This is a genomic window from Ovoidimarina sediminis, assembly GCF_032586175.1.
GTDB lineage: Bacteria > Pseudomonadota > Alphaproteobacteria > Rhodobacterales > Rhodobacteraceae > Ovoidimarina > Ovoidimarina sediminis.
This window is the reverse complement of the sequence record NZ_JAWHTE010000001.1, coordinates 448979-505592: the sequence shown is the minus strand read 5'-3', so window position 1 is coordinate 505592 and position 56614 is coordinate 448979. Positions and strand designations below refer to the sequence as shown.

The 56614-nt window shown below is 61.5% G+C and carries 52 protein-coding genes and 1 pseudogene (1 of these 53 only partly in view); 26 read left to right on the top strand and 27 right to left on the bottom strand.

What is annotated here, in order from left to right:
* Positions 1–108: 108 nt before the first annotated feature.
* Genes RXV90_RS02480 through RXV90_RS02460 form a run of 5 tightly spaced genes read right to left on the bottom strand, consistent with a single transcriptional unit; the run spans position 109 to position 6440 of the window.
* Positions 109–1449: a sigma-54-dependent transcriptional regulator gene (locus RXV90_RS02480; RefSeq protein WP_316646658.1), complete on the bottom strand. Its 1341-nt coding sequence runs from the start codon at positions 1447–1449 to the stop codon at positions 109–111.
* Positions 1446–3302: a sensor histidine kinase gene (locus RXV90_RS02475; RefSeq protein WP_316646657.1), complete on the bottom strand. Its 1857-nt coding sequence runs from the start codon at positions 3300–3302 to the stop codon at positions 1446–1448. The genes RXV90_RS02480 and RXV90_RS02475 overlap by 4 nt, the downstream gene beginning before the upstream one ends.
* A gap of 38 nt (positions 3303–3340) precedes the next feature.
* Positions 3341–4213 carry a 3-hydroxyisobutyrate dehydrogenase gene (gene mmsB / locus RXV90_RS02470; protein WP_316646656.1) on the bottom strand — a complete coding sequence of 291 codons (873 nt, stop codon included), beginning with the start codon at positions 4211–4213 and terminating at the stop codon, positions 3341–3343.
* A gap of 44 nt (positions 4214–4257) precedes the next feature.
* On the bottom strand, positions 4258–5307 hold the full coding sequence (locus RXV90_RS02465; RefSeq protein WP_316646655.1) for an enoyl-CoA hydratase/isomerase family protein: 1050 nt from the start codon (positions 5305–5307) through the stop codon (positions 4258–4260).
* The gene (locus RXV90_RS02460; RefSeq protein WP_316646654.1) at positions 5304–6440 is read right to left on the bottom strand and encodes an acyl-CoA dehydrogenase family protein; all 1137 of its coding nucleotides are present in this window, start codon (positions 6438–6440) and stop codon (positions 5304–5306) included. Before RXV90_RS02460 ends, RXV90_RS02465 begins: the two co-directional genes overlap by 4 nt.
* Positions 6441–6614: 174 nt before the next feature.
* Between RXV90_RS02460 and RXV90_RS02455 the strand changes: the two genes are divergently transcribed.
* Complete coding sequence (locus RXV90_RS02455) at positions 6615–7184, top strand: L,D-transpeptidase (RefSeq protein WP_316646653.1); 570 nt, start codon at positions 6615–6617, stop codon at positions 7182–7184.
* Positions 7185–7200: 16 nt separating this feature from the next.
* On the opposite strand, the gene RXV90_RS02450 is transcribed toward RXV90_RS02455, so the two are convergent.
* Positions 7201–8331: a carboxylate-amine ligase gene (locus tag RXV90_RS02450; protein ID WP_316646652.1), complete on the bottom strand. Its 1131-nt coding sequence runs from the start codon at positions 8329–8331 to the stop codon at positions 7201–7203.
* A 382-nt stretch (positions 8332–8713) separates the two neighbouring features.
* Here RXV90_RS02450 and RXV90_RS02445 point away from each other — a divergent pair, with 382 nt between their 5' ends.
* Together RXV90_RS02445 and RXV90_RS02440 are read left to right on the top strand one after the other, a co-directional pair.
* Positions 8714–9472 carry a VPLPA-CTERM sorting domain-containing protein gene (locus RXV90_RS02445; protein ID WP_316646651.1) on the top strand — a complete coding sequence of 253 codons (759 nt, stop codon included), beginning with the start codon at positions 8714–8716 and terminating at the stop codon, positions 9470–9472.
* Positions 9473–9834: 362 nt separating this feature from the next.
* On the top strand, positions 9835–10470 hold the full coding sequence (locus RXV90_RS02440) for a VPLPA-CTERM sorting domain-containing protein (RefSeq protein WP_316646650.1): 636 nt from the start codon (positions 9835–9837) through the stop codon (positions 10468–10470).
* A 76-nt stretch (positions 10471–10546) separates the two neighbouring features.
* Here the strand turns inward: RXV90_RS02440 and RXV90_RS02435 are convergent, their stop codons facing one another.
* Complete coding sequence (locus RXV90_RS02435; RefSeq protein ID WP_316646649.1) at positions 10547–12046, bottom strand: CoA-acylating methylmalonate-semialdehyde dehydrogenase; 1500 nt, start codon at positions 12044–12046, stop codon at positions 10547–10549.
* A gap of 116 nt (positions 12047–12162) precedes the next feature.
* On the opposite strand from RXV90_RS02435, the gene RXV90_RS02430 reads away from it, so the two are divergent.
* The 3 genes from RXV90_RS02430 to coaD all read left to right on the top strand — a co-directional run bounded on the left by RXV90_RS02430 (position 12163) and on the right by coaD (position 14123).
* Positions 12163–13053: a LysR family transcriptional regulator gene (locus tag RXV90_RS02430; RefSeq protein ID WP_316646647.1), complete on the top strand. Its 891-nt coding sequence runs from the start codon at positions 12163–12165 to the stop codon at positions 13051–13053.
* Between the two features lie 61 nt (positions 13054–13114).
* The gene (locus RXV90_RS02425) at positions 13115–13549 is read left to right on the top strand and encodes a CBS domain-containing protein (protein ID WP_316646646.1); all 435 of its coding nucleotides are present in this window, start codon (positions 13115–13117) and stop codon (positions 13547–13549) included.
* A 76-nt stretch (positions 13550–13625) separates the two neighbouring features.
* Positions 13626–14123 carry a pantetheine-phosphate adenylyltransferase gene (coaD, locus tag RXV90_RS02420; protein WP_316646645.1) on the top strand — a complete coding sequence of 166 codons (498 nt, stop codon included), beginning with the start codon at positions 13626–13628 and terminating at the stop codon, positions 14121–14123.
* Positions 14124–14183: 60 nt separating this feature from the next.
* On the opposite strand, the gene RXV90_RS02415 is transcribed toward coaD, so the two are convergent.
* The 5 genes from RXV90_RS02415 to bhcR all read right to left on the bottom strand — a co-directional run bounded on the left by RXV90_RS02415 (position 14184) and on the right by bhcR (position 16817).
* On the bottom strand, positions 14184–14348 hold the full coding sequence (locus tag RXV90_RS02415; RefSeq protein ID WP_316646644.1) for a hypothetical protein: 165 nt from the start codon (positions 14346–14348) through the stop codon (positions 14184–14186).
* 96 nt (positions 14349–14444) lie between these two features.
* Positions 14445–14606: a DUF1127 domain-containing protein gene (locus RXV90_RS02410; RefSeq protein WP_316646643.1), complete on the bottom strand. Its 162-nt coding sequence runs from the start codon at positions 14604–14606 to the stop codon at positions 14445–14447.
* A gap of 191 nt (positions 14607–14797) precedes the next feature.
* Positions 14798–15799, bottom strand: a complete 1002-nt coding sequence (gap, locus tag RXV90_RS02405) for a type I glyceraldehyde-3-phosphate dehydrogenase (RefSeq protein ID WP_316646642.1) — start codon at positions 15797–15799, stop codon at positions 14798–14800.
* Between the two features lie 71 nt (positions 15800–15870).
* A complete protein-coding gene (locus tag RXV90_RS02400; RefSeq protein WP_316646641.1) occupies positions 15871–16011 on the bottom strand; it encodes a hypothetical protein in 141 nt (46 codons plus the stop codon).
* Positions 16008–16817, bottom strand: coding sequence for an HTH-type transcriptional regulator BhcR (bhcR, locus tag RXV90_RS02395; RefSeq protein WP_316646640.1), 810 nt, complete (start codon positions 16815–16817; stop codon positions 16008–16010). The genes RXV90_RS02400 and bhcR overlap by 4 nt, the downstream gene beginning before the upstream one ends.
* Before the next feature lie 177 nt (positions 16818–16994).
* Here bhcR and bhcA point away from each other — a divergent pair, with 177 nt between their 5' ends.
* From bhcA to bhcD, 4 genes are read left to right on the top strand one after another with little or no spacing between them, the layout of a single operon-like run.
* Positions 16995–18185 carry an L-aspartate--glyoxylate aminotransferase BhcA gene (gene bhcA, locus RXV90_RS02390; RefSeq protein ID WP_316646639.1) on the top strand — a complete coding sequence of 397 codons (1191 nt, stop codon included), beginning with the start codon at positions 16995–16997 and terminating at the stop codon, positions 18183–18185.
* Positions 18185–19153 (top strand): beta-hydroxyaspartate dehydratase BhcB, encoded by a 969-nt coding sequence (gene bhcB, locus RXV90_RS02385; RefSeq protein ID WP_316646638.1) that lies wholly within the window; start codon positions 18185–18187, stop codon positions 19151–19153. Before bhcA ends, bhcB begins: the two co-directional genes overlap by 1 nt.
* Before the next feature lie 17 nt (positions 19154–19170).
* Positions 19171–20334 (top strand): 3-hydroxy-D-aspartate aldolase BhcC, encoded by a 1164-nt coding sequence (gene bhcC, locus RXV90_RS02380; RefSeq protein ID WP_316646637.1) that lies wholly within the window; start codon positions 19171–19173, stop codon positions 20332–20334.
* Positions 20335–20369: 35 nt separating this feature from the next.
* Positions 20370–21335 carry an iminosuccinate reductase BhcD gene (gene bhcD / locus RXV90_RS02375; protein WP_316646777.1) on the top strand — a complete coding sequence of 322 codons (966 nt, stop codon included), beginning with the start codon at positions 20370–20372 and terminating at the stop codon, positions 21333–21335.
* Positions 21336–21343: 8 nt separating this feature from the next.
* Here bhcD and RXV90_RS02370 read toward each other — a convergent pair whose 3' ends face one another.
* Together RXV90_RS02370 and puuE are read right to left on the bottom strand one after the other, a co-directional pair.
* Entirely contained in the window at positions 21344–21829 is a 486-nt protein-coding gene (locus RXV90_RS02370) for an ureidoglycolate lyase (protein WP_316646636.1), read from the bottom strand.
* Positions 21826–23238, bottom strand: a complete 1413-nt coding sequence (puuE, locus tag RXV90_RS02365) for an allantoinase PuuE (protein ID WP_316646635.1) — start codon at positions 23236–23238, stop codon at positions 21826–21828. Before puuE ends, RXV90_RS02370 begins: the two co-directional genes overlap by 4 nt.
* 149 nt (positions 23239–23387) lie before the next feature.
* Here puuE and uraH point away from each other — a divergent pair, with 149 nt between their 5' ends.
* Positions 23388–23741: a hydroxyisourate hydrolase gene (gene uraH, locus RXV90_RS02360; RefSeq protein WP_316646634.1), complete on the top strand. Its 354-nt coding sequence runs from the start codon at positions 23388–23390 to the stop codon at positions 23739–23741.
* Here the strand turns inward: uraH and RXV90_RS02355 are convergent.
* Positions 23726–24631, bottom strand: coding sequence for a LysR family transcriptional regulator (locus RXV90_RS02355; RefSeq protein ID WP_316646633.1), 906 nt, complete (start codon positions 24629–24631; stop codon positions 23726–23728). The two genes, uraH and RXV90_RS02355, sit on opposite strands and share 16 nt — an antisense overlap.
* Before the next feature lie 128 nt (positions 24632–24759).
* Between RXV90_RS02355 and RXV90_RS02350 the strand changes: the two are divergent.
* Positions 24760–25660: pseudogene (locus tag RXV90_RS02350) on the top strand (urate hydroxylase PuuD); the annotation flags it as partial.
* A 370-nt stretch (positions 25661–26030) separates the two neighbouring features.
* Here the strand turns inward: RXV90_RS02350 and RXV90_RS02345 are convergent.
* The 4 genes from RXV90_RS02345 to RXV90_RS02330 form a co-directional block, all read right to left on the bottom strand.
* Entirely contained in the window at positions 26031–28661 is a 2631-nt protein-coding gene (locus RXV90_RS02345) for a methyl-accepting chemotaxis protein (RefSeq protein ID WP_316646631.1), read from the bottom strand.
* 21 nt (positions 28662–28682) lie between these two features.
* Complete coding sequence (locus RXV90_RS02340) at positions 28683–29255, bottom strand: PDC sensor domain-containing protein (RefSeq protein ID WP_316646630.1); 573 nt, start codon at positions 29253–29255, stop codon at positions 28683–28685.
* 165 nt (positions 29256–29420) lie between these two features.
* Positions 29421–30284 (bottom strand): MBL fold metallo-hydrolase, encoded by an 864-nt coding sequence (locus RXV90_RS02335; protein WP_316646629.1) that lies wholly within the window; start codon positions 30282–30284, stop codon positions 29421–29423.
* Between the two features lie 2 nt (positions 30285–30286).
* Entirely contained in the window at positions 30287–30790 is a 504-nt protein-coding gene (locus tag RXV90_RS02330; RefSeq protein WP_316646628.1) for a MarR family winged helix-turn-helix transcriptional regulator, read from the bottom strand.
* 82 nt (positions 30791–30872) lie between these two features.
* Between RXV90_RS02330 and hmgA the strand changes: the two genes are divergently transcribed.
* From hmgA to RXV90_RS02305, 5 genes are read left to right on the top strand one after another with little or no spacing between them, the layout of a single operon-like run.
* Positions 30873–32234 (top strand): homogentisate 1,2-dioxygenase, encoded by a 1362-nt coding sequence (gene hmgA / locus RXV90_RS02325; RefSeq protein WP_316646627.1) that lies wholly within the window; start codon positions 30873–30875, stop codon positions 32232–32234.
* On the top strand, positions 32231–33226 hold the full coding sequence (locus tag RXV90_RS02320) for a fumarylacetoacetate hydrolase family protein (RefSeq protein WP_316646625.1): 996 nt from the start codon (positions 32231–32233) through the stop codon (positions 33224–33226). The genes hmgA and RXV90_RS02320 overlap by 4 nt, the downstream gene beginning before the upstream one ends.
* Positions 33223–34173 carry an MBL fold metallo-hydrolase gene (locus RXV90_RS02315; RefSeq protein ID WP_316646624.1) on the top strand — a complete coding sequence of 317 codons (951 nt, stop codon included), beginning with the start codon at positions 33223–33225 and terminating at the stop codon, positions 34171–34173. Before RXV90_RS02320 ends, RXV90_RS02315 begins: the two co-directional genes overlap by 4 nt.
* 4 nt (positions 34174–34177) lie before the next feature.
* Positions 34178–35827: an FAD-dependent oxidoreductase gene (locus tag RXV90_RS02310; protein WP_316646623.1), complete on the top strand. Its 1650-nt coding sequence runs from the start codon at positions 34178–34180 to the stop codon at positions 35825–35827.
* Positions 35818–36027 (top strand): DUF2783 domain-containing protein, encoded by a 210-nt coding sequence (locus RXV90_RS02305; RefSeq protein ID WP_316646622.1) that lies wholly within the window; start codon positions 35818–35820, stop codon positions 36025–36027. The genes RXV90_RS02310 and RXV90_RS02305 overlap by 10 nt, the downstream gene beginning before the upstream one ends.
* Here the strand turns inward: RXV90_RS02305 and RXV90_RS02300 are convergent.
* The 4 genes from RXV90_RS02300 to RXV90_RS02285 are packed head-to-tail and all read right to left on the bottom strand — an operon-like array spanning position 36022 to position 41045.
* Entirely contained in the window at positions 36022–36585 is a 564-nt protein-coding gene (locus RXV90_RS02300) for a sarcosine oxidase subunit gamma (protein ID WP_316646620.1), read from the bottom strand. The genes RXV90_RS02305 and RXV90_RS02300 overlap by 6 nt on opposite strands.
* Positions 36578–39478, bottom strand: coding sequence for a sarcosine oxidase subunit alpha family protein (locus RXV90_RS02295; RefSeq protein ID WP_316646619.1), 2901 nt, complete (start codon positions 39476–39478; stop codon positions 36578–36580). The genes RXV90_RS02300 and RXV90_RS02295 overlap by 8 nt, the downstream gene beginning before the upstream one ends.
* The gene (locus RXV90_RS02290; protein ID WP_316646617.1) at positions 39475–39759 is read right to left on the bottom strand and encodes a sarcosine oxidase subunit delta; all 285 of its coding nucleotides are present in this window, start codon (positions 39757–39759) and stop codon (positions 39475–39477) included. Before RXV90_RS02290 ends, RXV90_RS02295 begins: the two co-directional genes overlap by 4 nt.
* A 35-nt stretch (positions 39760–39794) precedes the next feature.
* Positions 39795–41045, bottom strand: a complete 1251-nt coding sequence (locus tag RXV90_RS02285; protein ID WP_316646616.1) for a sarcosine oxidase subunit beta family protein — start codon at positions 41043–41045, stop codon at positions 39795–39797.
* Positions 41046–41132: 87 nt separating this feature from the next.
* Between RXV90_RS02285 and RXV90_RS02280 the strand changes: the two genes are divergently transcribed.
* Positions 41133–42146 (top strand): GlxA family transcriptional regulator, encoded by a 1014-nt coding sequence (locus tag RXV90_RS02280; protein WP_316646615.1) that lies wholly within the window; start codon positions 41133–41135, stop codon positions 42144–42146.
* 15 nt (positions 42147–42161) lie between these two features.
* On the opposite strand, the gene RXV90_RS02275 is transcribed toward RXV90_RS02280, so the two are convergent.
* Together RXV90_RS02275 and RXV90_RS02270 are read right to left on the bottom strand one after the other, a co-directional pair.
* Positions 42162–45101 (bottom strand): putative bifunctional diguanylate cyclase/phosphodiesterase, encoded by a 2940-nt coding sequence (locus RXV90_RS02275; protein ID WP_316646614.1) that lies wholly within the window; start codon positions 45099–45101, stop codon positions 42162–42164.
* Between the two features lie 18 nt (positions 45102–45119).
* Entirely contained in the window at positions 45120–45563 is a 444-nt protein-coding gene (locus tag RXV90_RS02270) for a hypothetical protein (RefSeq protein ID WP_316646613.1), read from the bottom strand.
* Between the two features lie 472 nt (positions 45564–46035).
* Here RXV90_RS02270 and RXV90_RS02265 point away from each other — a divergent pair, with 472 nt between their 5' ends.
* The 7 genes from RXV90_RS02265 (at position 46036) to RXV90_RS02235 (ending at position 53394) form a co-directional block, all read left to right on the top strand.
* Complete coding sequence (locus RXV90_RS02265; RefSeq protein WP_316646612.1) at positions 46036–47094, top strand: ABC transporter permease; 1059 nt, start codon at positions 46036–46038, stop codon at positions 47092–47094.
* The gene (locus RXV90_RS02260) at positions 47091–47864 is read left to right on the top strand and encodes an ABC transporter ATP-binding protein (RefSeq protein WP_316646611.1); all 774 of its coding nucleotides are present in this window, start codon (positions 47091–47093) and stop codon (positions 47862–47864) included. Before RXV90_RS02265 ends, RXV90_RS02260 begins: the two co-directional genes overlap by 4 nt.
* 6 nt (positions 47865–47870) lie before the next feature.
* Complete coding sequence (locus tag RXV90_RS02255; protein ID WP_316646610.1) at positions 47871–49673, top strand: MlaD family protein; 1803 nt, start codon at positions 47871–47873, stop codon at positions 49671–49673.
* Positions 49670–50335 carry an ABC-type transport auxiliary lipoprotein family protein gene (locus RXV90_RS02250; RefSeq protein WP_316646609.1) on the top strand — a complete coding sequence of 222 codons (666 nt, stop codon included), beginning with the start codon at positions 49670–49672 and terminating at the stop codon, positions 50333–50335. The genes RXV90_RS02255 and RXV90_RS02250 overlap by 4 nt, the downstream gene beginning before the upstream one ends.
* Positions 50336–50453: 118 nt before the next feature.
* On the top strand, positions 50454–51500 hold the full coding sequence (locus tag RXV90_RS02245) for a pyridoxal-phosphate dependent enzyme (RefSeq protein ID WP_316646607.1): 1047 nt from the start codon (positions 50454–50456) through the stop codon (positions 51498–51500).
* Complete coding sequence (locus tag RXV90_RS02240; RefSeq protein WP_316646606.1) at positions 51497–52663, top strand: M24 family metallopeptidase; 1167 nt, start codon at positions 51497–51499, stop codon at positions 52661–52663. Before RXV90_RS02245 ends, RXV90_RS02240 begins: the two co-directional genes overlap by 4 nt.
* Entirely contained in the window at positions 52660–53394 is a 735-nt protein-coding gene (locus RXV90_RS02235; RefSeq protein ID WP_316646605.1) for a maleate cis-trans isomerase family protein, read from the top strand. Before RXV90_RS02240 ends, RXV90_RS02235 begins: the two co-directional genes overlap by 4 nt.
* On the opposite strand, the gene RXV90_RS02230 is transcribed toward RXV90_RS02235, so the two are convergent.
* A complete protein-coding gene (locus tag RXV90_RS02230; RefSeq protein WP_316646604.1) occupies positions 53377–54690 on the bottom strand; it encodes a hypothetical protein in 1314 nt (437 codons plus the stop codon). The two genes, RXV90_RS02235 and RXV90_RS02230, sit on opposite strands and share 18 nt — an antisense overlap.
* 361 nt (positions 54691–55051) lie before the next feature.
* On the opposite strand from RXV90_RS02230, the gene RXV90_RS02225 reads away from it, so the two are divergent.
* Positions 55052–56545 carry an NAD(P)/FAD-dependent oxidoreductase gene (locus tag RXV90_RS02225; RefSeq protein ID WP_316646776.1) on the top strand — a complete coding sequence of 498 codons (1494 nt, stop codon included), beginning with the start codon at positions 55052–55054 and terminating at the stop codon, positions 56543–56545.
* Between the two features lie 17 nt (positions 56546–56562).
* On the opposite strand, the gene RXV90_RS02220 is transcribed toward RXV90_RS02225, so the two are convergent.
* Positions 56563–56614: the final stretch of a lipopolysaccharide biosynthesis protein gene (locus tag RXV90_RS02220; RefSeq protein ID WP_316646603.1), read on the bottom strand. The gene runs 1292 nt beyond the window's last position; only the last 52 of its 1344 coding nucleotides appear in the window; its start codon lies off the right edge, out of view; its stop codon occupies positions 56563–56565.

The window sequence follows — 56614 nt, the reverse complement described above, 5'->3', positions numbered from 1 at the left end:
GAACAAGGTGGAGATAGAAACTTTTTCTTAATTGTCAGCACTTTTTCGTCGCGTTGGGTCGGAACCCGGACAGTGGGCGCTAACGGCTGGGTCGAAACCGACCCATCCCTATTCGGCATCCTCCGCCATGTCGCGCGTGAGGCCGTATTTGCGCATCTTTTCATAAAGAGCCTTTCGCGACAGGCCGAGGGATTCATAGGTGGATTTGAGGCTTCCCCCATTGGCCTCGATTGCTGCGGCGATGAGCGCACGTTCATGGTTGGCCACCTGTTCGGCGAGCGTCTGCGCCAGGCCGGTGTCGGGGATCGCCTCGGTACCCTTCGACTCGAGCGGGAGGCCCAGGGAATAGCGATCCGCCGCATTGCGCAGTTCGCGGACATTGCCCGGCCAGTCGCGTGCGGCGAGGCTTGCGAGGACCGCTCCCGGAACCTCCGGGGCGGGGCGCTTGTATCGGGCGGCAGCCTCGTTCACGAGATGCATGAAGAGACGGGGGATATCCTCGCGCCGCTCGGAAAGGGCGGGCATCCGAAGGGTTACGACGTTCAGGCGATAGGCGAGATCGCTTCGGAACTCGCCGGCTTCGGAGGCCTCCACCAGATCGCGTTTCGAGGCGGCTATGAAGCGGATATCGAGGGGGACCGGATCGTTCGAGCCGAGCCGGGTGATCGCGCGGTCCTGGATCGCGTGGAGGAGCTTGCCCTGTAGGGGGAGCGGCAGGCTGTCGATCTCGTCGAGAAACACGGTGCCGCCGCGGGCATGTTCGAACCGGCCGAAGCGGGCACGGCTTGCACCGGGAAAGGCGCCGGCTTCGTGGCCGAACAGCTCTGTCTCGATCATCGCTTCGGGGAGTGCGGCGCAATTGATGGCGACGAAGGGCCGTTCGGAGCGGGGGCTTGCGCGGTGAAGTGCGCGCGCCGCGATTTCCTTGCCCGTCCCGGTTCTGCCCACGATCAGCACATCGGCTTCGGTTTCGGCCACTGCACGGAGCGACTGGCGCAGGGCCACCATCTGGGGACTGCGCCCGATCAGCCGGGCCTCGACCACGTCGCGCCCGCCCACCTGGCGGCGGAGCGCGCGGTTTTCAAGGGTCAGGCGGCGTTTGTCGATGGCACGGCGGCAGGTTTCGACGAGGCGAGCCGGGGCGTATGGTTTTTCGAGGAAATCGTAGGCGCCGTCGCGCATGGACTGCACCGCAAGATCGACATCGCCATGGCCGGTGACGAGGATCACGGGAAATTCGGGATCGATCTCGAGCACCCGGGACATGAGCGTTAGGCCGTCCATTCCCGGCATGCGGATGTCGGTGACGAGGACGGCGTCGAGGTGGCGCTCGACCTCGCCCAGGGCCGCCTCCGGTTCGGCAAAGATGCGCGCTGGAAGATCGGCCAGCGTAAGCGTCTGCTCGGCGGCCAGGCGAAGGTGTTCTTCATCGTCGACGAAGAGGATCATTGTGCGGCGACCTCGCTGGCGGAGGATGCGGGCAGGAGGGAGATGCAGAATTCAGCCCCGCCGCCGACGCGATTTTCTGCCGAAAGCGTACCGCCGAAATCCTTGATGATGTTGTAGGAAATCGAGAGGCCAAGGCCCAGGCCGCCACCTGTGGCCTTTGTGGTGAAGAATGGGTCGAAGATCGAGGCCAGAGTGTCTTCGTCTATGCCTGGCCCGCTGTCGCGGACGAGGAGGGCGATGGTATCGGGCCTTGCCTCGACGGTGATCTCGACCACCGGGGCGGGCATTTCGCCCATAGCATCGAGGGCGTTGGAGATCAGGTTGACGACGACCTGCTGGAGGCGGACAACGCCACCTCGCACGAAGATCTCGGCTTCGGGCCGGTCGAAGCGGAGTTCGGCGCCCGCGTTGCGGATACGCCCCGACATGAGTGCCACCGCGTCGTCCACGACGGAGAGGAGCGGCACAGGCCCGAGCCTTTCCTGTGGGCGGCGGGCAAAGTTTCGAAGGTGGCGGGAGATGGCGGACATGCGGTCTGCCATGTCGGAGATGCGGCCGAGATTCGTGCGCACTTCGTCGATGCGGTCGCGATCGAGGAAGGAAATCGCGTTGTCGGTGTAGGATTTCACGGCGGCGAGCGGCTGGTTGATCTCGTGGCTGAGGGCCGCAGACATCTGGCCGAGGGCGGCGAGTTTGCCCGCCTGCACGAGATCGGCCTGCGTCTTGCGGAGCCGGGTTTCGGCGCTGCGCCGTTCCTCGACCTCGCGCCGGAGCTGGGTGTTTGCGGTGTTGAGTTCGGCGGTTCGTTTCGCGACCTCGCTTTCCGCGAGCGCGCGGGCCTCGGCCTGGGCATTCAGCCGTTCGCGCAGCTGGGCGCGGCGCTGGAGGATGATGGCCGTGACGAGCCCGGCCAGGAGGACGAGGCCTGCGCCGATGGCGAGAAAGAGGAGGGTCTGGCGCCATGCGATCGCCGTAGGGGTGAGGATCGACACCGTCCAGCCGGCTTCGGGCACACGGGTGCTTTGCGCGAGGTATTCCGTTGCCTCGCCCTCATCCCCGACCGTCAGAATATCGTGGCCGCCCTCGCCCGTGGTGCGGGTGGCTGGCAACGGTGTCAGACGGTCCGTGGGGTATTGGCGCGTTCTGGTGATCCAGTCGCGGGCCTGGGGCGTGAGCGGGGCGAGGTAGCGGAAGTGCCAATCTTCGCGACTTGACATGAAGACGACGGTATTGAGATCGGAGACGATGATTTCGCTGGTGCCTGCGCGCCAGGCCTCTTCGAAGGCTTCCACGGTGAACTTGACCGCGATGACCCCGGTGATGCGCGTGTCTTCGAGCACGGGGGCGGCGATGAAATAGCCGCGTTCGCCCGATGTGGTGCCGAGGGCGGCGAAATGCCCGGTGCCGCCGTCGAGGGCGACGGTGAAATAGGGGCGGTAGGCAAAGTTCTGGCCGATGAAGGTGTTGGTTTTCCGATAGTTGCTGGCGGCGATTACCGTGCCGCCGATATCCATCAGGTAGACATCCGAAGCCCCGATGCTGAACGCCGTCTGGCGAAGCTGTTCGTTGAGGTAGGGCACGATGCCTTCGTTCTTCGGTTCGCGAAGCGCGCGGGCGAGAAGTGGGCGCTCGGCGATCAGCGAGGGCAGGGGGCGGAAGCGATCAATCGCGCCCGTGAGGCCCTCGGCCGCGAGACGAAGAGTGGCGTCGGCCCGCTGGGCGCTTTGCTGGATGAAGAAAGCCTCGGTGCGGGCAACGGCGAGAGGCAGAAGGGCCACCGCCGCGAGCACGAGCGCGCCGGCGAGAAACAGGCCCCTGCGCGACCTGCCCTGGATTCCAACCCCATGGTCCATCGGGTGGAGTATGCGCCGAGGGCCGCGCCTTGGCCAGATCAGCCCCGCGAGCGGGCCTCGAAGCGGGGGAGCAGGGCGGAGAAATCCTTGCCGCGCCCGTCCTCGGATTCGACGAAGCGTTCATAAAGGTCGCGGGCGAGCTGGCCCGTCGGCGTGTCGGCATCCACGGCCTCGGCCGCCTGTTGGGACAGGCGCAGATCCTTCAGCATGAGTTCGGCGGCGAAGCCGGGCCTGTAACCGTTGTCGGCAGGGCTTTGCGGACCGATGCCAGGGGCGGGGCAGTAGGCGTTCATCGACCAGCTGTAGCCCGAGGATGTGGAGACGACATCGAACATGGCCTGGCGGTCGAGCCCGAGCTTGTCGGCCAGTGCGAAAGCCTCGCAGGTGGCGATCATGGTGACGCCAAGGATCATGTTGTTGCAGATCTTCGCGGCCTGACCATCGCCGTATGCGCCGCAGTGGACGGCCTTCTGGCCCATGACTTCGAAAAGCGGGGCGGCCGTTTTGAAAGCGTCGTCGCTGCCGCCGACCATGAACGTGAGCGTGCCCGCACTTGCGCCGCCCACGCCGCCGGAGACAGGGGCGTCGAGCGGGCGGAGGCCCATCGCCTCGGCATCTGCGGCGACGGCCCGGGCGCTGTCAACATCCACGGTGGAGCAATCGAGGAGGACCGCGCCCTTTGTCATCACGCCCATGATATCGGCGGCGACTGCGCGGAGGATCGGCCCGTCTGGCAGCATCGTGATGACGACATCGCGGCCCCGCGCGGCGTCCTTGCCGCTTTTGGCGGGTGTAACGCCGTCGGGATAGGGGGCGACGGGATCGAAGCCGGTAACCTCATGCCCAGCCGCGGCAAGGTTTGCGGCCATGGGGCCGCCCATGTTGCCGAGCCCGATGAAGCCAATCTGCATGTCTCTGCCTCCCGTATCGCCGCGTGGTGCGGGGTGTGGTTGTGTCAGCTGTTGCCTGGCCCGTCGAGCGACAGACCGTGTTTGCCCAGCGGCATGAGCATCCTGGCAACTTCTGCCGTGGTGACGTCTTTTGGGCCGTCGTGATGCCAGGCCGGACTTTTGTCCTTGTCGATGATCAGCGCGCGGATGCCTTCGAGGAAGTCGCTGTCCTCGATTGAGCGCCAGGTGAAGCGGTATTCCATTTCAAGGGCGCGGTGGATCGAGGCGGACCCGCGGACGCGGCGCACAGCCTCGTATGCTGCGGCGGCGGAGAGGGGGCTTTGCCGGCCGATTGCCTTCAGCGTCTCCTTGGCGAGGTCATCGTTGTCCGCCTCGAGCGAGCGCACCACGTCACCCAGGGACGCTCCCCGGAAGTGACGGGCGATCCAAGGTTCACGCTCGGCGAGGAGGCCCCCGGGAGGCGGAGCAGCACAATCCGGAAGACATGCCGCGTTGCCTGTTTCGGCAAGGGTGGACATGACGTTCCCCCACTTCTCTTCCGGGATGTAGGTATCTGCGAATGTTGCATAAATCGCATCCGCAGCCTGCATACGGAAGCCGGTGACAGCGAGGTACTCGCCGACATGGCCCGGCGCCCGGGCGAGAAGGAATGTGCCGCCCACATCGGGGATCAGACCAATCGAGCATTCGGGCATCGCGATGCGGGAGGTGTCGCCCACGATCCGATGCGAGCCGTGGCACGAGGCGCCGACACCGCCACCCATGGTGAAACCTTGCATGAACGCGATGTAAGGCTTTGGATATTCTGATATTTTCGCGTTCAGGCGGTATTCGTCCGCCCAGAAATTCCGGCCGTAGTTCAGATTACCCGCCCGGCTTTCGTGGTAGAGTTCCACGAGGTCGCCGCCGGCGCAGAAGGCTTTTTCCCCTACCGCATCGATTATGACGAGAGCGACAGCGTCGTCGTCCCGCCAGTCGTCGAGCGCTGCCTCGATTTTCAGGCACATATCCCAGGTGAGTGCGTTGAGCGCGGCGGGGCGGTTCAGGGTGATGCGCCCTGCCTTTCCTTCGATGCGGATATTTATATCGCTCACGACACCAGATCCCTGGCCACGATGAGCCGCATGATCTCGTTCGTGCCTTCGAGAATCTGGTGCACGCGGAGATCGCGGACGATCTTTTCTATGCCGTAATCGGCGAGGTAGCCGTAGCCGCCGTGTAGCTGGAGGCACTGGTCGGCCACGCGGCTTCCGGCCTCGGTGACGAATTTCTTGGCCATGGCGCAGCGCTTGGTCGCGTCCGGCTGGCCGGTATCATGGGCCCAGGCGGCATGGCGGAGGAAGGTGCGGGCCGCCTGAAGTTCAATCTCCATGTCGGCGAGGCGGAACTGGAGCGCCTGAAACCGGTCTATCGTCTGACCGAAGGCGCGGCGTTCGGACATGTAGGTGCGGGTGGCGTCGAGAGCGGCCTGCGCGGCGCCGAGAGAGCAGGCGGCAATGTTGAGCCGCCCGCCGTCTAGCCCGGCCATGGCGTATCGAAAGCCCTTGCCTTCCTCACCCAGGAGGTTGTCGGCGGGTACCGTGCATCCATCGAGCTGGACCTGGCGGGTGGGTTGGCTGCGCCAGCCCATCTTGTCTTCGAGCGCGCCGAAGCTGAGGCCGGGCGCCCCGTCTTCGACATAAAAGGCGGAGATACCGCGCGGGCCATCGTCGCCCGTGCGGGACATGACGATATATGCGTCGGAATATCCGCCACCGGAGATGAAGGCCTTGGTGCCCGTGAGCCGCCAGCCTTCGTTGGTGCGTTCCGCCCGCGTTTTTAGGGCTGCGGCGTCGGAGCCCGAGCCCGGTTCGGTCAGGCAATAGGAGATGACGCGCCGCATGGCGACCGCGTCGGGGAGGAGCCTTTCCTTCAACTCCGCCGACCCGAAGCGATCGATCATCGCCGCGCACATGTTGTGGATCGACAGGAAGGCCGCCACCGAGGCGCAGGACATCGACAGCGCTTCGAAGACAAGGGTGGCATCAAGCCTTGTGAGGCCAGTTCCGCCTGCGTCCTCGGACACATAGAGGCCGCCAAAGCCAAGTTCGGCGATGCGGGGCCAGAGATCCTTCGGAATTGTGCCCTCGGCATCCCAAGCGCGGGCATTCGGCGCGATCATTTCCGCGCCGAAGGCACGGGCCATGTCGAAGATGGCCTTCTGCTCGTCAGAAAGGGCGAAATCCAAAGCGCCGGTGCCTCCCGATGGCCGTTTGCGCCTTGGATAGCGGGGGCCGGGAGCAGGGGCAAGCCGCCGCCGCCGGGACACATTCACGTGAGACGCTGCTTCTGCGACAGGCTAGCGCTTGCGTGGCTAGAAAGCCTTTGTTTTAAGGAGGAAAACAAACCTGAGGCAGTGAGAATGACACAGAGACGGACCTTTCTTCTTGCGGGCGGCGCCTTTCTGGCGGCGCCGGGCGTCCTGCGGGCGCAGGTTTCTGACCCCTGGTTTCGCGGAAACGCGCCGACACGGCGCAACATGTCGAGTTTCCGGGCGCAGAGATGGGAGGATCACTTCAGCAAACGCGGGGTCGTTTCTATCCTTGCCGATACGTCGTCGCGGGCGCTGCACTATTGGAGTGCGGACCTAAGCGATTACCGTCTTTATCCCACTTCGGTGCCGATGACGGATGAACTGACGCGGCGCGGTTATACGTCCATCGTGCGCAAGCGCGTTGGTCCGGACTGGACGCCCACAGTCTCGATGCGGGAGCGTAACCCGGATCTGCCGGCCTATATGCCGCCCGGGCCGGACAATCCGCTTGGGACGCACGCGATGTATCTTGGATGGCCCGCCTACCTGATCCACGGTACTCATGACACCCGGAAGATCGGACGCCGGTCGTCGTCGGGTTGCATCGGGCTTTACAACGAGATGATCGCCGAACTGTTTTCGATCACGCCGGTCGGTGCGCAGGTGCGGCTGATCTGACGGGGCGGGCCGACCCTTAGAGGTCGGCTTCGAATTCGTCGATCAGATGCGCCACGACTTTTCTGAGGGCATCTTCATGATCGAGGCCGCTTGCCGCGGCCTCGTCGTAGACACGGCGTTGGCGTTGGGTGCTGGTGCCGTCCTTCAGGATATCCTGCACCCGTTCAACCTCGGCGACGGAGCGGAGGATGCCCGCGTCTTCACCGATGAGTTCAAGCCATTGATCTGCGATTTCCTGGAAGGGCAGGATGCGCCGTTCGCCGAAATCGATCATGCCTTCGGTCGTGCCGTAGCGCAGGGCGCGCCAGCGGTTTTCGCCGACAAGGAAACTGTCATAGATGCGCCAGCGCTGGTTCTTCTTCGCAAGACGCCAGAGAAGCCGCATGGAGGCCTGGGTGAGGGCCGCGAGGGTAAGCGTGTGTTCGAGCCGCGGGGTGACATCGCAGATGCGGGATTCGAGCGTGGGAAAGCGTGACGAGGGCCTGAGATCCCACCAGATCTTCGAGGTGTCTTCGATGATACCGAGATCAATCAGAACGTTGACGGAACGTTCATATTCCGCCCAGCTCGACATGCGGGGCGGCTGTCCGGTGCGCGGCAGGTTGTCGAAGATGGTCAGGCGGTAGGATGAGAGGCCGGTGTCTTCGCCCTGCCAGTACGGTGAGGAGCAGCTGAGGGCCAAGAGGTGGGGCAGGAAGTAAGCGAACTGGTTCATCAGATCGATGCGCTGATCCTGATCGGCTATGCCCACATGAACGTGCATGCCGCAGATCAGCATCCGGCGGGCGACGCCGGCGAGATCGCGTTGCAGATCGTTGTAGCGTTCCTTGTCGGTGTGGGGTTGCTGCTTCCAATCCGCAAAGGGGTGACAGCTTACCGCGATAGGGGCGAGCCCGTGCGCGCGGGCATGGCGCGCGACGCAGGCGCGCAGACGCTTCAGATCTTCTCGTGCTTCGCCGATTGTCTGGCAAACCCGGGTTCCGACCTCGATCTGGCAGCGTAGGAATTCCGGGCTGACCTGGCCTTCGAGTTCGTTGAGGCATTCCGCGATCAGACCCTCGGTGGCGTCGGCGAGTTTGAAGCTGTCGCGATCGACGAGGAGATACTCCTCTTCGATCCCGATGGTGAATTCGGGATCTGACGTCATTCTGGCCCACTCCACTCCCGTCACGCGCCGTCGAACCCCGTTATGGGGCCGCCGGTTTCGTGGCACAAGCGCATGGTTGCAGTCTGCGAATCGCGTGCGTTCCTTCTATGGGTCTGAAGCGGGGCTGTTTCGGGGCTCAAGACAATGCTGGTGGGTCAGCTTGAATTGCCGCTCAACCCGCAACAAGCCTTCCGGGAAGCACCTGAAAATACGCAGAAAAACAGGGGCCAACCCGCTTCTGCGCTTTGTGGCGGAAATGCGGCGTGTTAGTGTCACAACTGTCTAAATGCGGCCGTGGGGGCTGCGTGTGTGCCATCTGGGGGCAATTACAATGACCACTTTGAAAGCAAAGACGGCCTTCGCCGTTTCTGTCGCGGCGGGGATGGCCTTCGCGGCCAGTTCCGCGTCTGCGGCGACGCATAACTTGTTCTTAGCGGGCGACTCCTACACTGACGGGGACGCGACATTCACCGCGATCGATTTCGATCCGACCGGCGGTACGGGGGTCATCGATCCGTTCCTCGCGCTGCAATCCTCGCCGATCGAAGAAGGCTACAATTCCGATCTTCCGTCACCTGAATTCGACGAAACACGCTCTGGCTCCGCCTTCGTACGGTCGCTTCTGGTGAGCGAGCTCCTCGAAGAGGACGGCTACTATACACTGTTCGCCGACTGGAACGAGCCGAACGGCGGCGGTGCGGATACGCTTACCATCCTCGAGTTCGAGATTTGGACCGACCTGGATGGTGAAAACGACTCGTTTGGCACCGGTGAATTCTCGGCCACGCAGCTGATCTATTCGCTTGGTCAGCAGCTCAACACCATCGATTTCGGTGGTGGCAGTGGCCAGCAGGACATGGAAATCAAGATCGACGCGTCGCTGTTCGACGGCGCGGAGGGCGATTACTTCATGCTTTACGCCGTGCTGGGCTGGAACTGTGAATATTTGAGGTTTCGGCGTGAAACGGTTTGCGAAGACGTGGGCTACGAGACCTCCGGCGGGTTCGAGGAATTCTCGGCCGTGATCGGTGAAGGCACGCCGCCGCCGCCGCCGCAAGTGCCGCTGCCGGCCGCTGGCTGGTTGCTTCTTGGTGGTCTCGGTGGTCTCGCCGCCCTGCGCCGCAAGAAAAAATCCTCCTGAGGTTCACACCAAATCCCTACACACGTGATGGAAAGGGCGGCCAGCTTGGCCGCCCTTTTCTTTTGGATATCAGAATGTTCGCTCAAGCTTGGATGATGCAGGCGGCCTGGGCACCATCCCCGCAAGCTTCGAGCGCCGGCCGCGCAGGCGAAACAAAGACTGCAGATTTGGGCGATTGCTTCGAAATTCGTTTCACATTGTGGCGAGATTTTGGCAATGTAATCATAGTGGGGATTCCGGCATGTGTGTGCTGAGGGGATTCAGCAAAAGCAGTAAATAAAGCCATCTCGCTTGCGGTTTCCGCGGCGTTGGTGGGTGAGGCGCAGCGAGTGGTTCGCTGCCGGTGAACAGTGGGGGCTTCAATGAACAAGTTTGTATCGTTCATCGTGGCGGCAGGTGTCGCGACGATGATGAGCAGCGGTGCGTTTGCCGCGACAGTAGAGACCTGTGCAGACACCGAGGGCGGCCCCATGGAGCCGAGCGATGGTGGCGAACGTTCAATGACAATCTCGGTTGATTCCGGGTTTGTCGAATGTGTTGCATGGGGAACAGGGCAGTTCGGCGAGGGATCCGACAACGATATTGAGGAGCTGTCGGCGTATCTTGACTCGATTAATTTTGAGCTGTTGGGGCTGATCGACAAGTCCGATGACCCAACCTCCGGCTCCGATCCCGATGCACTTGTTGGTCCTTTGACCTCGGGTACTGACGGCGAGTTCTCGATCTCCACTGATCCCGAATACCCATTCTATGTGCTAATCTTCAAATTCGGTGCTGCTGTAGGGCAGGGTGCCGAAGCCGATCCTGACTGGTTTGCATTCCTTATCGATGCCGAGGCAGCGAGTGATCCTGACATCGTCTGGTACACATCCGAGGGCTTCCAGCAAGGTTTGTCGCACGTTGACCTCTATGCTGCGGTTCCGATCCCGGCGGCCGGGTTCCTGCTTCTTGGCGGGCTTGGCGGTCTGGCCCTGCTTCGGCGGAAGAGGATGGTCTGACGGCACCACACACTAAGGTTACACAAGAAGGGCGGTCGTGAGACCGCCCTTTCTCTTTTTGGGAACGGGGGCTGGATTACTCCATGACCGGAATGCTGAACTCGCCACCTTCCTTGATGCCCGAGGGCCAACGGGCGGTGATCGTCTTCGTCCGTGTATAGAATCGGAAGGCGTCGGGCCCGTGCTGGTTCAGGTCGCCGAATGCCGACTTCTTCCAACCGCCAAACGTGTGGTAGGCGAGCGGCACGGGGATCGGCACGTTGATGCCCACCATCCCGATATTGATACGGTTGGCGAAGTCGCGGGCAGTGTCGCCATCGCGTGTGAAGATCGCTGTACCGTTGCCGTATTCATGATCCATCGCGTGGGCGAGGGCGTCCTCGTAGCTTTCCGCGCGGACGGTGGAGAGGACCGGCCCGAAGATCTCTGTTTTGTAGATATCCATGTCGCGGGTCACGCGGTCGAAGAGATGGGGGCCGACGAAGAAGCCGTCCTCATAACCCTGAAGCGCGAAGTTGCGGCCATCGACCACGAGTTCGGCACCCTGATCGATGCCGGACTGTACGAGGCCCAGGACCTTTTCCTTCGCGGCGCCGGTGACAAGGGGGCCGTAATCGACATCCTTGCCTGCCGTATAGGGGCCGACCTTTAGCGCCTCGATGCGGGGCACGAGCTTTTCGATCAGGCGATCGGCGGTTTCATCGCCAACGGGCACCGCGACCGAAATTGCCATGCAGCGTTCGCCTGCTGCACCGTAGCCTGCACCGACGAGCGCGTCGGCGGCCTGATCCATGTCGGCATCGGGCATGACGATCATGTGGTTCTTGGCGCCGCCAAAACACTGCACCCGTTTGCCGTTCGCGCAGCCGCGGGAGTAGATGTATTCAGCGATCGGCGTGGAGCCCACGAAACCGACGGCCTGGATGACCGGGTTGTCGAGTATCGCGTCGACCGATTCCTTGTCGCCGTTTACGACCTGAAGAATGCCGTCGGGCAGGCCCGCCTCTTGCATGAGTTCGGCCAGCATGATCGGCACCGAAGGATCGCGCTCGGACGGTTTGAGGATGAACGCATTGCCGCAGGCGATGGCAGGCGCGAATTTCCACATCGGGATCATGGCAGGGAAGTTGAAGGGTGTGATCCCGGCGACGACGCCCAGCGCCTGGCGCATCGAGTACATGTCGATGCCGGGGCCTGCGCTGTCGGTGTATTCGCCTTTGAGGAGGTGGGGGGCACCGATACAGAACTCGACCACTTCGAGGCCGCGCTGAACATCGCCCGCGGCGTCAGGAAGCGTTTTGCCGTGTTCGCGGCTGAGCGCCTCGGCCAACTTGTCCATGTCGCGATTGAGGAGCTGGACGAATTTCATCAGCACGCGGGCGCGGCGCTGCGGATTGGTTGCGGCCCAAGCGGGTTGTGCCTTTGCCGCGCTTTCGACTGCGGCGTCGAGTTCGGACTTCGAGGCAAGCGGCACTTTTGCCTGAACCTCGCCCGTCGCGGGGTTGAAAACGTCGGCGAAGCGACCGGACGTGCCGGCGACGCGCTTTCCGTCAATGAAGTGAGACAGCTCTTCCATCGGATCCTCCCGAATGATGCCCTGGATATCGCGCGCGAGTTTAGTCTTGCGCAATCGGGTGGAAAAGAGACAGTTGGCCAAAATCGTTTTGCATTTTTGCAGGATGGGGCGTTGATATGAACTGGGATGATCTGCGTGTTTTCCTCGCTGTGGCGCGGGGCGGCAGCCTTTCGGCGGCGGGGCAGGGATTGCGGATCGATCCGGCGACCGTTGGGCGGAGGATCGCGCGGCTGGAGCAATCGCTGGGCGAGGCGTTGTTCCTGAAGTCGCCCCAAGGCTATGCGCTTACGCGGGCGGGGGAGCAGTTGGTGGCGCGGGCGGAAGAGGCGGAGCGGGCGCTGTCGGGAGCGGAGGATGCGCTTAGGGGATCGGCCGACATTCTTGATGGGACGATCCGGATCGGGGCGCCGGATGGGTGTGCCAACTTCCTTCTGCCTCAGGTTGCCGCCGCGATCCGAGCGGCGCATCCGAAGCTGGAGATCCAGATCATCGCGCTGCCCAGGGTCTTCAACCTGTCGAAGCGCGAGGCGGATCTGGCCATTGCCGTCAGCCCGCCGGATGCGGCGCGGCTGTATGGGGAACGGGTGTCGGACTACCGGCTGCATCTTGCAGCAGCGGAAGTCTATCTTGCCGGGGCCGAGCCGCTGACACGGTTGGCGGATCTTGGGACGCATACGATCGTGGGTTACGTGCCCGATATGATCTTTGACCGTGAGCTTGATTACCTGTCAGAAGCTGGTGGCGTTACGGCGGAACTGGCGTCGAACTCGGTTTCGGTGCAGGGGCATCTCCTGCGGGCTGGCGGCGGGGTGGGGATCGTGCATGATTTTATGCTGCCGTTCCTGCCCGGGGTGCGGCGCGTTTTGGAGGGCGAACTGTCGCTCAAGCGGACCTTCTGGCTGGTGCGCCACCAAAACGACAGGCGGCGTGTTGGCCTTGCCCGGGTCGCAGAACTGGTGGTGGCGGGGCTTCGCGCCGAAATCGCCCGGCTTGAAGCCCAAGCTTGACAGGCCCGGCCCCGCCAAGCCACGCTTGCAAAAGCTTTATTACGAAAGGGAGGGCCAGGGTATGACCGTGGCAAAAATCCTGAACTCCAAAGGCTCTGGCGATGTTTTGACCATTGCGCCGGACAAGCTGATCTCAGATGCCGCAGCGATGCTCTCGGAGCGGCGGATCGGTTCGCTTGTCGTTTCGGAGGACGGGGCGAGCGCGCTGGGTATACTGTCGGAGCGTGACATCGTACGCGAAATCGGACGGCGCGGGCATGGATGCCTGTCGGAGACGGTTGCGGAGATGATGACGAAGGACCTGGTCACCTGCGAGCGGGCGGACAAGGCCGATGAGATACTTGCGAAGATGACGGCGGGCCGGTTCCGGCACATGCCGGTTGTCGAGGATGGCAAGCTTGTCGGTCTGATCACGCTGGGCGACGTGGTGAAATACCGCCTCGAAGAGGTGAAGATGGAAAAGGATGCCCTTGAAGGGATGATCATGGGCTTCTGACCCCGACCAGGGGCATCTTGTGGACAAGTCAGGACGGCGAGGGGTAGAACCGGCGCAGGGACAGTGGGAGACATCCATGCGGATCGGTTTATATCCGGGCACGTTCGATCCGGTGACCAATGGCCACCTCGATATCATCGAGCGGGCAACGGTTCTGGTGGACCGGCTGGTGATCGGTGTGGCGATAAATCGGGACAAGGGCCCGTTGTTTTCCCTGGAAGAACGCGTGGCAATGATCGAGGGCGAATGCGCCGAGATCGCCGAAAGGCGCGGTGTGGAGATCATTGCACATCCGTTTGAGAATCTTCTGATCGACTGCGCCCGCGACGTGGGGGCGGGGATCATCATCCGCGGCCTTCGGGCGGTGGCGGATTTCGAATATGAATTCCAGATGGTCGGAATGAACAGGGTGCTCGATGACGAAATCGAGACCGTGTTTCTGATGGCCGAAGCCGAGCATCAGGCGATTGCCTCGAAACTTGTGAAAGAGATCGCGCGGCTGGGCGGGGATGTCAGCCGGTTCGTCTCTCCGGCCGTGCAGGCGGCTTTGAAAGAGCGTTTTGCAGCCACCTGAAACGAAACGGGGCGGCACTTGGCCACCCCGCTTCCTTGCGATGCAAGCGCTGAACGCCGATCAGCGGCCGTAAACCGCCTTGCGCGCGATCTTGCGCGCATCGGGCGGATAGATGTCGAGATCGATCGCCGTGTTAAGTGGCATGGATTCGATCTCGCGAACGGTGCGCATATACGCCACGCGATTGTGGGCGGCGGTGCGCAGGTCTTTGAAGATGCCGGTCATTCGACGAGCTCCTTTTCATTCGGGTTCGACCGGGTGCCGAAGCTCCCGGTTCGCGGTGCCGCGCCTTTCTGGCATGCGGCGCCGTGGGTGTTGGTGTCAGCCGTAAACGGCTTGCCGGGCGATTTCCCGGGCGTCGTTCCGGTGAATGCCGAGGTCGTCGGCTTCGCGCTGCGACATGCCCTCGATTTCGGTCACGATCCGCCGATACTCGGAGTAACGGTGGGCTGCATGCCGGAGTTTGCTTGAGAGACGTTTCATATCCTGTCTCCGTTCCTTCGTCGTGTGTCTGTGGCCGCCCATCGGCCACGGGTCTAATATGGGTATGCGTTAGCGCTAAACCAGCGATGAATGCGAAAGGCGGCTATGCGTTTTCTGCAATGCAGCATGGAACGCAAAATGAAAGGGCGCCGCAGCGCGACGCCCTTTGACTTCAGTGGGTTGGCTGATTGTCAGATCAACTTGCCCATCACGACCGCGGTGTCCGACATGCGGTTCGAGAAGCCCCATTCGTTATCGTACCACGTAAGGATCCGGCACATCGTGCCTTCCATCACCTTGGTCTGATCGGTGTGGAAGATCGAGGAATGGGGATCGTGGTTGAAGTCGATCGAAACGAGGCTTTCGTCGGTGTAGCCGAGAATGCCCTTGAGGTTGCCGTCAGCGGCGTTGCGGATCGCCGTGTTGATCTCTTCGACGCTGGTTTCGCGAGCGGCCTCGAACGTGAGATCGACAACGGACACGTTGGGCGTGGGGACGCGGATCGCGACGCCGTCGAGCTTGCCGTTGAGTTCCGGAAGCACAATGCCCACGGCCTTTGCGGCACCCGTCGATGTCGGGATCATCGACATGGCGGCGGCGCGGGCGCGGTAAAGATCCTTGTGCATCGTGTCGAGCGTCGGCTGGTCGCCCGTGTAGCTGTGGATCGTGGTCATGAAACCCTTCACGATCCCGATCTCGTCATTCAGCACCTTGGCCACCGGCGAGAGGCAGTTCGTCGTGCAGGAGGCGTTGGAGACGACGAGATCGTCGGAGGTCAACGTGTCGTGGTTCACGCCGTAGACGATTGTTTTGTCCGCGCCCGAGGATGGTGCGGAGACCAGAACGCGGCTCGCGCCGTTTTCCAGGTGTATGGCGGCCTTGTCGCGGGCGGTGAAGATTCCCGTGCATTCCATGACGATGTCGACGTGGCCCCAGGGCAGGTCGGCGGGGTTGCGGATGGCCGAAACCTCGATCGGACCGGAGCCGACGTCGATGGTGCTTTCGGTCGTCTTTACCGCTGCAGGGAAACGGCCATGCACGCTGTCGTAACGCAGGAGGTGGGCGTTGGTTTCCACCGGCCCGAGGTCGTTGATCGCGACCACCTCGATATCGGTGCGTCCCGATTCCACGATTGCGCGCAGCACGTTCCGCCCGATGCGTCCGAATCCGTTGATGGCGACCTTGACCGTCATGTCATTCTCCGTGGCGATGTCGATTTGGCGTTACCAACGATGTTCCGCGAGGAAGGTCAACCGGAATCCCGTTAGCGCCAGAACGCAATCCAGTGAATGAGGTCGGCGAATTTGCGGGCGAGGAAGACAGCGCCGTCGGGCCAGAGCACGATCAGAAGGAGAAGTGCGATCACGATGGTTGAAAAAAGGATCAGGGCAGTGCGGTTGCTCATGGGGCCCCCAGAAGGCGGGAGAGTTCAGTCGCGGCGGTTCGTACTTCTTCGCCGAATGGCGCAATGCGGTCGCCGGAGATGCGCGCCGTGGGCCCGGAGATCGAAATGCCCGCGACCGCGAGGCCGGTCGCGTTGAAGACCGGAGCGGCGACGCAGCGCATTCCTTCGTTACGCTCCTCGTCGTCGATGGAGTAGCCGCGCCGGCGCGTGGCCGCAAGATCGGAGAGAAGGGCGGAGGCATTGGTGAGTGTGCGTGATGTGAAGCGCTCAAGCCCGTTGGAGACGATGGCGTTGAGGCGAGGTTCATCGAACTGGGCGAGCAGGGCCTTGCCGATGCCCGAGGCGTGCATCGGAGACTGGGTGCCGGGGGGGAAGAAGGCGCGGATCGAAGCGTGAGTTTCCACCTGGCTGACAAAGAGGACGTGGCGGGCATTTTCGACGCCGAGGTTGGCGGTTTCGCCAGTCACCTCCATCAGACGCTGCATGACAGGCCGTGCGCGTTCGACGAGGTTCGTGCGTCGCAGGAAGGCCGAGCCGATGCGGAAGGCGCCTGCGCCGACATGCCAGGACTGGCGTTGCTGGTCGAGTTCCACGATACCGCGCGTTTCAAGTGTGGTGAGGACCCGGTAGGCGGTGGCGGGCGACTGATCGAGGCGCGAGGCGAGTTCTGTGAGCGTCAGGCCGCCGGTTTCGCCGAGTGTTTCGAGAATCATCATCGCGCGATCGAGCGACTGGATTGTGTTCTGTTCGGTCTTGTCGTTGAACGCACGCGGGCGTCCGCGGCTGCGTCTGGGCTGATCTGCCATGGCGATCTCTGGTTGTCTGAGCTGGTTCAAAAAATATTTTCAGTTAGCGAAAAAAGCAAGTGTATGAAATTATTGCAAAGATATATTTTTTCATCACTCAAAAAATAATTTCAAAAAAATTGTGCGTGGCGGAGTAAGGCCGTAGATCTACCTCAGCACGAGGAGAGGAGCACTCGCATGACATCCCAGAACCCCGTTTTCATTCCCGGGCCGACGAATATGCCCGAAAGCCTGCGCAAGGCGATCGACATGCCGACGATGGATCACCGTTCGGCTGCATTCGCCGAGATCCTGCACCCCGCGCTCGCCGCCGTGAAGAAGGTGCTGAAGACCGAGACAGGTGAGGCGTTCATCTTCCCCGCGAGCGGCACAGGCGGCTGGGAGACGGCGATTGCGAACACGCTGTCGCCCGGGGACAAGGTTCTCGTGGGGCGGAACGGCATGTTCTCGCATCGCTGGATCGATATGTGCGAGCGCTTCGGGCTTGACGTCCAGGTGATCGAGACGCCCTGGGGCGAGGGGCTGCCGGCGGATCGGTACGAGGAAGCTCTGGCCGCGGACACGGGCCACGCGATCAAGGCCGTGCTTGCGACCCACAACGAGACCGCGACCGGCGTTCTTTCCGATATCTCCGCTGTTCGCCGCGCGATGGACAAGGCGGGGCACCCGGCGTTGTTCATGGTCGATGGTGTGAGTTCGATCGGATCCATGGATTTCCGTATGGATGAGTGGGGCGTCGATATCGCCGTGACCGGATCGCAAAAGGGGTTCATGCTACCCGCAGGCCTTGCGATCCTCGGGGTGTCGCAGAAGGCGCTTTCGGCGATGGAAACCGCAAAACTGCCGCGGACTTTCTTCGATCTTCGCGACATGCAGGCAGGTTACGCTAAATCGGGCTATCCCTATACGCCGGCGGTGGGCCTCATGAACGGCCTCAAACAGGCCTGTGACATGCTGCTGGACGAAGGGCTCGACAACGTTTTTGCCCGGCATCGCCGGATCGCCGATGGTGTTCGGGCCGCCGTGCGGGCCTGGGGCCTTTCGCTTTGTGCGAGGGAGCCGCAGTTCTACTCGGATTCGGTGAGTGCGATCCGCACGCCCGAAGGGTTCGACGCGACGCGTATCGTGACGCATGCCGCCGAGAACTACGAGATGGCGTTCGGTGTCGGGCTTGGTGAGGTTGCGGGCAAGGTGTTCCGGATCGGGCATCTGGGCCAGCTGTCGGCCCCGCTGGCACTGACCGGTATCGCGACCGCGGAGATGGCGATGGTCGACCTTGGTCTGCCGGTCACGCTGGGCTCCGGTGTGGCCGCCGCACAATCGGTGTATCGCCACGGTGACGTGGTTCTGACCAAGGAAGCTGCGTGATGAAGGATATGAACGAGATGTACATCCCGACCTATGAGGATGTGGTGACGGCGCATGAGCGGATCAAACCGCATATTCATCGCACACCGGTTCTAACCTCGAGCTATTTCAACGATCTGGTCGGGGCTGAGCTGTTCTTCAAATGCGAAAACTTTCAGAAGGCGGGGGCCTTCAAGGTGCGCGGAGCGTCGAATGCCGTGTTCGGTTTGGATGATGCGCAGACGCAGAAGGGCGTCTGCACGCATTCCTCGGGGAACCATGCGCTGTCGCTGTCTTATGCAGCGGGGCGCCGTGGCATTCCCTGCAATGTGGTGATGCCGCGCACGGCGCCCGAGGCGAAAAAGGCCGCTGTTCGGGGCTATGGCGGGAAGATCACCGAGTGCGAACCCTCGACATCGTCGCGCGAGGAAGTGTTCGCCCGGGTGCAGGCCGAGACCGGTGGCGAATTCGTGCATCCCTATAACGATCCGCGGGTGATCGCGGGGCAGGGCACGTGTTCGCGCGAGTTCATGGAGCAGACAGACGGCGTCGACATGATGGTGGCCCCGATCGGGGGCGGCGGCATGATTTCGGGCACCTGCCTGACCCTGTCGAACATCGCGCCCGAGGTGGAAATCATAGCCGCGGAACCCGAGCAGGCCGATGATGCCTACCGCAGCTTCAAGGCGGGGCACATCATCGCCGACGATGCGCCGGTGACGATTGCCGACGGGCTTAAGGTGCCGCTCAAGGAGTTGACCTGGCATTTCGTGTCGAACCACGTGACCGACATCCTGACCGCGAGTGAGCAGGAGATCATCGACGCGATGAAGCTGACCTGGCAGCGCATGAAGATCGTGATGGAGCCAAGCTGTGCCGTGCCGCTTGCGACCATCCTGAAGAACAAGGACCGGTTCGCGGGCAAGCGGGTTGGCGTGATTATCACCGGGGGCAATGTCGATCTCGACAAACTGCCCTGGATTCAGTGACTTCGGAGGAAATTGAGATGAATGCACCGACGAAATTCGAGGGCCTTGAAGTAGGCTATGACATCCCCGCCGCGATCGGCATGGATGAAAGTGAGATCCAGACCCCGTGCCTCGTGCTCGACCTCGACGCACTGGAGCGGAACATCAAGAAGATGGGCGACTATGCGAAGGCGCATGGCATGCGTCACCGCGTGCACGGCAAGATGCACAAATCGGTCGACGTGGCGAAGCTTCAGGAGACACTCGGCGGGTCGGTTGGCGTTTGCTGCCAGAAAGTGAGCGAGGCGGAGGTGTTCGCCCGCGGCGGGATCAAGGATGTTCTGGTGTCGAACCAGGTGCGCGATCCGGCGAAGATCGACCGGCTGGCGCGGATGCCGAAGCTGGGCGCGCGGACGATCTGCTGCGTCGACGACGTGGAGAACGTGGCCGATCTGTCGGCAGCAGCCCAGACGCACGGGACCGAGATCGAGTGCCTTGTCGAGATCGATTGTGGCGCGGGCCGTTGCGGCGTGACGACGACGCCCGAGGTTGTCGAGATCGCGAAGGCGATCGACGCGGCACCCGGCCTGAAGTTCGCTGGCATCCAGGCCTATCAGGGCGCGATGCAGCACATGGACAGCTATGACGATCGGAAGGCCAAGCTCGACATCGCTGTGGCGATGGTTAAGGACGCCGTGGATACTCTGAAGGCGGAAGGGCTTGAGTGCGATATCGTCGGCGGCGGCGGCACAGGCAGTTATTACTTCGAGTCGAATTCGGGCGTTTACAACGAGCTTCAGTGCGGCTCCTACGCCTTCATGGATGCCGATTACGGCCGGATCCTCGACAAGGACGGCAATCGGATCGACGAGGGGGAGTGGGAGAACGCGCTCTTCATTCTGACAAGCGTGATGAGCCATGCGAAGGCCGACAAGGCAATCGTGGATGCCGGCCTGAAGGCCCAGTCGGTCGATAGCGGATTGCCCGTAATCTACGGGCGTGACGACGTGGAATACATCAAATGCTCGGACGAGCATGGCGTGGTGATGGATCCTGAGGGCGTTCTGAAGGTGAACGACAAGCTGAAGCTCGTGCCGGGACACTGCGACCCGACCTGCAACGTACATGATTGGTATGTCGGTGTGCGGAACGGGAAGGTCGAGACGATCTGGCCGATTTCGGCACGCGGGAAAGCCTACTGATGGCGGATGGAAGTGCAGTCATGCAAGGAAACAAGCTGACCATCGTGCCGGAGAGCGCCATCGCCGAGCTCATCTCGGCGGAGGCAGCCTTCGACGCTGTCGAGGCGACTTTCGGGGCGATGGCGCGGGGCGATGCCTATAACTTCCCGGTGATCCGGGAGGCTATCGGTCATGCCGATGCGCTTTATGGCTTCAAATCGGGCTTTGACCGGGCAGGGCTTCATCTCGGGCTGAAATCGGGGGGGTACTGGCCGGGGAACGATGCAAAGGGACTGACAAACCACCAGTCCACCGTGTTTCTGTTCGATGCCGATACCGGCCGGGCGCGGGCCGTCGTCGGGGGCAACCTTCTTACCGCGCTTCGGACGGCGGCAGCGTCGGCCGTGTCGATCCGGCACCTGGCGCGCCGGGACGCGAAGGTTCTGGGAATGATCGGTGCCGGCCACCAATCGGCCTTTCAGATGCGTGCAGCGGCCGCGCAGCGCGACTTCGAGAAGGTGATCGGCTGGAATTTCCATCCCGAGATGTTGTCCCGGCTGGAAGAAACCGCCGCCGAACTCGGCCTGCCATTCGAGGGAGTGGAGCTGGATCAGCTTGGGGCCGAAGCAGATGTGATCATCACGATCACCTCGTCTTTCGCGCCGACGCTGCTTGATGCCCATGTGCGGCCGGGCACGCACCTCGCCTGCATGGGCACAGACACGGTGGGCAAGCAGGAAGTCGAAGCCGCGATCCTCGCGCGGGCCACTGTTTTCACCGACGAGGTGGCGCAATCTGTCACCCTGGGCGAGGCGCAGCATGCCGTGAAGGCCGGGCTGATCGATGAGGCCGATGTGCAGAAGATCGGGGATGTAATCAACGGCGATCATCCGGGGCGGACGACGGACGAGGAGATCACGCTGTTCGACGGCACCGGAGTGGGTCTTCAGGATCTGGCGGTGGCTGCGGCAGCTGTCGAGATCGCGATCGAACGGGGGATCGCCACCGAAGTGGCGTTCTGAGTGCGCGGTCAATCGGGCAGGACTACCTCGTAAGGCTTTGAGAAACAGTGCTCTTCGAGGTTGGGGCCCGGCCCGATGCGATCGACGACTGCGAAGAGACCGGGCGCGTGGAGCGGGGTGAGTACCCCGTGCCACGCGCCTCTTTTGTAGCAGACCCCTTGGTGGGGTTTCGTCAGAAAGGCGCGGGGGATGCCCGGGCGTCCTGCCTCATCCGGGGCGACAATCACCAGAAACGGCTGGCCCGTCATGGGCAGGAAAGCCTGGGCCCCGTCGGGGTGGCGTTCGACCATTTCGAGCCTGTAGGGCAGACTGCGCGGTTCGGCATCGAAGAGGCTGATCCCGGCACGGCCACCGTGGAAATCGAGATCCGCGAGATCGTGATGTCGCCCACAAAGCCCCTGGTTGATCACCTTGTCGGGCGTGTCGCGCAGCGCGATGACATCACCGAATGGCGCAAAGGCGCTGGCGGTGAGTGTAGCGGCGACGAGCTTCACGGCAGAAGATCCTTCAGTCGGTGCAGGGCGATGCGTTCGACCTGGCGGCACGCTTCCGCGAATTCGGTGGTGCTATCGTTTTCTAGGCGTTGGCGGAAGGCGGCAAGGATACCCGCCTTGTCGTGGTCGCGCACCGCGATGATGAAGGGAAAGCCGTGCTTTTCCGTGTAGGCGGTGTTGAGCGCTGTGAAGGTGTCGCGTTCGGCGTCGGTCAGCGCGTCGAGCCCCGCGCTGGCTTGTTCCGCCGTGCTTTCGGCGGTGAGGCGTTTAGCGGCGGCGAGCTTGCCCGCAAGATCGGGATGCGCGTTCAGGACGCCGCGCCGCTGATCTTCCGATGCTGAGCGGAAGATACGGCAGAGGGCGTTGTGGAGACCGGCCGCCCTGTCATGGGCGGCCCCGAGCTCGAGCGCATACGCGCCCTCGGCGACCCAGGGAGAATGCTCGAAAATGCCACCATAAGCCTCTATGAAGTGGGGTTTTTCCATCTTTGAAGGGCGCTCCGAAGAGGCCGGGGGATGATGTGCCCGCCAGTGATCTGCGATCTCTATCCGGGTTGGGCACCAGACGTCGCCCCGGCTTTGGATGTACTCCATGAATCGGCGCAGCGCCATGATCCGTCCTGGTCGTCCGGCGAGGCGGCAGTGCAGCCCGACCGACATCATCCTGGGCGCGCCGGCCTCGCCCTCGAGAACAAGTGCGTCGAGGCTGTCGCGCAAATAGGCCTCGAACTGATCGCCCGAGTTGAAGCCCTGGGGCGTGGCGAACCGCATGTCGTTGGCGTCGAGCGTATACGGGATAACTAGCTGGTCGCGCCCGCTTACGCGGATCCAGTAGGGTAGATCGTCGGCGTAGCTGTCTGACAGGTAATCGAACGCTCCTTCTGTCGAGGCGAGTTCGATGGTCTGCATTGAAGTTCGACCGAGGTAAAAGCCCCTGGGACGCGCACCCGTAACTTCGGTATGAAGGCGGATTGCTTCGTGCAACTGGGCGCGTTCGTCCTCAACCGACATGTCCTTGTATTCGATCCACTTCAATCCGTGGGATGCGATTTCCCACCCCGCCTCGGTCATCGCGGCAACTTGCTCGGGGCCCCGTGCGAGTGCCGTGGCGACCCCATAGACCGTCGGCCGTATCGCCATCTCCTGGAACAGCCGGTAAATGCGCCAGAAGCCGGCGCGCGCCCCGTACTCGTAGATCGATTCCATGTTCCAGTGCCGTTGACCGGGCCAGGCCGTGGCGCCCACGACTTCGGAAAGAAAGGCCTCTGATGCTGCGTCGCCGTGTAATAGATTGTTTTCTCCACCTTCTTCATAGTTCACCACGAACTGAACCGCGGCCTTGGCGCCGCCTGGCCAATTTGCCTGCGGCGGGTTCGGGCCGTAGCCAATCAGATCGCGCGGGTATCGCATATCGTCATCCTTCGTCGCTTCAGGACGCCTATGGCCGGTTTCGGCGTCCCGGTCCTTCGCAAAAATGTTGAAACAGCCTCGCGCGTAAAGACGTTTTCCTCAAGCGCGGTTCGTCGCAAAATGGGCCATCGGACCAAAAGAGGCAGGGTATGGCGGGATATCTGACAACGCATGTTCTTGATACGGCCCGGGGTGCGCCGGCTGCAGGTATGTCCATCATCCTTTATCGTCTCTCACGAGACGGGCGAATGGAAGTGGCGCGCATGGTCACGAATGACGATGGCCGGACAGACGCGCCGATCCTGCCAGAAGGCGCTTTCGAACCCGGGGAATACGAGCTGGAGTTTCACGCCGGGGCCTATCTCGAGTCGCTGGGTGTCCGGAGCGGAGCGCCTCGTTTCCTGGATGTGATCCCGATCCGGTTCGGCCTTTCGGAAGCGGCGCATTATCACGTGCCGCTTCTGCTGTCGCCCTTCGGGTACTCGACTTATCGCGGAAGTTGATCGGCGATACGCCCGGCAGCGAAATCCATGAAAAGGCGCACCTTGGGATCCTGAAGACGGCGGTGTGCATAAAGGAAGCCCAGTGTTACCGGCAGGGGGGGCGTTGCCTCGGCAACCGGGACAAGGCGACCAGCGGCAAGGTGCTCTGCGACTTCGAACATCGGTTTTAGGACGATGCCATGGCCGTCGAGCGCCCAGTCGAGCAGAACGTCTCCATCGTCGGATTCGAAGGGACCTGAGACGGAGAAACGTTCCAGGCCGGTTTCGGTCTGGAGAAGCCAGCGGAATTCCGGGGCCCCGGGGAACCGGAGGTTGAGGCACTCGTGATTGTCCGACACGATTTCTTCGCCGGTCTTGGGTGTTCCGCGCCGTGCAACGTAGGCCGGTGCCGCGCAGAGAAGGCGAGGACAGCTTGCGATTTTCTTAAGCTTCAGCGTGGAATCCTCCGGCACGCCAAGAAACAGGGCCAGGTCGATACCCTCTGCCGTGAGGTCTATCCGCCTATCCGACAGGCGAAGGCGGAGGTCGATATCCGGGTAGGCCGCCTTGAATTCCGGCACGAGCGGCGCGATGAAGCGGCGGCCCGCCCCAAGGGGCGCCGCCACAAAGAGCGTTCCGCGCGGGCTCTTCGTGACACTCATGACGGCGGCTTCCGCAGCGTCGAGAGCTTCGATCACCTTGCAGGCGCCCTCATAGAACAGGCGGCCTTGTTCGGTCGGTTTCAGACTGCGGGTAGAGCGCTGAAAGAGGCGGACGCCAAGATGCCCTTCGAGTTGCGCGATCCGTGCCGATGCGACCGCAGGCGAGATGCGCTGATCGCGGGCGGCCGCGGACATGGAGCCCAATTCGTGGACGCGCGTGAAGGTGCGGATGTTGTCTAGGTAGGACATGACCTTAGCATCCTGGATCGTTGCACGGGTGATTATCGGTTCTTGTTTGAAACTCTTCGGCTCTTTTTCCGAATAGCTGCTTCCGGGCGAACGGGCTAGGCTTTCATGGGTTGAAAACCGGGGCAGGCATGTACGAATTCGCAATAATCTGGGAGTGGCTGGGATTTGCCGCGCGCTGGCTGCACGTTGTCACGGCCATCGCTTGGATCGGATCCTCCTTTTACTTCATCGCCCTGGATCTTGGACTGAACCGCACCATTCCCGGACCCGCGGATGGCGAGGAATGGCAGGTGCACGGGGGCGGGTTCTACCATATCCAGAAATATCTGGTCGCGCCCGATGCGATGCCAGATCACCTAACTTGGTTCAAATGGGAGAGTTATGCGACGTGGCTGTCCGGGGCAGCCTTGCTTGCAATCGTCTATTGGGCCGGAGCGGAGCTTTACCTCATCGATCACGCGAAAGCGGATCTCGCGGTTTGGCAGGCGATCCTCCTTTCCGCTGGCTCCCTGACGGTGGGATGGCTTGCCTATGACATGCTATGCAAATCACCGCTCGGCGAACGGCCGACGCTCCTGATGGCACTCTTGTTCGTGGTGCTGCTTGCGATGTCGTGGGGGTATCATCAGGTGTTTTCAGGGCGGGCCGCGCTTCTGCATCTTGGCGCGTTCACGGCGACGATCATGTCAGCCAACGTCTTCCTGGTGATCATTCCAAACCAGAAGATTGTGGTCGCGGATCTTCGGGCGGGCCGGTCCCCGGTTGCAAGATACGGAAAGATAGCAAAATTGCGATCGACCCATAACAACTACCTGACGCTACCGGTCATTTTTCTGATGCTCTCGAACCATTACCCGCTCGCCTTCGGAGTGCATTGGAGCTGGTTGATCGCAGTGCTGGTGTTCCTCATGGGGGTTACGATCCGCCACTACTTCAATTCGATCCATGCACGCTCCAGAAATCCAACCTGGACATGGCCGGCAACGGTGGTGATCTTCATTGCGATCATGTGGCTTTCCAGCCTTCCCGGTCCGTATGCTGACAATGCCGGTCAGGATGCGGTTTCACAGGCGGCAGATACAGATCCTCGCACAGTGGCCTTTTTGGAGGCCGATGGCTTCGAAATGGCCCAGGAAATAGTGCTTGGCCGGTGCAGCATGTGCCATATGACGCAGCCCGTCTGGGAAGGTTTGAGCCGGGCGCCAAAGGGAGTAGTTCTTGATACCCCATTGGACATCGCCAGGCACGCACGTGATGTCTATTTGCAGGCTGCCGCGAGCCGAGCCATGCCTCCTGGGAACGTAACCTGGATGGAGCCTTCGGAGCGCCTTGTTCTTCGCGACTGGTACGCCGCGGCAGTCGCCGGGGAGACCGGCACCGACCGCTAGAGATCAAATCCTCAGAAATCCGTCCAATCGTCATCGAGATCCTGTTCTGTCGTCGCAGAGATCGAAACGCCGTCGGTCCCCGTCGCCTGGAGTGGCTGTTCTCCGTGATCCCTTGCAACAGCTCCGCCAGCCAGGGCATCGGCGGCTACGCTGCGAGAACGTGCAGTCTGGAATGCAGGGCTCTGCATTCGCGAGGATGCCAGCTGGCCCTGATGTGGCACCGAAAGGCGAAATTGCCCCACGGCATCGGAGAGCTCCGCCGAAGCTGCCATAAGGGACTGGCTCGCCGCTGTGGTTTCCTCGAACATAGCTGCGTTTTGCTGTGTTACCTGGTCAAGCTGACTCATTGCCGAGTTTATTTCGGCAAGCCCGGTCGATTGTTCCTGCGACGACGAAGCGATTGCGGCGACATGTTCCGAAATATCGGAGACCGAGGCCACGATCCGATCCAACGCATTGCCGGCATCTCCGACGAGTGTCACGCCACGCTCCACATGTTCGCCGGAGGCCGAAATCAAGCTGTTGATTTCGCGGGCTGCGTCCGAGGATCGTTGTGCGAGTGCGCGGACCTCCGAGGCAACGACGGCAAAGCCGCGCCCGGCATCGCCAGCCCGTGCGGCTTCAACCCCGGCGTTGAGCGCCAGAAGATTGGTTTGAAATGCGATGTCGTCGATGACCGAGATGATGCTCGAGATCTTGGAAGAACTTTCGGCGATCTGACCCATGGCGGCCACGGCATCTTTCACGACGCCGCCCGACGTCTCGGCATTCTGGCGAGCTTCGTTTACGACCGAATGCGCCTGGCGCGCTCCCTCTGCAGCAGAGCTTACCGAAGCGGTCATTTCGGCAAGCGCGGCAGCGGTTTCCTCCAGTGTAGCCGCCTGGTGTTCGGTGCGGCGGGAAAGATCCTCTGCGGCATTGGAGATTTCCGTGACTTCGGCACGAATGGATGCCGACCGTTCCACAACGGCGCCAATCACACCTTCGAGACGGCCGGCCGCTGCATTGAAATCCTGCCTCAACCGATCGTTCTCTCCGTCGAAAGTCTCGGTGATCTGATAGTCAAGCTTGCCCTCCGAAAGTGCCTTTAGAGCTTCGCTCAGAGAACGGATCATCTTCTCCTGCGACCGCATGAGTGCCGAACGCTCTGATTCAGCGATGTCGGAGCGCGCGCGTTCCTCCGTTACGTCGGCGGCCAATAGAACGGTACGGACAAGCTTACCGCGCCGGTTCTTTACCGGGCTCAGGCCGCCGTGCACTAAGCCGCCGGATCCTGCGGCACCGGCGACTCTGAAATCTCCGAAGCTGCTTTCGGATGGATCGACAGAGTTGCCATGCTGCGTGGCAAGAAGGCGGGAAATCACGGCATCGCTGCGTCCGGGAGCCGTTTCGGCGAGGCGGAGAAACGCATCGTTGGCATCCACGAGCCTTCCCGACGCATCAAACTCGGCCCTGGCCTGGTTTTCGTCGAGCGATGTCAGCACTGCCTCGTTGAGACGTGTGCGGGTGACATCGTCCCATTCCATGACATAGCCGATCCTTTCACCTTCCCGGTCGATTGCCGATGCGGTGAGGTTCAATGTCAGATCTCCGAATTCCAGATCGGTATGGAGCGGCGACGAGCCCAGCGATGCGAGGTTATTCGCGGCCAGGTCGGGGGAGACGATGAGTGTCTCAACGTTTGTACCGATCAGCTTTTCGGGGTCGAAGCCCGGTATCTTGCTTCGGAAGGCTTCGAGGTTCGTTCGCGCCAGATCGGAATATGAAGGACTGACATAGACAATGCTGCCGTCCGTATCGGCAATAATCAGAGAGGCAGATCCGGCGTCGACTGCTGCCCCCTTGAAGGCTGCGTCGCGTCGTGTCGCTTCGGACGCTTTCAGTTGGTCGCGAAATTCCTCGAGCGTTCGCGCCACGACGCCGATCTCGTTTCCGCGGCGCAATCTGGGAATTTCGGTCGTGTAATCGCCGTCAGCCACGCGCTTCATTGCTGCCGCGATGTTTCGCAAGGGTCGCGCCACCATGTGGCGGATGAGGAATCCGACGATCACGAGCAGGACGGCGGTTGTGCCGGCCGCGAGAAGTAGCGTCTTTCGCTTTTCCGCTTCCACAACGGCGAACATCGCGTTCGTGCTGAACTCCAGCACCAATGCGCCCAACAAATCGCCGCTTGCGGCGTGGGTGATCGGTGCAGCGAAAATGAGGTGCTCGCCCACGATGTAAGGCTCGCCACTCTCAATTGCCGTTCGCGCCGCTTCCTGCATCAGATCGAGTTGACCGCCCGACTTTTCCGAAGACACCAGCGTACTTCCGTCAGACCTGATGACCACCCCCCCGGACATGCGGTCGCCGAGACCATCCACTGCCGAATTCAGTGTTTCGGCGACGCTGTCGGTATTGTCGAAGCGCACCGCGGGCGCGAGCTTTGCGGAGAGGAGGCGCGCCATCTCTCCACCGAGGTCGACGACCGAGTTTTTCGTGCTGCGGTCGATCGACCAGAGCGATTGAAAACCAACGATCCCGACGACCAAGAACGTCGAAAGCGCCATTGCCAACAGGCACTTGACGAAGATCGAATCCGGCAGGCGCGGCCACGTGCGTCGTCGTTGGTCCTGGGCAGTTTCGGGCGTCGTAGCTGTCATGCTCGGGCGTCCTTCGCGAGATCAGAAGAGGGCGTCGGCATTTACACCGACGGTGGCCGCACCGACGACTTCGTTCGATGCGGGATCCACGATCGGGAAGGAAATCTGCGCCTGATAGGTTTGGGTGCTTTCGTCATACTCAACCTCGCTGATATGCGAGGCACCGGCCCCGTTCGGAAAGGTTTCGGAGAACTTCGCTTCGTCGCCCTGCCAATAGTCAGATGTCACATCGCTGGCCGCGACATTCAGGCCGCGCGCATCCATCACGAACACTTCAGTGATCGTTCCACCCGCGGCGGCGACACGATCCCGCAGGAAATCAGACGCAGCGTTGTTGACCACCGGATCGATTGTCGGGCGATCGGTTTGACCGATCTCTGCCCGCCATGCCGCATCCAGGGCGTCGATATCTGCCTGGGTATATGCCGCCGTCGTTCCGTTTTGGGCGCGCACGGCGTCGATCAGCACGTCGCTTGATGCCCAGGGCATGATTTCATCCTGAAGGAAGGAGAGCATCTGAGAGTGGTAATCCTGTGCCGGCGCCATGGTGGCGAACAGCAGGGTGGTGGATGCGAAAAGCGTCGAACGGATCATGGGAGCCTCGGTTCCAATTGAATGAGGGCTGCAGTGCAGCCAGATCTGACGCGAGACCCTATGCCGTTGCGGGTTTCATCAGCGTTAATTGCCGTGGGCAGCAATGCCGGAAATTTTAGCGATCCGCCAACAACGGCAGCGGGCCAGCAACGGAAAGGCGCCGCGTCAGCCGCGCGGCGTGATAGTGAAAGCGTCGAGATCCTCGGCGATGGAACTGTTGCCCGGGAAACCCGATTGGAGCTCTTTCAGCGCAGCGGCATGGCGTTCCGGGGCATCCATATGGACGCGGAAGTGGGTGATAACGAGTTCGCCGACGCCGTTTCGGGAGGCCATTGCCGCAATTTCGGCAGGGGTCGGTGCGACATGTTTATAGAATTCGGAGACGTTGGTCTCGTCGCTCAGCCGATAGCACCAATGGAGGAGGAAATCGGCGCCCGAGACGAAGCTTTCGAACTCTGGTGTGATGCCCGCATCTCCGGAATAGACGAAACGCGCGCCGTCCGCCTCAACGGCAAAGGCCATGCATTCCAGGAAGGGCTGGGCATGTGGCACGGGGCAGGAGGACAAGCGCCAGCCGTCGCCGTCGACACGGAACCTCGGTTCGACCTCCGTCACCTCGGGCGCGGGCCAGGGACGGGGCAGCGTGCCGCCGCGGGCGAGCCAGACTTCCTTGCTTCCCTTCAGCCCGGTCCGGGCCTCGAGATCGTGGGCGAAGACGCCGCTTTTGCCGAAGAGTTTCTCGGTGATCGAGGCAATGGGAGCGGGGCCGTACACCTTCGGAAGCCTGCCGCCCTCGTCCCACGCGGCATGTACGAGGCGGGCATAATCCATCATGTGATCGGAATGGAGGTGGCTGAAAAAGATGTAGTCGATATCGGTCGGCTTGAGCCCGGCCTTTAGCAGCCGGTCGAAGACGCCACCGCCGCAGTCGAAGAGAATGCGCTGGCCCGCAACCTCGATCAGGTAGCCCGACGAGGCGCGGCGTTCATATGCTTCGGGAGAGCCCGAGCCGAGGACGGTGAGTTTCATGATCAAGTTTCATCAAAGAGTGATCCCGCCGGGTTCAGACTAGCGCCGGGCGCGTTCGAGGCCAGCGGCCTCGGCTTTTCCTTGTCGATCCTTGCGAGTTTCATCAGGGTGTCGCGCAGGCGGCTTACGTCTTCAGGGCTGAAGCCATCAAGGAGCCGTGCCTCGTAGCGTTCCGCCGCTTTCGACAGATCGTCGAAGACCGCGTGCCCCGCGCGGGTGAGCGACAGCCACTCGTTGCGCCTGTCGACAGTGTCCTGCCGACGGGTCAGGTAGCGTTTCCGTTCGAGGGCGCGCACGGCGCGGCTGACCTTCGTCTTATGGATCGAGGCCGCGGTGCAGATCTCTTTCGCCGTCAGTTCCCCGTAACAGCCGAGGTGAAAGAGGACGCGCCATTCGGTTCGGAGCATGCCGTAGCGGGAGCGGTACTGGGCCTGGAACTCCTCGCTTGCCGTTTCTGCGGCCCGATTGAGAAGATATGGCAAGAACAGCGGGAGGTCGAAGCTCATGGACGGTACCGGGATGCGTGTTTCGGTTGTTAGTTACAAAAGCAACTGATAGCCCGGAGCACAAGCATGTCGGAGGGATCTGATGAACACGCACAGCGCGCCGCACAGGATGGTGCAGGCCCCCTCGCTGCGGGGGGCGCACGAGGGGTACATGCCGGGATTCGGCAACGACTTCGAGACCGAGGCGCTTCCGGGCGCGCTGCCGCAGGGCATGAACAGCCCCCAGAAGTGCAACTACGGCCTTTATGGCGAACAGCTTTCGGGCACGGCTTTCACCGCGCCGAGCCATCAGAACGAGCGCACGTGGTGCTATCGTATCCGGCCATCGGTGAAGCATTCGCACCGCTATGCACGGATCGATCTGCCCCACTGGAAATCGGCGCCGCACATCATCGAGGACGTCACCAGCCTTGGCCAGTATCGCTGGGATCCGGTGCCCCACAGCGACACGCCGCTGACGTGGCTGACGGGCATGCGGACGATGACGACGGCGGGCGACGTGAACACGCAGGTCGGGATGGCGAGCCATATCTACCTCGTCACGCAGTCGATGGAGGATGCGTATTTCTATTCCGCGGACAGCGAACTTCTGGTCGTGCCGCAGGAGGGCCGGCTGAGGTTTTGTACCGAGCTTGGAATCATCGATCTGGAGCCGAAGGAAATTGCCATCCTGCCGCGGGGTCTGTTGTACCGGGTCGAAGTGCTTGAGGGGCCGTGTCGGGGGTTTGTCTGCGAAAATTACGGGCAGAAGTTCGAACTGCCCGGGCGGGGCCCGATCGGGGCGAATTGCATGGCGAACCGGCGGGATTTCAAGACGCCGGTGGCCGCGTTTGAAGATCGCGAGGTGCCCTCGACCGTGACGATCAAATGGTGCGGGCAGTTCCATGAGACGCAGATCGGGCATTCCCCGCTTGACGTGGTGGCCTGGCACGGGAACTATGCGCCGGTGAAGTACGATCTGAGAACCTACTGCCCGGTGGGTGCGATCCTGTTCGATCATCCCGATCCGTCGATCTTCACGGTGTTGACCGCGCCTTCGGGTACGCCGGGGACGGCGAACATCGATTTCGTGCTGTTCCGCGAACGTTGGATGGTGGCCGAAGATACGTTCCGCCCACCCTGGTACCACAAGAACGTGATGTCGGAGCTGATGGGCAACATCTATGGCCAGTACGATGCGAAGCCGAAGGGTTTCGTGCCGGGGGGCATGAGCCTTCACAACATGATGCTGCCTCATGGGCCGGACCGTGAGGCTTTCGAGAAGGCGTCCAACGCGAACCTCGGGCCCGACAAGCTCGACAACACGATGTCGTTCATGTTCGAAACCCGGTTTCCTCAGCACCTGACGGCCTTCGCGGGCAGGGAGGCCCCATTGCAGGACGATTACATCGATTGCTGGGAGAGCCTTGAGAAGAAGTTCGACGGCACTCCGGGGCCGAAATGAAATACGGGACGATCCGGATTCCCGGTGAACCGATATGGAAGACACCCTTTCCCGACGGTCGCCTGGTACAGGTTTCGGAGAGCCTTGGCATTCTCGGGCGTGAGGTGCGCGAGACGATGCAATCCGCGCTCGACCGGGGATTTGGTGGACTGCAAAGCAATCATTCGGAGGAATTCTCTGAATTCGAGTTTGCTGCGCCCCTGCCGCGGGCCTACCAGTTCCTTGACGCTTCGGCCTACGTGAATCACGTCGACCTTGTGCGGCGTGCGCGGGGGGCGGAGATGCCCGAGCGATTCTGGGCCGATCCGCTGATGTATCAGGGTGGGTCCGACATGTTCCTGGGCCCGTGTGATCCGATTACGGGAGACCCGGCCTGGGGGATCGATTTCGAGGCGGAGATCGCTGTCATCACCGATCTGATCGAAATGGGTTCCAGCCGCGACGAGGCGGCGGGCGCGATCCGGCTTGTCATGCTTTTGAACGACATCAGTCTGCGGAACCTCATCCCAGACGAATTGTTGAAGGGGTTCGGTTTCGTACAGTCGAAGCCGGCCTGTGCGTGTTCGCCCGTGGCTGTTACGCCTGATGCGTTGCCCGGCTGGGACGGGGGGAAGCTTCACGGCACGCTTTGCGTCGATCTGAACGGGGCGCCCTTCGGGCGCGCGGAGGCGGGCGAGGACATGACCTTCGATTTCGGGGTGCTGCTGGCCCATGCGGCCAAGACGCGGCATCTCGGGCCCGGTACGGTTCTGGGCAGTGGCACGGTCTCGAACCGAGATGCCGATGGCGGCCCCGGGCGGCCAGTGGCCGACGGCGGGCGGGGATATTCCTGCATTGCCGAGCAGCGAATGGTCGAGACGCTTCGGGATGGCGCGCCGTCGACAGAGTTCCTCAAACCAGGGGACCGGGTCAAGATCTGGATGAACGACGACGCAGGAAACAGCATTTTCGGGGAGATCTATCAGACCGTTGCCCCGTGGGAGGGCGCATGAGCAAGGCTTTCGCATCGCAGGGAGACCTGACAGAAAAGAGAATCACCTTCGACGAGATTGGCGAGGGTCTTTATGCGTTCACCGCCGAGGGTGATCCGAATTCAGGCGTGATCATCGGGGACGAGAGCGTCATGATCGTCGAGGCGCAGGCCACGCCGCGGTTGGCGCAGAAGGTGATCGACAAAGTGCGGGACGTGACGGACAAGCCGATTAGCCATCTTGTTCTGACCCATTATCACGCGGTCCGGGTATTGGGGGCGTCGGCTTACGGAGCTGGGCAGACCATTATGTCGGAGACCGCGCGCGCCATGGTGGCCGAGCGTGGGCAAGAGGATTGGGACAGCGAATTTCAGCGGTTTCCGAGGCTGTTCGAAGGGCATGAGAGCATTCCAGGACTGACATGGCCTACGACGACGTTTTCCGACCGTATGACCGTCTATCTCGGAAATCGGCGGGTCGACATCATGCATCTGGGCCGGGCGCATACGGCGGGTGATGCGGTGATCTTCGTGCAGGACCAGAACGTGATGTTTACGGGCGATATCGTGGAGTATCATTCCGCCTGCTATTGCGGGGATGGGCATTTCGGGGATTGGGGCAGCACCCTTGACGCGATCAGGGCCTATGATGTCGATGCGATCGCGCCGGGGCGGGGCGATGCTTTGCAGGGCCGGGACATGGTGAACCGGGCGATCGAGAATACGCGGGATTTCGTATCGAGCACCTATCGCCCGGCGGCGCGCGTCGCGGCGCGGGGCGGCACACTGAAGGAGGCATGGGATGCGGTACGGGCGGCATGCGACCCGAAATTCTCCGACTACGCGATCTATGAGCACTGCCTGCCCTTTAACGTCGCACGGGCCTATGACGAGGCGCGCGGGATAGACACGCCGCGGATCTGGACCGCCGAGCGCGATCTTGAGATGTGGACCGCGCTTCAGGGCTGAGCGCATGGTGGGCGCCTCATACACGCTTGCCTTCGAGCTGTACCCTTATGCCAAGGTGACCGATCAGGATGTGCCGGCGAGGCAGCATCCGGTGATCGTGATAGGCGGAGGACCGATCGGGATGGCGGTGGCGCTTGACCTGGGGCGGCGCGGGACGCCGGTTCTCGTGCTCGATGACCATGATGGGGTGGGGCAGGGCAGCCGGGCGATCTGTTTTGCCAAGCGGACGCTAGAGATTGCGCATCGGCTTGGTGCCGGGCAGGAGATGGTGGAGAAGGGCGTCGTCTGGAACGTCGGACGGGTGTTTCACGGGCAGAAACAGGTGTTTGAGTTCAACCTGTTGCCGGAGGACGGGCATCGCTATCCGGCCTTTATCAACCTTCAGCAGCCCTATTTCGAGAAGTTCCTGTTCGAGGCGATTGAACGTGCGCGTGCCGAGGGTGCACCGATCGAGATTCGCGGGCGGAACGAGGTTGTGGGGCTTGAGCAGCGGGACGATGGCGTGCGGCTTTCCATCGACACGCCGGATGGGCTCTACGAAGCCCACGCAGAATATGTAGTGGTCTGCGACGGCGCGCGATCCCCCACCCGGCAGCGGATGGGGCTTTCCTTCGACGGGCGGGTCTTCGAGGATAATTTCCTGATCGCTGATGTTAAGATGGCCGCCGATTTTCCGACGGAGCGCTGGTTCTGGTTCGAGCCGCCGTTCGAAGGCGCCGGGCAATCCGCACTCTTGCACAAGCAGCCCGACAATATCTGGCGTATCGACTTTCAGCTTGGGTGGGACATCGACAGGGCGGCGGAGCTCGATCCTGAACGAGTGCGCGCGCGTGTCGATGCGATGCTGTCGAGCCGGTCCGGCGACGTGCCGGATTATGAGCTGGAATGGACGTCGATCTATACTTTTCAGTGCAGGAGGATGGAGCGATTCCGGCACGGGCGGGTTTTGTTTGCAGGCGATGCCGCGCATCAGGTTTCGCCCTTTGGGGCACGCGGGGCAAATTCGGGGATACAGGATGCCGACAATCTGGGCTGGAAACTTGATCTCGTGTTGCGGGGGCTCGCGCCCGATGGACTGCTTGACAGCTATTCGAAGGAGCGGGTGCACGGGGCGGATGAAAACATCCTGAATTCGACCCGATCGACAGATTTTCTGACACCCAAGACCGAAATCAGCCAAATCCTCCGAAACGCGGTTCTGGATCTTGCGGGTGCTTACGCCTTCGCGCGGCCGCTGGTGAATTCGGGGCGTCTTTCAGTGCCCTGCGTCTATGATGGCCTGTCCCTCAATGGACCGGATCGTCTGAATGGACCGGAACGCAGCCGTGTGGGTTCGCCCTGTCCGGATGCGCCGCTCGGGAAGGGGTATCTGCTGGATCGTCTTGGGGACGGGTTCGCTATTCTGGCGTTAAACTGCGATCCGCCCGGGTTGCGGGAGGTAGATGGCATACCGCTTGGGCATCTGCGGCTCGATATGCCATCGGACGATCCTTCCGGTGCGCTGGCGGACCGCTATTTGGGAGGGCAGAGCCGGGCAATTTACCTGATACGGCCGGATCAGCATGTCGCGGCGCGGTGGCAGGACGCCACCGAGGACGAGGTGGCCGGCGCGCTTCGGACGGCGCTGGCAAAAGGGGGGGAAGGATGCCTCTGAACCTGTCACCGAATATCCCGGACCCGGATGCATTCTATGACCAGCTGCTTTTGGCCCATCAGGGCCTCAGCAAAGCCGAAAGTGATGCACTTAACGCGCGGCTTATCCTGATCCTTGCAAACCATATCGGGGCACCGGACATTCTGCGGGCGGCGCTTGAGGCGGCGCGGCTTGAGAGACCGGGAGACCAGGCTTCATAGGACGTTGCGATACGACGTTTCAACTGCATGCAGAAAGGAGCGCGCTGAAGAGCTTGCCGACATGAGGAGGAACTGGTTGTCCGCGAGGCGGAGGACCAGCGCGCCCATGTGCTCCATCACTGTGCGGCCTGCGCCGCCTTCGGAGAACGAGGCGACATCGAGCGGGCAAAGCCGTTCGAGGGCGGCGAGGGTGTTCGGACCGCTGACCTCGAGGATGATCCAAGCGTCGGTCTGATCGATGGTGTAGCCTCTGCCGTTCAGCTTTTGCCGAGCCGAAGCCTCGGCGTCTGGATTGGCGTGCGGGAAGATCAGGAGGATCTGGTCAGGGGCGGTGCGCAGTGCGCGGATCTCCCCCGCACGCGAGGATCGCGTCGGGTCGGGGACAGCGATGCCCCATTCATCCAGCAGAGCGGACGCAAGCCCTTCCTCTTCGCCTTGTGGTGTGGCGATGGAGACGATCGTGAGATCGGTGCGTTCCGCGATACGGTTGCCGCCGATCGTGATGTCCGCGCGCCCCAGAGACGGCTGGGGCTCGAGCGTGAAATGGAACTCAGCCACGTTGGCGCACTCCCTCAGGGTCGATATGGTGGGGGGAACAGACTTCGACGAGGATGTCCTGCCCGCGCACGGGGCTGAAGGCGCGGATGGTTTCGCCGTGCCGGAGGCGGCCTTGCTTCAGGAAGCCGAGCCCGATGGAGTGCCCGAGTTCCGGGGACCAGGCGACCGACGTCATCCAGCCTTCGTCATGGGCCATGTCTTCTGGAGCGCCGCGGGACAGGAAGTGTGCCCCGGCCGTGAGCGCGACCGAGCGGTCGACGGGGCGGAAGCCGACGAGTTGGAGGCCGTCGATCCGGGCCATTTCCTCGCGCCCGGACATCGCAGTGCCGATCGCATCCTTCTTTTGCGAAACCATTCCGCTCAGGCCCATCATCTCTGCCGTTGTCTGGCCATTGATCTCGTTCCCCGCCACGTGACCCTTTTCGACTCGCATGACGCCAAGTGCCTCTGTCCCGTAGGGCGCGACGCCGAGATCTTTCCCAGCCGCCATCAGGGCTTGGATCATGCTGTTGCCATAGCGTGCAGGCACGGCGATCTCATAGGCGAGTTCGCCGGAGAAGGAGATCCGAAAGAGGCGTGCCGGCGTGCCCCCCAGAACCGTGCAAGCCGTGCAGGCCATGAATGGAAACGCCTCGTTCGAAACGTCGAGGCCATCGACGATGCGCGAGATCAGGATACGGGCGCGGGGGCCGGCGACAGAGAATTGCGCCCAGGCGTCGGTTGTTGAAATCAGGTGTACGTCGAGATCCGGCCAGAGGCACTGGCGGGCGAATTCGAGCTCGCGGAAGACCGTGACGGCGTTCGCAGTTGTCGTCGTCATTACGAATTGGGTCTCGGACAGCCGCGCGCTAGTGCCGTCGTCATAGGCAAAGCCGTCGTCCCGGAGCATCAGGCCATAGCGCACGCGCCCGACCGGCAGCTTGAGGAAGGCGTTCGAATAGACGCGATTGAGGAAGTCCGCGGCGTCCCGGCCCTGGATATCGATCTTGCCGAGGGTAGAGACGTCACAGACACCTACCGCCGACCGGGTGGTGCGCACTTCGCGGTCAACGCTGTCGCGCCAGCCTTTTTCGCCCGGCAGGCGATACCATTGGGCGCGGAGCCAGAGCCCCGCTTCGACGAAATCCGCACCGTTTTCAGCCGCCCAGTCGTGGGAGGGCGTCAGACGGTAGGGCCGGAAATCCTTGCCACGGGCCCGACCCGCGAAGGCGCCTATGGGGACCGGGGTGTAGGGCGGGCGGAACATCGTCGTGCCGGTTTCGGGGATTGTCCTGCCAGAAATCTCGGCCATGATCGCGAGGCCGAGTATGTTGGCCGTCTTGCCCTGATCCGTCGCCATCCCTAAAGTCGTGTAGCGCTTGAGATGTTCGACGGAGCGGAAGCCTTCCTGGTGTGATTGCCTGATGTCCTTCGCGGTGACGTCGTTCTGCAGGTCGACCCAGGCGCGAGCCCTGCTTTCTTGCACGTACCAGAAGGGTTTGGTGTCGAAAGGTTCATCATCCGCGGTGGGTGCGCTTCCCGTTGCGCCGCGATGACCGAAGTCAGAGGCAATTTCGGTTCCCGCGGCATGGGCATCCCGGACGATCGCGCCGAGGGTCATCGTGCCGGCGGCAGCCCCCGTGACAGTCATTCCTGTGGGAAGGTCGGAGCCGGGGATAAAGGCCGAGATCTCCTCTTGCCACACCGGACGGCTCCGGTGGTGGCAGGTCAGGTGAACGTTGGGCGACCAGCCGCCCGAGACGGCGAGGCAATCGGCTTGGATGGTTCGACCGTCGCTTAGCGTTATGGATTTCAGGGCTTTGCGGCCCGATGTGTGGACGACATGCACGCCCTCACGGGTGTCGAGGACCGTGACATCGATGCCCTTGGCCGACAAATCCGATGCCGTTCTGAGCCCGTCTTCATTGTTCGTGAAGAGCGCCACCTTGCGCCCGGGGGTGACGCCATAGCGGTTAACGTAGGATCGTACAGCGCCAGCCAGCATGATGCCGGGCCGGTCGTTGTTGCCGAAGGCAATGGAGCGTTCGGTTGCGCCGGCGGCGAGGAGCGCGCGTTTGGAGTATATCCGCCAGAGGACCTGGCGCGGTGTCCCGCCAGTATCGGGCAGGTGATCTGTCTTTCGTTCCAGAGCGCCGTAGATCCCGTGATCGTAGGCCCCGTAGACGGTGGTGCGCGGCAGGAGGCGGACATTGGGCATGGCGGCGAGTTCGGACGCGGCCTCCATCGCCCAATCCGCACCCGGACGGTCGCCAAGAAGGTAGGATTCCGAATTGAGGCGGCCGCCCCAACGGAAATCCTCGTCGGCGAGGATGACGCGGGCCCCGCCGCGTGCCGCGGCAAGGGCCGACGTCAGCCCGGCGGGCCCTGCGCCGATCACTAGAAGGTCGGCGTGAAGAAAGCCGTGATCGTAGCTGTCCGGATCCTCCCGCCCCGAGAGCCGGCCGAGGCCGGCGGACGCGCGGATCATAGGTTCGTAGAGCTTTTCCCAGAACGCCTTCGGCCACATGAAGGTTTTGTAATAGAAGCCCGCGCTTAGAAATGGGGCGAGAAGATCATTCACCGCCATCACATCCCATTCGAGCGGCCCACGATGGTTCTGGCTGGTGGCGTAAAGGCCATCGAAAAGTTCGACGGTGGTGGCGCGGGTATTGGGCTCGCGCGCAGAGCCCTTTCGAAGTTCTACCAGTGCGTTCGGTTCTTCCGACCCTGCTGTGAAGATCCCGCGTGGGCGGTGGTATTTGAAGGACCGGCCCACAAGACGGAGTCCGTTGGCGAGAAGCGCCGAGGCGAGAGTGTCGCCCGGATGGCCGGTAAGCCATCGCTCGTTCCACTGGAACTTCAGAACCGTTTCCCTGTCAATCAGGCCGCCGTCAATCCGATTGGGCTGGTTCATCGGGAACGGCCCCGCTCGCGGGCCACGCCACGGGCGAGTTCGACGCGAATGATCTCGTGGGTGAGTGTGTTGCGGGTGACGACGAGCCAGGACCGGTCTCCCTGTTCGTGATACCAAAGCTCGCGGTGTTCGCCTGCAGGATTGTCCCTCAGGTAGACGTAATCGTGCATTTCGTCGGCGGAGGCGGCGAGCCCGTCGGGGCGATCGATGAGCGAAGCGTCACCCTTGTAGACGAATTCCGCCGCATCGCGGGGGCCGAGAAGTGGATGATCAATGATCATGGCGGGATCGTTCGGCGTGGTTCATGGTCGAGGTCTCAGTGGAGGTTCGGCTGGGCGCCCGCGCCCTTTTCGTCAATCGGGGCGCCCCGACGGAACCGGTCGAGCCGGTAGTGCCGGGCGGTTTCGTGCGGCTGGTCGGTGGCGAGCAGTTGTGCGTAGCAGTATCCGCTTGCCGGTGTGGCCTTGAAGCCGCCGTAGCACCAGCCGCCGTTGAAATAGAGCCCCTCGATCGGCGTCCGGTCGATGAAGGGGGAACCGTCCATCGACATATCCATCACGCCGCCCCACATCCTGAGAAGTCGGGCCCGCCCGATCATCGGCATGATCGCCATGCCGCCTTCGCAGACGTCTTCGACCACGGGCAGATTTCCGCGCTGGGCGTATGTGTTGTAGCCATCGATGTCGCCACCGAAGACAAGGCCGCCCTTGTCCGATTGGCTGACGTAGAAATGACCGGCACCGAATGTGATGACGCCGGGGATGACCGGCTTCAGGCCCTCGGAGACGAAGGCCTGCAGCACGTGGCTTTCGATCGGGAGGCGGAGGCCTGCTTGCTCCATCACCCGGCCTGATGAGCCGGCGACGCATACCGCGACCTTCCTGGCCCGGATCGCGCCACGGGTGGTTTCGACGCCCGAGCAGATGCCGTTCTCGATTCTGAAACCGGTAACTTCGCAATTCTGCACGATATCGACACCTCGGCTGTCGGCACCGCGCGCGTAGCCCCAAGCAACTGCGTCGTGGCGGACGGTTCCCCCTCGCGGTTGCCAGAGCGCGCCGTGGATCGGAAAACGGGCATTGTCGAAATCGAGGAAGGGGCACATTTCACGAAGTTGCGGGCGGTCGACCAGTATCGCATCTGCGCCCGAAAGGTGCATGGCGTTGCCGCGACGTACATAGGCGTCGCGCTGGGCATCGCTGTGGTAGAGGTTCAGGATACCGCGCTGGCTGACCATGGCGTTGTAATTGAAATCCTGTTCCAGCCCTTCCCAGAGTTTCAGCGACAGTTCGTAGAACGGCTGGTTTCCCTCGAGCAGGTAGTTTGAGCGGATGATTGTCGTATTCCGGCCGATGTTTCCGGAGCCGAGCCAACCCTTTTCAAGTACCGCCACATTCTGTTCGCCGAACTCCTTTGCAAGGTAATAGGCGGTCGACAAACCATGGCCGCCGCCGCCTACGATGACGATGTCGTATGCGGGCCGGGGATCGGGGTCGCGCCAGGCCGGTGCCCAGCCTGTATTGCCCGTCAGCCCTTCTTTCAGGAGTCTCAAGGCGGAGTAGCGCATGTCGGATCCGAGCTTGAATTGATGCTCGACGTTAAGCGCCGTGGATGGTGTAGATATATACAGAAAACAGACGTAAAACTTCTCAATATGGACGCATTGTCATCTCCCCATCGGACCTATCGAATCGGGATCCTTCCGGTTCCGGGCTTTGCGCTCATGTCCTACGCCTCGACGGTGGAGCCATTGCGGGCCGCAAACCTGCTGTCCCGTCGTGCACTTTACGACATTTTCCATTTCGGTCTCGAAGGAGATGTTGAAAGCTCCGGTGCCGCCTCGATCAGCGGGGTGCAGCGGGTTGGCGGGCGCACGGATCTCGATCTTCTGGTTGTGGTGGCCGGTGGGGATCCTTTCGCGTTCCAAGAGCCAGCCCTGTTTCGCTGGCTGCGGCAGGCTGCGCGAGCGGGTGTTCGGATCGGGGGCGTTTCCGGAGGCCCTGTCGTGCTGGCACGAGCGGGTCTTCTCGCCGGCCGGCGCCTGACCGTTCATTGGGAGCACGCGGCCGGGCTGGCCGAGCGATACCCCGATCTCATCATCGAGCGCAGGCTTTTCGTTGTGGATCGTGACCGGATGACGTGCGGCGGCGGCACTGCGCCGCTTGACATGATGCACGCCCTGATCGCCGAGCGGCAGGGGGCCGAGTTTGCGCATCTCGTGAGTGACTGGTTTCTGCATACCGATATTCGCAATGCCTCGGATCCTCAGCGTGGCGGGATAGCTGACCGGTTGGGTGCGCATTCTCCCCGTGTTCTCGAGGCACTGGGGGCGATGGAAAGCCATGTGGGCGATCCTCTCAGCCTGTCACAGCTTGCGATGATTGCCGGGGTCACGCCGCGGCAACTGAACCGATTGTTCCAAGCTGCCTTCGGTGAAAGTGTGATGATGCATTATCGGGGTCTTCGTCTGCAGACGGGCCGGCGTCTGCTGCAATCGACATCGATGGGGATCGGCGAGATCGCCTTTGCAACGGGCTTTGCGAATTCGGGGCACTTTTCGACGTCATTCAGAGAGCGCTTCGGGATCAGCCCGAGACGAGACCGGCAGGCAGGTGCCCAAAGGTTGGCAGACACCGGCATCGCGGGGGCGGGCGGGATGGCAGGGTAACGCGAGCTGATAGGGTCAGGCGACGGCGTTTGTCGTCCGGTGGCATTCGGGACGCTGACGGCAGAATTCGATCAGGTCGTCGAACGGCATCGGTTTGGCCAGCGCAAAGCCCTGCAGGGAGTCGCATCCGAGCGATTTCAGAAGCTCAGTGTGATTGTTCGTTTCCACCCCTTCGGCGACCACTTCGATGTTCAGCGCGGCGCCGATATCGATTATTTTCTTCACGAGGTTCAGATGACGCTGTGAGTTCGTGATTGGCTGAATTATCGCACGGTCGATCTTCATTGCACACGGATTGACCGCCATCAGGCCGGCCAGCGATGCGCGGTAGCTTCCGAAATCGTCGATCTCGATTTCGATCCCGCTCTCCTTGAGGGTGTCGATGGCCCAAGCGACGGAGTCACTTGGATTGTCGAGAGACATGGATTCCAGAAGTTCGTGCGCGATGGTGACGTCCTCTCCAAGCCTTTCTGCAAGTCGCGCGGCGAGATCTGCCTTCAGGAGCCTGTCGAGTGTGACGTTGAAGCTGACCCTTGGAACGGTGAGGCCGTGGGTATGGAGAGTTTCGACATCACTGACGACCTTCTCGAAAAGGATCTCGTCGATCAGACCCACGAGGCCGAGATCTTCCGCCGTGCCCAGAAAGCTCGATGGGGGAACCCATCCATGTGCCGGATCATGCCAGCGGCAGAGAACTTCCACACCACGGATGTTGAAACCCTCGGCGAGGAATTGCGGTTGGTAATAGGGTACGAAGGCACGTTTATCGATGGCAACCCGGATGCGATCTGACAGATCGCGGCGCTCCCGTGATCTGTTGGCGAGTTCGGATGTGAAGAAACAATATCGGTTCTCGTCGGAGCGTTTCGCGCTGTAGAGCGCGAGGTCAGCGTTCAGGACAGCGACACTGGCGTCTCCTTCGGCCTCGCTGCCGAATGCGATGCCGATACTGGCGCCGACGCGGATCAGCCGTCCTTCGTATTCAATCGGTGCTTCGATCCGTGCGATCAGGGTACTGGCAATCTCCTGTGCGGCGGCTTCGGACAGATCCTGCTGGAAAATGACGAGAAACTCATCACCACCGATCCGGTAGCAGGTTGCATCGCTGCCGCAGGTGATTTTCAGGATCCCGGCGACATGGGACAGGACGTGATCACCCGCCGCATGCCCCAGAGCATCGTTGACGTCCTTGAACCGGTCGACGTCGACTTGCATGACGCAGAATTCCGAGGCCATTTCCGCCGACACCTTGGTGGTCTTCGCGATATCTGCGTCTGCCTGCCGGCGATTGCCAAGACCCGTGAGAGTGTCATGCATCGCAAGCCATTCCATCTCCTCGCTCGTGCGGGAAAGCTCCGCGAGGTTGCGCGCGATGATGCGCTGCTGTTCTTCGTTCTCGATGGCCAGGGCCTGACGTTCGAGCATGTCTTGCCGTAAAAGCTCGACGGCTTCGCCAAGCTTGTCGAAGCCGAATGCGCGCTGCTCTATCAGGAATGGCTGTCCGAGATTGCCCTCTGACAATCCAAGGATCGTTTGCGTGACGCGGGAGAGCGGTACGAGAAAGCGGCTGCGTGCCATCCACACCACCCAGAAAACCAGCGCACCGAGGCCGAGCGCGAGGATGATAAAGGTTGTCGTGTAAATTCCGACCCAGACCGTTGTGTTTTGCCGTGTTTCTCGTGCGTGGAACGCGATATCTGCGGAGAGCCGGGCCATCGTCGCCTGAAAGAGGTTCTGGAACTCAATGCGTTCAGAGGTGACGTTCCGCAGTCGCGTCCAATCCTCCCGGATTGACGCGGTATGGGACGTTGCCCCGGTGGTGTCGTCTTCCAGAAAGGGGGCAATACTGAGAAGTCCGGGAATCCGGAATTGTAGCTGAGCGATCAGCATGTTGACGCGGTTGTCCGCAATCTCGAGATCTTCACCGGATGCAATAAAAGCATCGATTTGAACCTCGAGGTCGAGGATCAGTCTGTTGACGCGCGTGATCGAGTTGCCGATGCGTCGAAGCTCGGTCAGGTTGTCTTGAACGGCACGCGCCTCATTCAAGGTCTGCGACAACTCGTTGGCGATGGATGTTTCGCGGGTCCGCAACGCCCTCAGGTAGCCTTCCATTGCCCAGACCAGACGACGGACTGCCGCTGGAATGTCGTCAGGGTTTGATGAAAGCAGATCCTCGAGTGAGTTCGCCACCCGGGTGATGTTGGGTGTGCATATCCGCTCCGTGCCTTCGATTTCTCCCGGGCTGCACGGCTCTGGGAGTTTTCCCGCATCGAGAGCCTGGATCATGGATGCCAGAAGATCCGGTGGGGCATTCGTCTCTGCCAAGCGATCGATGGCAAGTATCTGTTGCTGCATCGATTGAACTGAGAGTAGGGAGGCGATCAGCGTGGTCTTCAAATCATTGAGCCGGCGTTGCTCCATATCGATCTGACGTGACCTTTGAAGTAATCCTCGTTCCGCTTCCGAAAGTTGGGTCGCCCACTTTCCGGAAAGATCCTGCAAAGCATCCTCCGACGCCTTCAGATCTTCATATAGCGGCTCAAGCATTGCTTCCCGCTCTCGAGCAGCGTCGAACAGCCCTCGTGCTTCGGTTTCAAGGAGCGCAAGATCCTTTGCCACACCGTGGCGCGTGGCGTCGATGCGCTCTTCAGAAAGTTCGGCCCTTTCCGCGATAATTGCCCGCAGAGTATCAAAGGCGGCCACAACGGGTGCCGCCGTGCCAGTGCGATCTGTTGCGGGCCCGAATTGCGTTCGTGCCATGAGGCTTTCGCGGATGCTGTCAACCTCGGCAATCCAGTCCCAATGCTCGATTTCGGCTTGAAGCCTTATCACCGACACGATTTGAACGGCCGCCATCGCACCGACGACGACCGTTGCACCGATCAGAAATCTACGAAGCCCTGTGGTTAGGGTCGTGTTTTCGCGTGGCGCTTCCGCACTCGTTTTGGGCAATGCTGCGCCTGCCCCAAACTATCGGCACACCATGACGGTGACTTCCATGCCATTTGCGCGCTTTGCGTGGCATTTGTAGTCGTACTCCTCCTGAGTGTCATAGTGATACCATTTGAGTGCGGCATCGCCTTCAACCTCTGCGGCGGCGGCGATGATTGGCCAAACCAATGCGCCAGTCAGGTCGGCGGTTTCCGAGTAATCCGCGGCAAGCGTTTCGGGTTCGCGGTTGTCTGCGATCACGATCGGGCCGTCGAAGAGATTGACGCCCATTCGGGAACTGACGAAGGGTTGATCCGGATCGTGCATCGCGGTCACGGCCGCTTCGAGCCCCTGTTCCTCCACGATCGCGATCATCTGGTCAGCGATATGTTTCGCATCTTCTTTCGTGCCAAAATCACCATCGGCGCCGGCATAGGCCGGGAACGCGACGGCGAGGACGGCGAGACCGACTATCCGGGTCATCTTTACCTCTAGCGTTACGTCTAATTCTGGAGCGGGCGAGAGATAGCCCGCCCAGGTTACGAAACGGCTAAGACTCAAGGGGTGACAATCTGTAAGAAGACAGGGCTTACCGGGCGGCCAAGCGGGTGACGCCGTCTTCGAGTTATCGTGGCTCAGATCGCCTTTCCGCGGTTGCGGAATCGTCGATGCACGACCCACTGCACCGACCTGCGGTTCACAGTGATCTTCTTTCTCTCAGATGAGGCGATTTCGGGTTGACCGGTTGGCGGTCCGACGTGGATGGCACAAGGCATGCTTCAAAGCGTCGAATTGGTGAGCGGCCCGATGCAAAAGACATTGTGTTCGCGGATATCCCACTTCCTTAGCTGTTGCGAAATCCTGCTTTACGGGCGAGGGTTTTCACGAAATGGGTGCGGCTAATCTGACTTTTGAAGATGTTGGGGAACGGGTTGTCCTGAAATTCGGGGGCCGAATGGTCACCGAAGGGCTTGGGCGTATCGAGGACGCTTTGAAGGCCATGCCATCGGGGCGAGATCAGGTCACCCTCGATCTGTCGGCAGTCGAGGGGCTCGATACCGGCGGTGCGTGGGTTCTTCTAAGCCTCACCGAACGACTGGAGCTCGACGGTGCGAGCGTGGCCCTGACCGGTGCAACAAACGATCAATTGGCGTTGATCGAGACAGTGCGTCGGAACCGACCGGAGGCGCCGGAGGATGAAGCGGTGCAACGCGGGCTGCTGCCTTTCCTGGAGCGGATGGGGGAAAGAACAGTGGGTGGCGTACAGTCGATGCTGTCGCTTCTCGAATTCCTCGGGCTCACGCTTCACAGACTGGCCATGACGGCTATCCGGCCATGGCGGCTTCGCGGGACATCGCTGGTTGCCCAGATCGAGGAGGTTGGATTCAAGGCCATACCCATTGTGGCGCTCATGGGCTTTCTGATCGGGGTGGTGCTGGCCTTCCAGGGTGCCGCGCAGCTCAGGCAGTTCGGTGCCGAGGTATTCGTTGTCGATCTGATCGCGATATCGGTGCTGCGAGAACTCGGCATCATGCTGACGGCGATCATCGTCGCCGGTCGATCTGGCTCGGCCTTCACGGCCGCGATCGGCTCGATGAAAATCCGCGAGGAGCTTGACGCCATGCGCACGCTCGGTCTCGACCCGATCGAAGTTCTAGTTCTCCCGCGTGTACTGGCGCTTGTGATCGCGCTTCCGATCCTAGGGTTCGTTGCGAACCTTTCGGGGCTTTTCGGAGGTGCGCTGATGAGCTGGATCGAACTTGGGATCAGCCCGGGAATGTTCATCACCCGGTTCGGCGAGGGCACGGATGTCTGGCACCTTGGGGTGGGCATGATCAAGGCGCCGTTCTTTGCCGTCATTATCGGGGTGGTGGCCTGCTGGCAGGCGACCCTTGTGGGCGGCTCGTCCGAGAGCGTGGGCCAAAGGACGACGATTGCCGTCGTTCAGTCGATCTTTCTGGTGATCGCGACGGATGCGATCTTTTCGATCTTCTTTTCCGAGCTTGGCATATGAACGGTGCTCGCGAAGCGATCATCGAGGTTCGCGGGCTGGTGAACCAGTTCGGGACGCAGCGCGTTCACGACAACCTCGACCTCGACGTCTGGACCGGTGAGGTGCTTGGGATCGTGGGCGGATCGGGGACGGGGAAATCGGTGCTTCTGCGCTCGATCGTCGGGTTGCAGAAACCTGTTGCGGGATCGATCAAGGTGCTGGGCGTAGATGTTCTGAACGCGCCCCGAGATGAGCGACTGGATGTTGAAAAGCGCTGGGGGGTGGCCTTTCAGGACGGAGCTCTTTTCTCCTCGCTGACCGTGGTGGAAAACGTCATGGCGCCCATGCGGGAGCATTTGAAGCTGAGTGTCGGTCTGATGAAGGCACTTGCCGAACTTAAGATCAGCATGGTGGGGCTTCCACCGCTTGCCTGCGGTAAGCTGCCCTCTGAATTGTCGGGCGGAATGCGGAAAAGAGTGGCATTGGCGCGGGCTTTGGCGCTGGATCCGGCGATCGTGTTCCTGGATGAACCGACTGCAGGGCTCGATCCCATCGGCGCGGCGGCCTATGATGACCTCATAGGAGAATTGCAGCGTGCGCTAGGGCTTACTGTCTTCATGGTGACCCATGACCTCGACAGCCTTTACGCGATCTGTGATCGTGTTGCGGTGCTCGCGGAAAAACGCGTGCTTGTCGAGGGGACGCTCAAGGATATGCAATCGGTCGACCATCCCTGGGTTCGCGAATATTTCAGCGGGCCGCGTGCCCGCGCCGCGATGACGGGGGCCTGAGCCGGGATGGAGACACGGGCCAATTATATCCTGATCGGTGCATTTACAATTCTTGGCATACTTGGTGCGCTTGGATTTTTCTTGTGGCTCGCCAAGGTCGAGGTAGACCGCCAATACGCCTACTATGACGTGCTGTTCGAGGATGTTTCCGGCCTCGGGAATGCAGGTGACGTTCGATATAATGGCTTGCAGGTTGGTCAGGTCGTCGGGCTTGAGCTTGATGAAACGGACCCATCGAAGGTGCGGGTCAGGATCGAGGTGAACGCAGAGACCCCGGTCAAGACCGACACGGTGGCGACACTCGCGTTGCAGGGCGTGACTGGGGTCAGTTTCGTGGCCTTGTCCGGTGGGTCGGCGGAGGCGGCTGCGCTGCCTGAAGGCGGTGAAATTCCGACGGAGCGGAGTGCAATTCAGTCGATCTTTGAAGGGGCGCCCGAGCTTCTGGAGCGCGCGATTGCCCTTCTGGAAGACGTGAACGATGTCGTAGACGCAGAAAACCGGGCCGCGGTGACGGAAATTCTCGGCAACCTTTCGTCGGCATCGGGCCGGCTGGACAGAACACTGGAGGACTTCGAGGCTCTCTCCGATGATCTCGGAGCCGCCGCCCGGGAGGTTGCGTCTTTTACGGACCGGTTGCGGGCGCTCAGCGACACTGCCGAAACGACGCTGACCACGGCGACCGAAACGCTTGAGACGGCGCAGGGCGCGATCCGCCGGTCAGAGAGTGTGATCGATCAGGCGGGGACGGCGCTTACGACGGCTGAGCGGGCTTTCGCGACGGCGGATACGTTGATGCAGGAAGACCTTTCGGAGCTGGTGCGGAACGCCTCGTCCGCTGCCGCGCGCATCGAAACGTCAATCGAGACGCTTGAACCCGCGGCGGCGGCGACGCTTGAGGCGGCGGCGCGACTGGCCGATGAACGTTTGCCGGCACTAATCGCACGAGCCAACGAGACACTCGACGTCGTGGATCGAGAGGCCGTGGCTTTGTCCGAGGAAGCGCAGGCCGTGATGGCCCTGGGGGCTGCGCGTCTTACGGAAGCCGAAGAAACACTGCGGCTTCTGGATCGGACGTTGCAGGAGGCCGGATCCGCGATGACCTCGGTTGAGGCAACGTCCGAGGCGGTAAGCACGCTTGTCACCGAGGATGGTCAGGCCCTGATTGCGGATGCGCGAGTTGCCGTCAGTACGATCCGCACGACGGTAGAATCCCAATTGCCCGTGTTGATCGAGGATGTTCGTGGGGCGTCGCAGACAGCAAACAGGGTGATCGAGTCGGTCGGAGCGGATGTGTCCGGGGTTGCTGGGCGCCTTGAAGGATTGGCGGATGAGGCCGGAACCACGCTCGCCGCCGCGACCGAGACCTTCGCGAACGCGAACGAGACACTTGCCGCTGTCACCTCGGCCATGGAGACCGCAGAAGGGACCCTTGGTACTGCGGAAACAACCTTTGCATCCGCGAACCGGGTGATCGAGGAAGATGTGGGCGCAATCGTTACGGATGTGCGGCGCGCGATGGAGACATTTACGCGGACGGTCGATGGCGCGTCGGAGGATATCGAGGCGATTTCGGATGAAGTGCTGGCAGCGGCGACCTCGGCCTCGAACTTCGTGGGAACGCTGGAAGAGGTTGTTGTCGAAAACCGGGTTCAGGTGGACGATTTCCTGAGGAGCGGCCTTCCGGAGTTCGTGCGCTTTATCGAGGAGGGCCGCGTGCTCGTTGAGAACCTCAAGCGGCTGGTTGCACGCATCGAGCGTGATCCGGGCCGCTTTCTGCTTGGAACACAAAGCTCGGATTTCCGCCGATGAGACATCGCCTTTCGACCCCCGCCGCCTGTCTGTCGGGATTGCTGCTTCTGAGCGGATGCTCGGGCCTTGCAACGCTTGCGGAGGTCGCGACTCCTTCGGAGCTTTACATGTTGTCTCCGAAGAGCACATTCGGTGCGAACCTTCCGCGTTTGACGCAGCAGATTGTCGTCGAAGAGCCAACGGCAACTGCCGCGGTCAGCACCGACCGGATCATGGTGCAGCCGAGCCCCCTGAGGGTGCAATATTTTCCCGATGTGCGTTGGGTCGATCGTGCGCCAGTGATCGTCCAGACGCTTCTGATCGAAAGCTACGAAAACAGCGGCAAGGTGGCGGCGGTCGGGCGATCGACGGTAAGCCTGCGCGCGGATTACCTGATCGTCACGGACATTCGCGAATTCCACGCCCGTGTGATGTCGCCTGATGAGCCGAAGACCAGCCCTCTCGAAGTTCAGGTGCGGCTGAATATGAAGGTTATCGATGCAAGCTTTGACAGGATCATTGCTTCGCGATCCTTTGAGGAATTCATGGTGTCGCAAAGCGATGAGATCGATGATGTGATCGAAGCGTTCGATGAGGCACTGGGAAAGGCCATGCGCGATCTCGTTGAATGGAGCGTGCGGGAGATCAGTGCACACGCGAGACGGCCAGATCCTGAGGGTTAGAGTGGGCAGTCGCTCACTCCATCATGGAAACTCACGAAGGTGCGTCTGAGTTTCGGAGATTCACGGCGTTCCCGGAGCTTTGCTTGACCCTTGAACCCGCCTTCGCCACGTTTCGTGGATGGAAACACTCAAAAACCCCCATCGTGGTATCGGACTAAACCATGCCAACCTTACCGCAGCGCCGGATCCTTCGGTGGCAGATCAGAATGTGCTTTCTCTTTTGTCCAGATGTCCGCGAGCCGGCGTAACCCCTCTCGTCGAGTCGGATTTTCTTGCCGCTAAGGCCGGTGTCGGGCGTTTCTTTCTAAAGGACGAACGCGAACGGATGGGGCTTGGAAGCTTCAAGGCACTCGGGGCGGCCTATGTCATCGCCTGCGATCACGAGGCGGGGCAAGCGGAGGGCCGGACGTACATCGCCGCAAGTGCGGGGAACCACGGGCTTTCGGTTGCAGCCGGTGCCGCGGCCTTCAAGGCGCGGGCGATCATATACCTGTCTGAGCAGGTGCCTGAAGCATTTGCCACCCGGCTGAAAGCGCAAGGCGCCGAAGTCGTGCGTTCCGGATCGAGCTATGCCGAAAGCATGGAGGCGGCTGCGCGAGCCGCGGCGGAGCAGGGTGCCGTGCTTCTGTCCGACAGTTCCTGGGAGGGCTATTTCGAGATCCCTCACCGGCTGATGGAAGGGTATCTGGCAATGATGGCGGAGGTATTTGAGGCGATCGACAAGCCGCCCACACATCTATTTCTGCAGGCGGGTGTTGGCGGCCTGGCGGGTGCGGCGGCGGCTGCCGCGCGGGCGGCCTGGGGTGACGAGACCTGCATCATCGTGGTGGAGCCGGAGGTTGCGCCCGCTCTACTTGCGTCGATCAAGGTCGGAAGGCCGGTTCTAGCCGATGGTCCAGTCTCCGCCATGGGCCGGCTTGATTGCAAGGAACCATCGCTTATCGCGCTGAAGGGATTGGCGCGGGATGCCGACTTCTTCATGACGATCACCGAAGAAGAGGGCGCGGCCGGAGCAAAGATTGCGGCGTCAGCAGGGTTGCAGTCGACGCCTTCGGGCGCGGCCGGGCTTTCCGGCGCGATTGTCGCCGCTCAGTCGGCGGCCATCCCGCAACTCGACACGGCGGCGCGCGTTCTCTCGATCTTGAGCGAGGGGCCGGAGGCATGAGCCTTCCAGACCGGGGTTTCCCTGCCGCCGAATTCAAGACGAGGCTGACGCGCGCGCAGGAAGAGATGGGGCGTGTAGGGCTTGATGCCATTCTTCTGACGACGGAGCCGGAGATCAGATACTTCAGCGGCTTCCTTACGCGCTTTTGGGAGAGCCCGACGCGACCCTGGTACATGATCCTGCCAGCGGAGGGCGCGCCGGTAGCGGTGATCCCATCTATCGGGGCGCATCTTATGGGCCAAAGCTGGATCGAGGATCTCCGAACCTGGAACTCGCCGGATTACGAAGATGACGGGATCAGCCTTTTGGCGGAAGCGCTGCGTGAGACCGTGCCGGATGGCGGCGTGATCGGCCTGGCACACGGCCGCGAAAGCTATGTGCGGATACCGCTGGCAGATCTTGCCCGACTGAAAGCTGATATCGGACAGCGCCGCATAACGGGAGAGGCGGGCATTCTGCGTGCGCTTCGGCTTGTGAAATCGGAGGCCGAACTTTCGAAGATCCGACGCGCCTGCGGAATTGCGGGGGCTGCCTTCGATCGCGTCTCCGAGATAGCGCAAATCGGTGTGCCGCTTTCGGAGGTTTTTCGGCGATTTCAGGCGCTGTGTCTCGATGAAGGTGCGGACTGGGTTGGGTATCTTGCCGGGGCTGCCGGACCGGGCGGCTACGGCGACGTCATCTCGCCTGCGAGCGAGACGCCCCTTGCGGAAGGCGATGTGCTTATGCTGGACACGGGGGTCGTCTGGGACGGCTATTATTGCGACTTCGACAGAAATTTCGCGATCGGAGCTGCCTCGGATTCGGTGAAGAATGCCTACAGGCGGCTTGTGGAAGCCGTTGAAGCCGGGATCGCAACTGCCCGGCCGGGTGTTACGGTCGCCGACCTATTTCATGCAATGGCCCGGGTTACGGGGACGGGCGAGGGCGCGTCTTCTGCCGGAAGATCGGGCCATGGTCTTGGAATGCAGCTTACAGAGTGGCCGTCTCTCATACCGGCTGATCGGACGGAACTGCGCCCTGGCATGGTATTGACGCTCGAACCTTCGGTGGACGTTGGCCCGGGTCGCATTCTCGTTCATGAGGAAAATATCATGATCACAGAGAAGGGGGCGGCATGGCTTTCGCCGCGTGCGCCCGCAGACATGCCGGAATTTTTGTCATGAGCAGGTTCGATTATACGGTACAGGAGTTGGCAGGGCCGAAGTTCGGCTTGCTCGTCCTGCAAGCGGACGAAACCATCGAGCGGGATTTCCGCCGGCTGATGCCGGCCGGGGCAGAACTTCTGGTCTCTCGTGTTCCGTCGGCCGTCGATGTGACGCCGGAGACACTTGCGGCCATGAAGGATCATCTCACGGCCGCGGCGACCCTGTTCCCGGACAGGTCACATTTTGATGTGGTGGGCTATGGCTGCACCTCGGCGACGGCCGAGATCGGCGCCAACCGTGTTGCCGAGCAGATCGGTGCGGGTGTCAAGACCGATGCCGTTACAGAGCCTCTTTCGGCACTCGTCGCGGCCTGCAAATCGCTTGAAGTGTCACGGATCGGTTTTCTCTCGCCATATCTTCCTGCCGTATCCAACAAGTTGCGGGATGTTTTGGCTTCGCGCGGCATCGAAAGCCCGCTCTTCGGAAGCTTCGATGAGGCAATCGAGGCGCGGGTCGTGCGGATCGATGGAGCGTCGATCAGAACCGCGGCACGTACGCTTGCAAGGAAGGGCGAAGTTGACGGGATATTCTTGTCTTGCACAAACCTGCGGACACTCGATGTGATCCCGGATCTTCAGCGCGAGCTTGATATGCCCGTCTTATCGAGCAATCTCGTACTGGCTTGGCACATGCTGCGACTTGCCGGGGAAGGGCCGGTCTCACCCGATCAACTATTGAGCCCGTGCTGATGCTGGGGATCGGGCCAGAAGGATTGCGAGGAATGCCGGAATCAACCAGGCGATCCGGGATTGATAGCGATCCACGGGGTAAGAGAGGCCGCCGAATATCAGCGCGTTGACAGCAATCGCAGCGATCAGAACGAGGAGCATGCGGCGATCCTCGACCGAGAGCCTCCCGGTAAGCCAGAGGTACAGAAGCCAGACCGACGCAACGGCCGTCGCCACTTTCGTTACCCAGTCGAATATTTCGAATACCGGTGTGTCAAGTGTATCCTGCGCAGCGACGGTGAACCCTACCGGCGTGTCCGCCGTCTTGACGATGGGAAGTATCTCTCCGGTTCCGATCCTAATTACCTGGAGCAGCGCGTTGCGAGACAGGGCCCATGTCTGGGCAACTGGATATTCGCGGAAGGCGTTGAAGAGGATGGCGCTTTCTTCTCTTCGGAGTGTGTCGAGTTCCTCGGCGCTGAGACTCTTGATCCCTGCTTCGGACCAGAGGAAATCTCCGACAGTTTCGGGAAACTCGTCAAATGCGGCGCAAATCTCGTAACGTTCCGCTTCGCATGCGTTGCGGAGATGCCAGAGAGCCGGGCCATCCTCGATCGAACGCGACAATAGGATCGGCAGACGCTTTGGAGCCACTTCCGCAGAGCCCGTGGCGGCCGCGCTTGCGATGAGATTGAGGAGAACCGCAGTCAGGATCGGGACTACTGCAGCCACTCCGGCCAGCAAGAGTGGCTTTCCGGCCAATGCCCGCAGTAACAGCGACATCAGGGCCAGCGCGGCGGCCAGCGGAATGTTCCCGTAATGCGCAGCAACGGCGAAACAGGCGATCAGTGTAAGCAAGATCTGCCCGGCGCGGCCAAGCTTCTCGAACGGTCCGGCGATCAGCATGTAGAAGACAATCAGCGCGGCGCCCAGGATATCCGGCATCGCGTAGGATGCCATCCAAGGCAGAGTGGTGAGGCCTGCCACGGGGAGAAAGCCCAGGATTGCACTGGACCGCGTCGGACACGTCCGCCCAGCGCAGGCGAGCGCCCCGAGCCCGAACAGGGTTAGCGCGGTCTGGGCCCATGTCATGAGTGCGAGACCAACGGGGCTTTGCGTCGTGAGGTAGGAAAAGAGCGTATAAGCCGGGGCACGCAGCAATCGGATTCCGCCTTCGCTTCCGATGCCTTCGCCACCATTTGATGCGGCTTCCGGCAGGAAGCCCAGCCGGGTGATCGCCAATTCGACTGCGGCCCGGCCCTGATCGACGTATCCTGCTGTATCGAAATACCCCAGAGGCGCAGTCGTAAGAAGCATCGGCCAAGACAGGATCACTGCGGCAAAACAAGCGGCCATGCCAATCCGTGCGAGCGAAGGAGAAGTAGCTTCCCCTTGTGCAGGTATGAGGGTGTCGGGCGATCGCAGTGTCACGTCTGGCCTGTTTCGAAGGAAATTTTGCTATGGGCAATTGACCGAGCCTCGCGGGGCACGTCAAACCTGAAGAGGGCACCACCAAGAGTTGCGCGAATGGCTTAACAATGTCCACATTCGGGGCGTTTCGTTCTCATTATTGGGCGTGAGTGCTCGCTCAACCCCCCAGACCATAGTGATTTTCGCGAATCAATGTATTGTTAACGATGTACTCAGTGTCGGGGTTTGCGGGGGTATCGTGACAGTTATGAATTTTCCTGCCGGTCAGACTGACCGCGAGGACGTCGTAATCGTTGGCGGTGGTCCTGCCGGTCTGACGGCTGCCTACGAATTGCAAGCGAAGAGTGATGCGCATCGTCCGATCGTTCTTGAGGCGTCGGATATGGTGGGTGGTATTTCGCGAACTGAGATCAGTCGTGGAAACCGGTTCGATATCGGTGGCCATCGATTCTTCACCAAGGTGCCGGAAGTTCGCGAGATGTGGGAGGCGGTTCTGGGGGATGATTTCATCACCGTGCCCCGGATGAGCCGGATCTACTATCGAGATCGGTTCTTTTCATACCCTCTCAAGATCATAGATACTCTCGGAAAAATAGGACCTTACGAGACGTTTCGAATTATTCTGTCCTATGCCAAATGGCAGGTCCGACCGTCGAAAACTGAAGACACGTTCGAGGAATGGGTGATCAACCGCTTTGGCGGGCGGCTCTATGCCCATTTCTTCCGGACATATACTGAAAAAGTGTGGGGCATGTCGCCCCGCGAGATACGTGCCGACTGGGCCGCGCAGCGGATCAAGAACCTGTCCCTGCCCAAGGCGGTCTGGAACGCGGTTTCGGGAATGAACAATACCACCAGCCTGATCGAGGAATTCCAGTATCCCAGGCTTGGCCCCGGGATGATGTGGGAAAAGACCCGCGATCTGGTGCGCAAGAACGGGGGCGACGTTCAGATGCGCTCGGAAGTCGTCGCAGTCAATCGCGACGGAAACCGGGTGACATCCGTTGATGTGAAGCGCTGGCACCCTGACGGGCGTGCGCCCGAGACGCATAGGGTTGAGGGTTCGCATTTTATCAATTCGATGGCGATCCGGGATCTGATCCACGCATTTGACCCTCCGCCTCCGCCGGAGGTGGTCGCGGCAGCCAAGAAGCTGAAGTATCGCGACTTTCTTATCGTCACACTGCGTCTCGATCATGCCGATCCGTTCCCGGACAACTGGATCTACGTTCACAGCCCGAAAGTGAAGGTCGCTCGCATTCAGAATTTCCGCGCTTGGTCGAAAGAGATGCTGGCTGACGAGAACACCTCGTCGATCGGGATGGAGTATTTCTGCAATGTCGGAGACGCGTTGTGGGAAATGACTGACGAGTCGTTGCGCGAGCTGGCCGCAAAGGAGCTTGACGCACTCGGCCTTGCGGCGAAGGAAAGCGTCACGGATTACGCGATCATCCGGCAACCGAAGGCTTATCCGGTCTATGACGCAGAGTATCAGGGTGCCCTCTCCGTCGTAGAGGGGTGGATTCGGTCGCTCGACAATTTCCAGACTGTGGGCCGGAATGGACTGCACCGCTACAACAACCAGGATCATTCGATGCTGTCGGCCATGTATGCCGCGCGGAACGTTCTTGGTGGGAGCTATGACGTCTGGAACGTGAATGTAGAGCGGTCGTATCACGAACAGTTCGTGGTCGACCGGTCGCGTTCGGGAGGCGATAGCACAGCGGTTGCCGCCGAGTAGCGGCACCGCGCATCGTTTTAGCTTCGGCGTAGTAAGCTCAGGAGTTCACCGGTCACGTTGGTGAGAAGG

Bases quoted from the DNA above. Each gene is read 5' to 3' on its own strand.
- RXV90_RS02480 (WP_316646658.1), bottom strand. From the start codon at position 1,449: ATGATCCTCTTCGTCGACGATGAAGAACACCTTCGCCTGGCCGCCGAG.
- RXV90_RS02475 (WP_316646657.1), bottom strand. From the start codon at position 3,302: ATGGACCATGGGGTTGGAATCCAGGGCAGGTCGCGCAGGGGCCTGTTT.
- mmsB (WP_316646656.1), bottom strand. From the start codon at position 4,213: ATGCAGATTGGCTTCATCGGGCTCGGCAACATGGGCGGCCCCATGGCC.
- RXV90_RS02455 (WP_316646653.1), top strand. From the start codon at position 6,615: ATGACACAGAGACGGACCTTTCTTCTTGCGGGCGGCGCCTTTCTGGCG.
- RXV90_RS02450 (WP_316646652.1), bottom strand. From the start codon at position 8,331: ATGACGTCAGATCCCGAATTCACCATCGGGATCGAAGAGGAGTATCTC.
- RXV90_RS02445 (WP_316646651.1), top strand. From the start codon at position 8,714: ATGGCCTTCGCGGCCAGTTCCGCGTCTGCGGCGACGCATAACTTGTTC.
- RXV90_RS02440 (WP_316646650.1), top strand. From the start codon at position 9,835: ATGAACAAGTTTGTATCGTTCATCGTGGCGGCAGGTGTCGCGACGATG.
- RXV90_RS02435 (WP_316646649.1), bottom strand. From the start codon at position 12,046: ATGGAAGAGCTGTCTCACTTCATTGACGGAAAGCGCGTCGCCGGCACG.
- RXV90_RS02430 (WP_316646647.1), top strand. From the start codon at position 12,163: ATGAACTGGGATGATCTGCGTGTTTTCCTCGCTGTGGCGCGGGGCGGC.
- RXV90_RS02425 (WP_316646646.1), top strand. From the start codon at position 13,115: ATGACCGTGGCAAAAATCCTGAACTCCAAAGGCTCTGGCGATGTTTTG.
- coaD (WP_316646645.1), top strand. From the start codon at position 13,626: ATGCGGATCGGTTTATATCCGGGCACGTTCGATCCGGTGACCAATGGC.
- RXV90_RS02415 (WP_316646644.1), bottom strand. From the start codon at position 14,348: ATGACCGGCATCTTCAAAGACCTGCGCACCGCCGCCCACAATCGCGTG.
- RXV90_RS02410 (WP_316646643.1), bottom strand. From the start codon at position 14,606: ATGAAACGTCTCTCAAGCAAACTCCGGCATGCAGCCCACCGTTACTCC.
- gap (WP_316646642.1), bottom strand. From the start codon at position 15,799: ATGACGGTCAAGGTCGCCATCAACGGATTCGGACGCATCGGGCGGAAC.
- RXV90_RS02400 (WP_316646641.1), bottom strand. From the start codon at position 16,011: ATGAGCAACCGCACTGCCCTGATCCTTTTTTCAACCATCGTGATCGCA.
- bhcR (WP_316646640.1), bottom strand. From the start codon at position 16,817: ATGGCAGATCAGCCCAGACGCAGCCGCGGACGCCCGCGTGCGTTCAAC.
- bhcA (WP_316646639.1), top strand. From the start codon at position 16,995: ATGACATCCCAGAACCCCGTTTTCATTCCCGGGCCGACGAATATGCCC.
- bhcB (WP_316646638.1), top strand. From the start codon at position 18,185: ATGAAGGATATGAACGAGATGTACATCCCGACCTATGAGGATGTGGTG.
- bhcC (WP_316646637.1), top strand. From the start codon at position 19,171: ATGAATGCACCGACGAAATTCGAGGGCCTTGAAGTAGGCTATGACATC.
- puuE (WP_316646635.1), bottom strand. From the start codon at position 23,238: ATGCGATACCCGCGCGATCTGATTGGCTACGGCCCGAACCCGCCGCAG.
- uraH (WP_316646634.1), top strand. From the start codon at position 23,388: ATGGCGGGATATCTGACAACGCATGTTCTTGATACGGCCCGGGGTGCG.
- RXV90_RS02355 (WP_316646633.1), bottom strand. From the start codon at position 24,631: ATGTCCTACCTAGACAACATCCGCACCTTCACGCGCGTCCACGAATTG.
- RXV90_RS02345 (WP_316646631.1), bottom strand. From the start codon at position 28,661: ATGACAGCTACGACGCCCGAAACTGCCCAGGACCAACGACGACGCACG.
- RXV90_RS02340 (WP_316646630.1), bottom strand. From the start codon at position 29,255: ATGATCCGTTCGACGCTTTTCGCATCCACCACCCTGCTGTTCGCCACC.
- RXV90_RS02335 (WP_316646629.1), bottom strand. From the start codon at position 30,284: ATGAAACTCACCGTCCTCGGCTCGGGCTCTCCCGAAGCATATGAACGC.
- RXV90_RS02330 (WP_316646628.1), bottom strand. From the start codon at position 30,790: ATGAGCTTCGACCTCCCGCTGTTCTTGCCATATCTTCTCAATCGGGCC.
- hmgA (WP_316646627.1), top strand. From the start codon at position 30,873: ATGAACACGCACAGCGCGCCGCACAGGATGGTGCAGGCCCCCTCGCTG.
- RXV90_RS02320 (WP_316646625.1), top strand. From the start codon at position 32,231: ATGAAATACGGGACGATCCGGATTCCCGGTGAACCGATATGGAAGACA.
- RXV90_RS02315 (WP_316646624.1), top strand. From the start codon at position 33,223: ATGAGCAAGGCTTTCGCATCGCAGGGAGACCTGACAGAAAAGAGAATC.
- RXV90_RS02310 (WP_316646623.1), top strand. From the start codon at position 34,178: ATGGTGGGCGCCTCATACACGCTTGCCTTCGAGCTGTACCCTTATGCC.
- RXV90_RS02305 (WP_316646622.1), top strand. From the start codon at position 35,818: ATGCCTCTGAACCTGTCACCGAATATCCCGGACCCGGATGCATTCTAT.
- RXV90_RS02295 (WP_316646619.1), bottom strand. From the start codon at position 39,478: ATGAACCAGCCCAATCGGATTGACGGCGGCCTGATTGACAGGGAAACG.
- RXV90_RS02290 (WP_316646617.1), bottom strand. From the start codon at position 39,759: ATGATCATTGATCATCCACTTCTCGGCCCCCGCGATGCGGCGGAATTC.
- RXV90_RS02285 (WP_316646616.1), bottom strand. From the start codon at position 41,045: ATGCGCTACTCCGCCTTGAGACTCCTGAAAGAAGGGCTGACGGGCAAT.
- RXV90_RS02280 (WP_316646615.1), top strand. From the start codon at position 41,133: ATGGACGCATTGTCATCTCCCCATCGGACCTATCGAATCGGGATCCTT.
- RXV90_RS02270 (WP_316646613.1), bottom strand. From the start codon at position 45,563: ATGACCCGGATAGTCGGTCTCGCCGTCCTCGCCGTCGCGTTCCCGGCC.
- RXV90_RS02265 (WP_316646612.1), top strand. From the start codon at position 46,036: ATGGTCACCGAAGGGCTTGGGCGTATCGAGGACGCTTTGAAGGCCATG.
- RXV90_RS02260 (WP_316646611.1), top strand. From the start codon at position 47,091: ATGAACGGTGCTCGCGAAGCGATCATCGAGGTTCGCGGGCTGGTGAAC.
- RXV90_RS02255 (WP_316646610.1), top strand. From the start codon at position 47,871: ATGGAGACACGGGCCAATTATATCCTGATCGGTGCATTTACAATTCTT.
- RXV90_RS02250 (WP_316646609.1), top strand. From the start codon at position 49,670: ATGAGACATCGCCTTTCGACCCCCGCCGCCTGTCTGTCGGGATTGCTG.
- RXV90_RS02245 (WP_316646607.1), top strand. From the start codon at position 50,454: ATGGAAACACTCAAAAACCCCCATCGTGGTATCGGACTAAACCATGCC.
- RXV90_RS02240 (WP_316646606.1), top strand. From the start codon at position 51,497: ATGAGCCTTCCAGACCGGGGTTTCCCTGCCGCCGAATTCAAGACGAGG.
- RXV90_RS02235 (WP_316646605.1), top strand. From the start codon at position 52,660: ATGAGCAGGTTCGATTATACGGTACAGGAGTTGGCAGGGCCGAAGTTC.
- RXV90_RS02230 (WP_316646604.1), bottom strand. From the start codon at position 54,690: ATGCTTCTTACGACTGCGCCTCTGGGGTATTTCGATACAGCAGGATAC.
- RXV90_RS02225 (WP_316646776.1), top strand. From the start codon at position 55,052: ATGAATTTTCCTGCCGGTCAGACTGACCGCGAGGACGTCGTAATCGTT.